This is a genomic window from Paenibacillus sp. J22FR21, assembly GCF_056269135.1.
In genome coordinates this window covers 922,744-980,414 of the sequence record NZ_JBWDNJ010000003.1, presented here as the reverse complement: position 1 = coordinate 980,414, position 57,671 = coordinate 922,744, and the positions used below count along the sequence as shown (strand labels likewise).

The following is a 57,671-nucleotide window of genomic DNA, read 5'->3' as shown; positions in this document are numbered from 1 at the left end:
TCCTTATCCATGTTCACCATCGCCAGCTTGATGATGTCCGCCGCCGTACCTTGAATCGGCGTATTCATCGCTGTCCGTTCAGCGAATGAACGAAGGTTGAAATTCGATGCTTTGATTTCCGGCAAATAGCGGCGGCGCTCAAGCAGCGTCGTCACGAAACCATCCGTGCGGGCTTGAGCTACGATATTGTCCATGTAAGCCCGAACCCCTTGGAACACTTCAAAATATTGCTCGATAAACTTCGCTGCATCCTTGCGCGCGATGTTTAAGTTGTTCGATAGACCAAAGTCGCTGATGCCGTACACGATTCCGAAGTTAACCGCTTTGGCCTGACGGCGCATATTCGCATCGACTTGATCCGCAGTGACGCCGAAGACGTCCATCGCCGTCTTGGTGTGAATATCGGTATCCTCGATAAAAGCAGTCTTCATCTTCTCGTCCCCGGAAATATGCGCAAGTACCCGCAGCTCGATCTGCGAATAGTCGGCTGCGAGAATCGTCCAACCCGGCTCTGAAGGCACGAAAGCTTTGCGAATGCGGCGCCCTTCCTCTAAGCGAATCGGAATGTTCTGCAGATTCGGGAATTGGCTCGACAGTCGGCCGGTTGCAGCGATCGTCTGACGGTAGAAGGTATGCACCTTGCCCGTGTCGCGGCGAATCTCCTTAAGCAGACCTTCTACGTAAGTAGACTGCAGCTTCGCCAGCTGGCGATAAAGCAGAATGAGCTTCACGATTTCGTGGTAAGGCTCGAGCTTCTCCAGTACTTCTGCATCGGTCGAATAACCTGTTTTCGTTTTCTTCCATGCGGGAAGGCCCAGCTTCTCGAAGAGCACCTCTCCCAGCTGCTTCGGCGAGTTAATGTTGAACTCCATTCCGGCATGCATGTAGATATCGCTCATGTATTGCGAGATGTTCTTCTCCAGCTCTGCGCCAAGATCCTCAAGCACCGAAGCATTGACCTTGATGCCCTGCTTCTCCATACCTGCGAGCACGACAGCAAGCGGCTGCTCCAGCTCATAACAAAGCTTGCTCATGTGACCGGTTTCCAGCTCTTCGGTCAGCATCGGAACGAGTCTGCGGACGGCATCTGCTTTGGCAGCCAAATGGGCAGCCAGCACCTCTGAGGCCGGCACTTGGAACTTCGCGCCTTTTCCATAAACGGATTCATCCGTTTGAATGGCTGCCAGTCCATGACGCTGAATGAGCGCCGCTAACGTTTGGCTCGATTCGGTTGGATCCAGCAGATACGCTGCAAGCAGCGCATCGAAGGTCGTCCCGCACAGTTCAATACCAAGCCAAGACAGGACAAGCTCTGCCTTGTGCAGATCGTAGCCCTTCTTAGGCGCTTGCTCATCCTGGAGCCATTGGCGCACAGGAGCCGATATTCTCGCATCCATCAGCTCATCGTAAGTCACGACGACGACGCGTTCGCCGCTCGTCACAGCAAGTCCGATGAATCTGGCTTGATGCGGATTGTCGCCAATCGCTTCAATGTAGAAGCTCTCTGAGGTCGCGAGTATCTCCGACAACGCTCCGGCTGTCAACTCGCTCGCAGTTACAACCTCATAGTTAGCTTCTGCGAGTACAACCGTACCTCCCGCTTCCGGAAGCTGCAGCCGCTCAATCAGCGACTTGAACTCCAGCTTGCGGAACATGTCCCCAAGCGCGACTTCATCATAGCCGCTGTATACCAGCTCGTCCGCTTTGTTCTCAAGCGGCACTTCGCGATAGATCGTAGCGAGCTTCTTGCTCATAATGGCACTTTCCTGATGCTCTTCAACCTTTTCCTTCATCTTGCCTTTTATTTCGCTCGTATTGGCAAGTACGCCTTCCACGCTGCCGAACTCGTGCAGCAGCTTCAGCGCCGTTTTCTCCCCGACGCCCGGAATGCCCGGGATATTATCGGATGTATCGCCCATCAGACCCTTAAGGTCGATAATTTGCAGCGGCGTTAGACCGTAACGTTCTTGGATGCCGGACGGATTATAGCGCTCTACGTCCGTGACCCCTTTGCGCGTGAGCGCAATCGTGACATGATCGGAAGCCAGCTGCAGCATATCCTTGTCGCCGGATACGACTACCGTTTCAATGCCGCCCTCATCCGCCAATCGGCTGAGTGTCCCGATAATATCATCGGCCTCATACCCCGGCAGCTCGTATTGCGCAATTCCGAATGAGCGCAGCAGCTCTTTGAGCACAGGGAATTGCTCTGACAGCTCGGACGGTGTTTTCTCCCGACCGCCTTTATATTCCGCATAGCCTTCATGACGGAACGTGATCTTGCCCGCATCGAAGGCAACCAGCATATGCGTCGGCTTCTCTTCCTCCAGCAGTTTGAGCAGCATAGTTGTAAAACCGTACACCGCATTCGTATGCAGCCCCGACGAATTCGTAAGCGGCGGCATCGCGAAGAATGCTCTATAAATGATACTGTTACCATCAATCAATACCCATTTATCCATCCGACAAGCACACCTCACCTTATTATTCCTAGTGCTTATCATAGCATAAAGCGAACACACTTTCCCAGGCAGATTGCTGTGTGAAACCAAGTTTCAAATCATCATTCTGCCTCGGCACAGATTGCTGTGCGAAACCAAGTTTGTCGTCATCATTCTGCCTCGGCAGAGAATGCTGCGATGGCTCCACTAAATTAAAAGGTGGCATAAGGTTTCCCCTATGCCACCCTCTAACATTTTCGAATCCCTATTCCGCCATTATCTAACGAACCGTACAGGTCTTATTTCGCTCAAACTCTCGGCTCCTAGAATCTAACGAACTCCATAGGTCTTATTTGAGGTAGAGCGGCTCCAAACCACCTCAAAACCTTTAAATAAGACCTCTCTGGTTCGTTAGAATTATTTTGGTGGCCAGTTGGGGACGAATGAAGCTCATTTTACGCGATACTCCCCCATTCCCATCATTAGGTTATGCAATAGAAGGCTGCGGTCTGCCAAGCAGGTACCCTTGCGCGTAGTGAACGCCAATGGACTTGATATATTGAAGCTCGCTCTCTTCCTCGATTCCTTCCGCAACCAGCGAGATGCCCATTTTGGCAGCCAGCTCCGTAAACGTTTGGACCAAATGGGCCTTCATGCCGTCCTGATGGATGCCATGAATAAGTGAGCGATCGATCTTGATATAATCCGGCTCCAGCTCTACGATGGACTGCAGCGACGAATAACCCGCCCCCGCATCGTCGATGGCAATCTGATAGCCTTGGGTACGGTAATGCTGCAGAATCTTCTTCGCCGCACCAAAATCCTCAATGGAGCTGCGCTCCGTAATTTCGAACACAACATGATGCGGAGACAGCCCATACTTCTCCAGCAGCAGCATGGTGCGCCCTGTTGTGAAGGAGGGGTCATTCATAATCTTAGCGGTAATATTGATGAATAGCTTCTGCCCGGCAGACAATCCTGCACTTCCTTCGATTGCACGCTCCCGAGCCAGTAGATCTAATGAGTAAGTCAACCCCTCCTCGGAGGCAAAATCAAACAGCTGCAGCGGTCCGTCAAACCAGCGTTTATCGGGTAAGCGAGAAAGCGCCTCATATCCGTATGCAGCCTCGGTCCCGCATTGCAGCGAGATAATCGGCTGATAGACCGGATGAATGAGCCGCTCCATGAGAATTTGCTCCAGCGCTCTGCGCTTCAAGCTGCGCTCCGTCGCGCCGGTTGGCTGTCCGTGGATAATCGCGCGTTTAATGCCATCATACAGCCGCTCCTCCTCTGACACGATGCCGCCATTCAAGAAGGAAACACCTGCATGGAGCTTTAGCTCCGGAATCGCACCGCCGAACTCAGCGGCCATAAACCGCTCTTCCCAGTCGAGCTTCAATCTGCTGCCTATCGTTAGCAGTTCCTCTTCCGGTGAACCGAACCGCGTAGGAGGGAGAGAAAGGCATACGAACAGATCATCGAGCAGCCATAGCTTCGAAAGTCCGGTTGTACTGACCGAATCTTGCTCCGTCATGACTTGTTCGGCGAAACACCGCCACTTTGCATCCAGCTTCACCTTTACGTCTTCTAGCTCGATCGCTTTGCCCTGCCAAGCAAAATATATAATGCCCATCTGATTGGTTTCTCTAGTTACTGTCACGTCATTCCCTCTCCCAGCTGCTCTCCGAATACATCGCTGGCAACATAGGCACTGCCGCGAATCCTTTTCGCCTGCTTCTTTACCCGCGCTGCCGCTTGTGAAATTATTGCTGTAGTTAATGGAATGGCCCCATTCCAGCTGAGAAGCGACAACGATAACGTGACGCCCTCTTGCTGCACCGCCACCCCGCTCCGGTCAACAACGCTCGGTACATGAGCAGTCCCATAATAAGATTTAACGCCGCTATCGAACCTTGCAAGCAGCAGACGACACAGCTTCTCCGACTCCAATCGATCAGTCAGCATGATGAAATCATCCCCGCCGATATGGCCGATAAAATCATCCCGTTTCCCGCCAACCTGCGCAACCTCTTGAAGTACGGACGCGAGAAACCGAATCAGCGCATCCCCTTGGCTGAACCCGAAGCAATCGTTAAACCATTTGAAATAATCCAAATCCGCATAAATAATCGTGAACGGTCTGCCCGCATCGATCCGTCGCTGCATTTCGCGCTGAATAGACGCATTGCCCGGCAGTCCCGTAAGCGGGTTCGCAGTCCGCGCTTCCTCGGTTCGCAGCTGTGTCATGCACTCCAGAATCGAGCGCACCGAAGCTGCCCCAACAAATTTGTCGCCGCGCGTAATAAGGACAAGATGATAGAGACGGGAGATATCCCTTGCCATTGCAAGTTGCACAACTTGCTCCACAGGCAGCTCTGCATCCACTACAAGCGCTTCCTTGTCCATAATTCTGGCAATCGCTCTATTCCAATAGAGCGGCAGACCAAACTGCCCTGCCAGCAGCTGATTCATATTTTCTTTCATCACAAGCCCGATCGGCCGGCCTTCTTGCACAACAACCGCACCTTGAATATGAGGATTGGATTCGAACATCCGAGAAAGGTCGGAAACGAGCGAACCCGGCGCAAATATAGGCACCGACTTAGCTAATGACCCGATCGTCACATACGATGGGATACTGCTAAAGTAAGTTTCCTGCTGTTGCTGTTGCTCCTGCTCCTGCTCCTGCTGCTCATCCCGCTCCCCCGACCTGAAGCGGATCACCATCTCGTAGGCTTCCTTAATGGCTTCATACATACTAGCTTCAATGGAGCGGCCGTTCACCGCTGAAGGATAAGAAACAGCATGTCCTACTGCAAAATCCGGTTTCCCATCCAGCTCTTTCATATTCACGATCCGGTTTGCCTCGAAGGCTTTACATAATTTCATCTTCAACTCATTGATCCCGACTTGAAGCCTTAACTCCAGCTCCTTTGGTGCCTCCAAGCCGCAAGCTAAGAAATAAAACCGGTCGTCCCCCATCGTACTGTGCCAAATAAGCCCATCCTGTTCCATCACCCATTCATCCAAAACCAAGGCAACCGAGACAGGAGTACCCTGAAGCAGCTGCAAGGCAATCACACCAATGCCACCCTGATGCCAATTTTCCTGTAAACGATGCAGCATTGTTTTGTCTAATAATCCATAGCTGATTTCGTTCATATGAATCCCTCTTAGGCGTGAGTCTTTTTGACTATCCCTTATGTACCATTGTAGGAATAAAGTGTGATGGAAGTATTGTCCTATTGTTAACTGCACGTAAAAAAACCGCTGCCACGCCTTATGCGCAGCACCGGTTTTACCAAACTATTACAGATTTACATATTTAAATCCGGACGTTTGCCTGTCACGAGAAATACAACGCTTTCGCCGATATTCGTGGCATGATCGGCGATCCGCTCAATATAGCGGCCTACGAAGCTGATCAAGCTGCCTTGCGAGATGGTCTTCGGATTCTCAATCATGACGGCGAACAAATCACGGATAACTTCCGCGAACAGTGCATCCACTTGATCGTCGTCCTTTGCCATCTTGCAGGCGAGATTCACATTTTCCTGTACGTAGGATTGGATCGATTCGCGGATCATTTGACCGGCAATCTCAGCCATACGGGGCAGATCAACCAAAGGCTTCATGAGCGTCTGTCCTTCAAGACGTACAACGACCTTCGCGATATCGACGGTAAGATCGCCCATTCGCTCCAGATCAGCAGCCATCTTGAAGGCGATCAGAACGCGTCGCAAATCCTTCGCCACCGGTTGCTGCGTAGCAATCATACGAGCGCCGATCTCGTCAATGCTCTCTTCCAGCTGATTAAGCTTAATGTCCTCCGCAATAATGATTCGTGCCGCATCGACATCCACTTCCTCGAGCGCCTTCATCGCGCTGGCCAGTCCCAATTCGACGCGGTTCCCCATCTCAATCAGCTTCTGTCTCAGAAGCGCCAATCCCTCGTCCAGCTCTTTACGCTTGATCATCTTCGTCGCCTCCTGTGATGGATTACCCGAAACGTCCCGATATGTAATCATCGGTAGCTTTCTCGGACGGATTCGTGAAGATTTTGTCCGTTTGATCATACTCCACGACTTTGCCCATATAGAAGAACGCTGTCTTATCCGACACCCTTGCTGCTTGATGCATATTGTGAGTAACGATGACGATGCTGAAATCCTGCTTGAGCTCCGAAATCAATTCCTCTACCTTCGCAGTCGATACCGGATCGAGTGCTGATGCAGGCTCATCCATCAAGATGACTTTCGGTTTAACGGCAATCGAACGAGCGATACATAGACGCTGCTGTTGGCCGCCTGAAAGTGCAAGCGCTGAATTGTGAAGTCGATCTTTCGTTTCATCCCACAGAGCCGCTTTACGCAGGCAATCCTCAACGATTTCGTCTAGCTGCTTCTTGTTTCTCACCCCATGGTAACGCGGTCCGAACGCGATATTCTCATAGATGGACTTATGAAACGGGTTCGGGCGCTGCCAAACCATACCGATTTTCTGGCGCAGCAGAACAACATCGACACCGGCTTCATTCACATTCTCGCCGTCCACCCAGATCTCTCCGGACGTACGTACACCATCAATTGTATCATTCATTCGGTTCAAGCTGCGCAGAAATGTGGATTTACCGCAACCTGAAGGTCCGATTAATGCCGTTACTTCGCGCGGGGCGAATGCGAGCGATACGCCCTTGATTGCTTCCTTCTCTCCGTAGAATACACGAAGATCCTTGGCTACCAATCCTTCTGTTTGCATGTTCGTCACCCTTCCCTATTTGGTTGCTGTAAATCTACGATGCAAGTATCTGCCAAACCATCGTGCGGAGAAGTTGAACAATAGAACCATTAAGAGCAAGACAGCAGATGCACCGGCAGCAATCTCTGCTGCATCCGGAGCCAAGCCTTCACTGTTAATTTTCCAAATATGCACCGCCAGCGTCTCAGCCGGACGGAACGGATTCAGCGGCGAGAATGGGCTCAGCGGATTCCAATTGGTGAAATCCAGGCGCGGCGAGCTCATGCCGGCTGTGAAGAGCAGCGCAGCTGCTTCGCCGAATACACGGCCCGAAGCAAGAATCGTACCTGTTACAATCGTGGGCATTGCGATCGGAAGCATGACGGATGTGATCGTCTTCCAACGCGACAATCCAAGCGCCAAGCTGGCTTCCTTCTGTTCACGCGGTACGCCGCTGAGCGATTGCTCTGTAATCCGAACCATAAGCGGCAAGTTGAACACGGTCAGGGCTAGTGCGCCGGAGAATAGGGAGAACCCGAAACCGAACAAGTTAACGATAACTAGAAGTCCAAACAAACCTACTACGATGGATGGGAAGGACGAGAGCACCTCGACAACCAACCGAATGGAATCCGTCAAACGGCCCGGTTTCGCATATTCACTCATATAAATCCCGGCGCCAAGTCCGAGTGGAATCGTAATGATAAGTGTCAATACAAGCAAGAACAAGGAATTGAAGAGCTGTGGTCCAATGCCGCCTCCGGCCTTAATCGTTTGTGGTGCGGAGGTCAAGAAATGAAAGCTGATATGTCCTACTCCGCGGAAGAGGATAAAACCGAGCAATCCCGCCAAAATAAGAACGATAAGTGAAGCTACGGCGATAATAACACCTGTGGCGATACGATCTGCGGTTTTGGCGTTCATCGTTGGTTTCTCCTTTCCAAGAAGCGGACTATGAATACAAATACAAAGGTCATGCTAAGCAGTATAAGGGCGAGCGACCACAACACATTGTTGTGCGTAGAGCCCATAACCGTGTTACCCATATCGAGTGTAATGACACTCGTCAGCGTCGATGCTGATTCAAACAACGAATGCGGGATATGCGGCGAGTTACCGATGACCATTTGTACAGCCAATGCTTCGCCGAAGGCACGGGACATCCCAAGAACAACCCCCGTTAAGAGCGCTGGCAACGTAGTAGGAAGAACAGTCCGGTAAATCGTCTGCCAGCGAGTAGCACCAAGCGCGAAGGAAGCTTCCTTCAAACCGCGAGGCAATGCAGCCAGTGCATCCGTAGCAATCGTTGTTACCGTTGGCAAAATCATGAGCGAGAGCACGATGGCTCCCGCCGCAATTCCGATACCTTGGCCCGGGAATAACGCCCGGAGCGCGGGTACAACAATACTAAGACCAACAAATCCGAAAACAACCGATGGAATACCCGCGAGCAGCTCAATAACCGGCTGCAGCACTTTTTTACCGAGACCAGGCATAATTTGGGTCATGAACACGGCTGCGCAGATACCAAGAGGTGCTGCGAGCAAGGACGCAAGAATAGAAGTACTGAATGATCCGAAGATGAATGGCAGTGCGCCATAAAGCGGAATATCACCTTCCGGATCCCATTTCAAGCCGCTAAGCAGCCCGCCGAGGCTAACGCCATCCATAATAAACGTAGTCAAACCACGGGAAGAAACGAAATAGACAATAGCAGCGATCGTGATGACGAGGACTAGAATACAAAGCGCTGTATAAACTTTACCTACCCATTCCTCCATGACATGCGGTTTCACGAATGTTCTAGTTGTCTTCCCCGTTTGAATCCGTTTCTTATTTGTACGAGCGGGCTGCTCCATGAATCTTCTCTCCTTCAACTAACATTCTCATGACAGGCAAGTAGAGGCGGAGTGTATCCACCTCTAATGACTGTGCTATTTGTTTAGGATTACTTATTTCGTGATATTGCCGTCAACATCGCGTTTCACTTGCATTTTATTCATTGGAATGTAACCAAGCTCTACAACATCACCGTTTTGAACTTCATCGCTAGTCATGTAATCAAGGAATGCTTTAGTTGCTGCATCCGGCTCGCCTTTCGTGTACATGTGCTCATAAGCCCATACCGGATAAGTTCCGGACACGATGTTTTCTTCTTTAGCTTCTACGCCTTCATATTTCACTGTTTTTACAGTGTCATCGATGTAGGAAAGGGCAAGGTAACCGATAGCGCCCGGTGTTTCTGCAACAAGCTTCTTAACTGTACCTGAGGAATCTTCTTGGATAGAGCCTTGAACATCTTCGGATTTCGTGCCAAGCGCGTATTTCTCAAACGTTTTACGTGTGCCTGAGCTGCCCGGACGGTTAACGATTGTGATTTTCTCATCTGCGCCGCCGACTTCTTTCCAGTTCTTCACTTTACCAGTGAAGATGTCAACAAGCTGTTGTTTAGTCAGGTTGTCTACTGCGATGTCTTTATTGATTACAGTTGCCATAGCTACAACTGCTACTTGATGGTCAACCAATTCTTTGGCTTTGTCTGCGTCAGCATCCGTGAACTTCTCTTCAGCGAAGATATCGGAGTTACCGATTGTTGCTTGACCGCCGGATACTTGAGTCAGCCCTGTACCGCTGCCGCCACCTTGAACTTGAACGGTAACGCCGGAGTATTTCGCGTCTTCCATGAACTTCTTGGACACTTGTTCAACCAGTGGTTGAAGTGCCGATGATCCCGTTGCAAGAATGGAACCGCTTAGTGCTTCACCTGCGCCTGCGTTATTCGTACCGCTATTTTGTGAGTTGGAGTTCGTGCTCTCCTCGTTCTTCGAGCCGCAAGCCGCCAAACCGATTGTCAACATCAGAGCTACAACAATTAGTAATGCCTTTTTCATTTCAGTTCTTTTCTCCTTCCGCTCCTGCGCGGTTATTTGTTTTACAAGACTTAGTATAGACGTCACGTATTAATCGTATATTTTCGAAGTGTTAACGGAATGCAAAAACTACATAGATGAATTGTATATAGTGAGTGGTTATTATAGAATAAATAAATAATAACTCGTTACTGGAGCGCATATATTATGAATATATTAAGATTGCAGATTTTGGTATTGATTGAGCGGCTCCGTAAGGTGACTGCCGTTGCCGATGAGCTCGGAATTAAGCAGCCAACCGTCAGCTTTCATATGAAGAAGCTTGAGGAAGAATGGGGAACGCCGCTCTTCGAGATGAAGACAGGGAAGGTCATGCTCACGGAATCCGGAAAACTGCTGTATCAGTATGCCGAAGGCATTGACCGTCTGTATCGCGAGGCACAGGAACGGTTCGCATCGTATCGCCAAGATGGGAAACATCAATATATAATCGGCTGTACGGATGCCGCTTCCTCTGTCCTATTCAGCGGAAATTGGTATCGGCTCGCTGCGGAAGCATCCACTTTACAGATCAACCTGGTCACCGGCGAAACCGACCGTTTATTCGAGCAGCTTCATGCAGGCAAGCTTGACCTTATTGTGTACGGACATTCGCCGCGTTATGAGCGTGAGCTGCAAAGCTGTCAATCGGAGCTGTTGCTTGAGGATCGGCTATCGCTATATACGACTAAGGCACATCCATTACTTGATGTGCGCGACAACAACACGTCCACGTTTCTGCTTCATGGTCAAGCTTATGTCAAGCTTGCAGATCCCTCCATTGAAGATGCGCTGAGTAACTGGTCCGCCAACGAACAACTTAAGCTCATCAGTCCACTGACTACGGATCGCATCGACTTAGCCTTGAACGCAGTTCGAGCCGGTTCTTTACTGGCCTTTCTCCCCAGCCTTGCAGCACCTCAATTGCCCGGAGGTCTTCTTCGACTTCCGCTGCCAGGTCAACCGCAAGCTTGGAAGCTGGTTGCCGCTTGGCGTTCCGATTATTGGAATCCATCGCAGCAGCAGCGCATGGTCTCTTTGCTTAAAGAGCTCCCTAAGCTGCAAAAAGCAGCCGATTCGAAGTAAAGATGCGCTTCGAATCGGCTGCTTTATGGGCATGCTATAGAGAATATTAGTGCTGCTTGATCATTAAGAATTAAGAGTTCAAATCAGGTCTTGAGCCTGTTACCAGGTATACAACCGATTCCCCAATGTTCGTTGCATGATCCGCAAAACGTTCGATGTAACGTCCTACGAAGCTAAGCAGATTGGCCTGGGAGATCGTTTTCGGATTTTCCATCATGAGCGAGAACAGCTCGCGGATGATCTGTGAATAAAGCGCATCGACCAGGTCATCGTCTTTGGCCATTTTATAAGCCATGTTGACATTCTCTTGTACGAACGATTGAATCGCTTCGTAAGTCATCATCTGTACGATCTGCGTCATGCGCGGCAAATCAATCAATGGTTTGATCAATACTTGCCCTTCCAATCTCAGCACGACTTTGGCTACGTCTACGGCCAGATCGGCCATGCGCTCAAGATCGGAGGCAATCCGGAAAGCGACCAGGATACGTCTTAAATCCTTAGCAACCGGCTGCTGAGTAGCAATTAGCATCGCACCCAGTTCCGAAATTTTCTCTTCGATCTTATTGATCGATTTGTCATCTTGAATGATTTGCTTTGCAGCAGGCACATCGATCGTTTCCAGTGCGTCCATCGCCTTCGCAATAACCGCTTCTACCCGTTGACCCATTTGTACGATCAGCTCGTTCAATTCCTCGAGTCCATGATCAAATTCTTTGCGCTTCGTCATCATCGCTTAAATGCTCTCCCTCTGTGGTTTAGGAATTAGCCGAAACGGCCGCTAATGTAATCTTCCGTACGTTGATCGCGTGGATTCGAGAACAGCTTCTCTGTCTCTGAGAACTCCACCACTTCGCCGTTTAGGAAGAATACCGTCTGGTTGGAAACACGAGCCGCTTGATGCATGTTGTGTGTAACCATGACGATTGTATATTTATCTTTCAGCTCTTGTGCCAATTCTTCGATCTTCAGGGTCGAGATCGGATCAAGTGCAGAAGTCGCTTCGTCCATAAGCAGGATGTCAGGGTTGACGGCAATTGCACGCGCAATGCAGAGTCGCTGCTGTTGTCCGCCGGATAGGCTAAGCGCGGAACGCTTCAGGTAATCCTTTACTTCGTCCCACAAAACAGCGGAACGAAGGCTGGATTCCACGATTTCATCCAACTTTTGTTTGCTGCGAATGCCGTGCAAGCGCGGGCCGTACGCTACGTTATCATAAATGGATTTCGGGAATGGATTCGGCTGTTGGAATACCATGCCGACTTTCTTGCGCAGTGTCTCCACGTCCACTTCTTTCGAATAGATGTCCGCACCGCCGATTGTGATTTTGCCTTCGATTCTTGTGCCTGGAATCATGTCATTCATCCGGTTAAGCGTACGAAGCAGCGTTGATTTACCGCAGCCCGATGGTCCTATGAAAGCGGTGATCGCTTTCTCCGGAATATCCATCGATACGTCCTTCAAGGCGTGGAATTGACCATAATGTAAATTTAATTTATGAATATCGATCAAAGTCTGGGAAGCTGTTGATTGCATGGCATATTCCTCCGTATTGGGTGGACTGGTTAACCGTCCGATTCAGGCCTACCTTGAACTAGGATAGCGTGAATTTGTTTATCTAATATGTTCGTTTTGTAAACGCAGTATTAAAATTCACTCTTTCACTTGCAAATCTTGAATCAATTGCTTCATTTGCTCCGTTACACGCTGCGATTGCAAGTAGGCTTGGTTCGACAGCTTGCCGATCTCACTCGAGCTGTTGCTGCTGCCGGCAGCTGCATGGAACAGCTGTTGGAATACGTCCGCTGCTTCTTTTATGTACACTTGACTCGTATCTGCTTCCGTCTTGCCTAGACTAACCAAATGAACCGTTTCCTTGACCGCTTCCATAATGGAGCCAATCAGCCGATTAATATCCTCTGCGGATTCTTTCGTCTGCGTAGCCAATTTCCGAACCTCATCGGCCACAACCGCAAAGCCTCTCCCATGCTCACCGGCACGAGCCGCTTCGATCGCGGCATTAACCGCAAGTAAATTACATTGATCCGCAAGTCCGCGAATCAGCTTTGACACCTTATCAATCGATCCGGCACGATCTTGCAAATCGCTGATTTGACTTTCCTGAACATCTGTACGATTCGTCAGATTATGAAAGGCCTTCGACACTTTATCGAGCTCGTTCTTGCCTTTGAGCGTCAAATCCAGCATTTCTCTCGACATCGATTCGCCTAGCTGTGAAGCTTCCTGCACATGAACGATGGAACGGTCGATTTCTTCGATCATCACTTCCGCACCGTGGATCATGTTCACTTGTGCCTTCACACTTCGCTGCTGGAGTAATCGGGACATTTTCAGCAAATCCGCCATGGTCAGCATACCGATGAAACGATCATTCTCCGTTACTAGCACACAGTCGTACAACGTTTTCTCTTCACGACCTAACGCACGATCAAGCAGCTCCTGTATGGAAACGCCTTGATGCACGATGAGCGGCTGACGATCCATAAGCTTCGCAATGGAACGGCCGTAATACAGCTCTCTGCCGAATCGATGCGTCTGGATGATGGTAAGTTTATTTCGCATAACAAGTCCAATCGGTCGCTCCATGTCATCGCAAACCACAACACATTCATGATCCGGCGTTAACGCGAATTGCGAAATGACATCCTGGCAAGTGTGAGATACGTTCACGATTGCTGCTTCCCTAATGAAAGCTGTCAATAATGCATGATCTGAAGTCTTTACCTGAGCTTCTGCAGTCGGCATATTCGTAAGTAGTTCTTCAGTTGTCAGCCGTTCCAATACAGCAATAGTCATACATATCTCTCCTTTCAGTGAGGCAAGCTTGCGAAATTAACGGGATCTGCGCGCGTTCAGCCACAGCGGGACACGGAAGACAATATTAATGAGCAGGACGACGAAGACAAGTACGGCAGCAGCTTTCTCAGCGATTAGCTGTGCATCCGGGACGATGGCTTCAGACTGTACATACCAGAGGTGAACCGCAAGTGTAGCGCCGGGCGAGAACAAGCTGAAATCCCACATCTCACCGGAAGAAGAAACGCCGGCAGTCAGGATGATAACGGCACTCTCACCGAAGGCACGACCAGCAGTCAGACAGATACCGGTAATAATACCGTTCAATGCAACCGGAACAAGGACGCGGATGATCGTTTGCAGATGAGTGCTTCCGAGGGCGAACGAAGCATGCTTCATCTCTTTCGGTACCGCACGAATCGCTTCTTCCGTTACCCGTGTCAGAACCGGCAGGTTCAAGAAGGCTAAGCTGACAGCACCGCCAATGATCGTAAGGCCAACATCAAATGCTTCAACAAACAACGCGATTCCAAACAGACCGAAAATAATCGAAGGTACGGAAGCAAGTCCTTCTACGCAAATCCGGATAAAAGCGATAAACTTCGTCGCTGGCGCGAACTCAGCCAAGTAGATACCGGCTGCCATCCCAAGCGGAATCGAAATCACCAGTGATATTGCAAGCACATAGAACGAGTTGAAGATTAACGGGCCGATACCGCCGCCCTCTTCCATCTCACTCGGAAGTCCGTACAAGAAGCCCCAATCGAGTTCCGGGAGCCCTTTTTGCAAAATCAAGAACAGCAGTCCACAAATGAATAGTATCGTGCACAACCCGATCGTCCATACAACGAAAGTAAACAGCCGGTTGCTCAGATGATTGAAACCTCTGCGTGCCGCAAACGGATTAGGAATAGAAGTCGTCCCTTTGCCTGTACTCATGTTATGATTTCACTCCTCTGCCTTGGAATAGCCTTACGATTACGATCATGAGGAGCGAGATAATGAGCAGGATAAAGCCCATCATATATAGCGCGTAGTTCCAAGTGGAATCAAACGGGACATTCGCGATTTGCATAACGATATTACTGGTCAATACAGCCGTCGGCTTGAACAGTGCATCCGCGAGCTGAGGGGTATTACCGATTACCATAACAACGGCCATCGTTTCACCGATTGCGCGTGCCATACCCAGAATAACTGCGTACATGATGCCGCTCTTCGCAGCAGGCAGTACGACTCTTACGATGGTTTGAAATCTAGTTGAACCCAGTGCATACGAAGCATCCCTGAATTTCTTCGGAACCGCTACGATGGAATCATCCGTGATCCGGCTGATGGTCGGCAATGTCATAATCGTGAGCACGATAGCCGCCGCTAGAATACCATCGCCCATATTCGTTCCTGTTACGGTACGGAGCATTGGGATAAGAACAGTCATACCAAGAAAACCGTAGACTACCGAAGGAATGCCTACGAGCAAATCAAGTACAGGGCGCAGCATCGTCTTGAGCCATGCCGGCGTCATTTCGGATAAGAAGATTGCAATTATGACAGACAGCGGTACGGAAATCACCATTGTCAGCAGGGTTAAGGCGAATGTACCGAATATAAAGATAAATGCGCCGTATTGATCATTCTCAGGTACCCATTCAGTGGAGAAGAAGAAATCTTTCACGGAAACCGTCTCGAACGTAAGTACGCCCGTGCGGCCCATCAGGAACAAAATCGAGAATAGAATAACACATACGAAGACAGCACTTGCGATACAGATCATGCGAAACGTACGGTTATAGAACGAAAGCCGTGCTTTGCGGCTGAATTTGCGACCGGATGAATTCTCAAGGCTACGTCCCAATTCGCTGGATACAGGGATGTCCATCATGCTCATGACGCTGCTCTCCTTTCAAGTGTTCAAAGTTAGAGCCGGCCTCGCAATTGTTAATGCGATAAGCCGGCTCCGCTACATCTTATTTCATGGCCGAGATCGGGATAAATTTAAGCTTCTTAAGCGATCCGGTTTGGAACTTCTTGCTCTGTACGTAGTCGATGAATGCTTTAGTAGCGCCAGTTGGTTGGCCTTTTGTCATGTAGTAACCGTAGCCCCACACTTTGTAAGTACCGTTGATTACGTTAGCTTCTGTTGGAGCAACGTTGTTGATTTTAAGCCCAGTCATTTTGCTTGTCACATAGACAAGGTCGATATAACCGATTGCGTTTGGCGTCGTTTCGATGGCTGTTTTCATGTCACCGCTCGACTTCACTTCTTTATAGTTAGAACCTTTTGTCATGAAATCAGTACCATTTAGCGCCTTCATTTGGAAGTTAACGCGTGTACCGGAACCGAATGCACGGTTTACTACGATAATGTCCTTGTCTGCTCCGCCAACTTCTTTCCAGTTGGTAATTTTACCGGAGAAGATACCTTGCAGCTGCTCCGTGGACAAGCTGCTAATGCCAACGTTGCTGTTTGTGATTGCTGCGAATGGAATAACGGCTACTTTATTAGCAACTTGACCTGTGAAAGCTTTGAAACCCGGTACATCTTTCGTGGCATCCCAGTCAACAGCGCCGATGTCAGCAATACCTTTACGAACCGATTGAGGACCCGTGATGGAACCTGCAGCCGATGCGGAGATTCTAACTTTCGGGTTCAGCTTCTTGAACTCGTTAGCAGCTTGCAGTGTCAATGGCAGAAGTGCCGATGAACCATTGATTACGATGCGGCCGCTCAATTTGCTGGAAGCACTCGCAACGGATACGGAACCGAATGCGACTGTAAGTGCGATAAGGGCGAAGCTTAAACTTTTAAACCATTTTGTTTTCATCTGTGGAAGTTCTCCTCTCAATTTAGAACACTGGAATTGAATTAGTTCGTTACTTTCTTAAGGCCGCTCTCCGATTTCACATAAACTGCATCGTCCATCACGAAAGCAATTGGTGTTCCTGCTGCAGCTACAACTTCACTTACGTTGCCTTCTACTTTGCCAAGCGTTGTTACAGCGCCAGTTGCGATGTTTACTTCATAAGCGCTTGTAACGTCCGCGGAATCAGCAAGTACATAGATTTTGTCGCCGGCTTGTGTAGCTTGAAGGACGTCTTTATCGCCGATCAGCTTCGTTACGGTTTTGTCCAATGCTACGGCTACAAGGGAAGATGGCTTGTTGTCTTCAACGCTCACATAGAAAGCTTTGCTGCCGTCTGCTGCTGCGCCTACGAACACTTTGTCATCTGTTGTTGTTGTCAATTTCACGGGCTTGTTTGTACTTGCCGAGAAATCAAAGCTGTAAAGCTGCGGCTCCGTACCTGTGTTGTCGATTGCTACATCATCAGCATCAACCGGCTTATTAGCATCAGCAGTTACTGCACCCGGTTTGATAACCGTGTAGAAGAACTTCTTGCCGTCAGCGGAAACAGCCAGTCCGGATTTGTAATCGACTTTGTCATCCAATACTTTCGTAATGGAACCATCAGCAACGTTCATCTTAGCGACCACGGAGCCTTTGTCACCTTGCAGGAAGTAGATTGCGGAGCTGTCCGCCGACCAAACCAACTCAGGTTTAATGGAGTTATCTGACGATACCACTTTAGCAGCCGGGAACTTGCCAGCAAGATCGATGATATTTACGATGCCATCGCCGTCTGTGTAAACAGCAAGCTTACCGTTAGGAGATACAGTCAGATCAGAAGCCGTCGTAGAAACCAACAATTGTGTATATGCACCTGTGTGAGCGTTAACGATATAGTCAATACGGCCTTCTTCAGTCAATTGGGATGCCAGCAAACGATCCGCATCAATCCAGCGGATGTCATCAGCGTGGATCTTAGCTACGGCATCAATTGCGATCTTGCCGGAAGCATCTGTCGAAGAATCAACGCCAAACGCGCTTACGAAGTCTTCAAGAGATACATAATAGCTGCCATTTACGCTTTGTACAGCTTCTTGCAAACTTACTGCTTCGCCATCAACCAATGCTGCGTTCGAACCTGCATGAAGCTCGATTGCGTGGTTGTTGAAGTATGCCGTTACGCCCGATTTAACATTGACCATGAATTGCACGCCTGCCGCTGTTCCCAAATCTCTCAGCGCGTATAGCACTGTGTTGTTTGCTTGGATGGAACGGACATGGAATGCCGTGTCATTGATTGTGAGATCTACCGTCGATGCGTTTGTTACGGATGCGGCGGAGACTACACTCACTGCCGAAGTACTCAGTGCTGCGGCAAGTGCGGAAATCATTAGCGTTTTTTTCATAGACATTTAGCTCGTATCACCCTTCTGGAATGGTTTATTGTCGTTTTCGTTATGTACAATTCTGATTATAAGTACCCATTGTAAAGCGGCAGTTAATGGTGCGGCTGGTATTGTAAAGCAGCGGTTAATGTATTGTGAAGCATTTGTTAAGATGTGCCATTTGGCCTAATGGATCGGTTTAGACAATCAAAAGATTGGGTAAACAGCTTTCAACTTTCGACCGCGCCAAAAAAGCCGCCTCTCCCAGCCTGTCGGCATTGGAGAAACGGCTCTGTTATAAGTAATGGAATCTCTTAAGTGGGTCTCGACTTTGTAAAGTTAATAATCTTACTCGTTAAATAACCCCCGTTGCTGATCCCGATTAACCCAACAAGCTCTTCCGGCAGTGCGGGAAACCGATCTATTGCTGCGAGATCTTGCGTCATCAAGGTTGAGTAAATGGTCACAGAATAGACCGTCAATGCCATCATTGTAAACAGAAACATCTGCACTTTGGCGATATCGATGTACGCATGGTTTTGCATTTCTTCCCCTTCAAATATATCGCTGAACTGCGCGTCTTTGTAAGAGGGATTCGCATAAAGGGTACCTTGCATGCTCGTTTCGATTTCTTGCGTGCTCTTGTTATAGGCCTCAGCGGCGCTTTGCACAAGTTGAACCTTAAGGGAGTCATCAATTGCGCGGTTCTTCTTCGCTCCATTAATCATGGGGCTGAAGATCGCTGACACACTGCTGATGCCCATCAGAGCAAGGACAGTCGAATCAAACTTAAGCTGCAGCGGATGTTCCGGATGGAGTGCGAGATTCCCTACAAGGACGGTAAAATAAGTCGATGTGAAGAGCACCGTCCATAGCGTGATTTGCAGCCTGGACAGACTCATGAGGTTGCGTTCATTAATGAGGATGCCAAGCGGATGGTTCAGCTTGCCTTTGCCAATGGCGAAGATCATATATAGCTCGGATAGAATGACGGCAGACAGATTATACCCTTTAGGCAGAAACCAGGCACTGAGGAACGCAAGCACAAGTGCAATTGTCAAGTGAATGGTTACTTGTGTAGAATTCCATTGGGGCGGTGAGCTCGGCAGCGGATTGTGTCCACTTATTGTGGAGCTTGTTTGCGGCGGCACTGCATTGTCGGGCATAGATCCCCTCCTCCTTTGGTCCTAAATTTACCAGAAGGAGGGCGAATATACTGTCAGTCGGTGAAGTCGAATTCAGTCGATTGGGGGACCGGAGTTTGACGGCTAATCGGTCTGATCAATCAGCCATTCGTTGTTTTCTTGCTTCAAGACGTACATGATCGTTGTAATCATCGGCTTCTTCTCTAATTTACTGTCCACATCTACATATGCCACATATTCGCCACTGCGGTTTTTGCCCACGTTGCGTAATTTAGCTTCAACTACACGAAATCCAGGCGTGAACTCGCTGACTCTGGCTTTATAGCCGGATGTCAGAATTCCCTTATTCGCGGCATTATCCTCTTCATTCATATAATTGATATTTCTATTAATAAGCTTCACGCATTGTAATAGCTCACCTTCATAATCACGCTCATCAATATAGATGACTTGCTTGCCTTCCGGAGATGATGTCGAAGCCGGCTCGGCTTGTGCGCTTTGTCCTAAAATCGCCGCGATGAGGATGAAGGTCATCAGCGCGGTTGCTACTCTATTGCCTTTCATATCTTTATTAGCCTCCCTTTGTTATTCAATATGAACAAGAAGAGAGTATCTTAATCCTGTGAAGTGATAATAGCTGCAAGCAGCTGCTTCAGCTCTGATCAGCTGATTGTTGCCTTTTATGCAACATTTCTCGAGAAAAAGAGGGCTCATTGCGAAATTATTGCCTATTCTGCAACATATACTCCCGTTATCGCCATTTGGCGGCCAATCTGATTAGAATTGTTGCATTTCCTGCAACATATAGGTACGTATGAACGCTTAGTAGGGGGAAATGTTGTCTTTAATGCAACAATTCATTAGCAAGTCTGCACAGACCACTCAATAAAAAAACTGCCTCAAACGTCGCAAGTTGCGCGTTTTGAGGCAGCTCTGTGTTAATTAATGCGAGGATGAGCCGTATTCACTGCTCTCCGCCATAGCGTCGAGCTTCTGCCGTCCCATGAAGAACGCGAATGCAAGGGCAAGCACGGATGGAATGATCGCCCACATGAAGGTGTAGGTGATCGAAGATGACAATGCACCTACGATCTTATCCAGCACATCAGCCGGGATCTGCTCCCTCGTTTCCGGTGTCAGAATGGCACGCGGGTCGCTGAGATCAAGACCTGCCGGCAGTGCAGCCCCGTCGCCTCCCGCTCCGGCGAAGGAGTCCTCCAATTTATTCGTCATCACATGGCTTTGGACGATACCGAATACGGTAATTCCGATGGTCATCCCAAGCGAGCGGAGGAAGTTAAGCGTTGCACTCGCCGCACCGCGCTCCCTTGGCGAGAAGGAGTAGATGGCTGCGTTGCTAAGTACCGAGAACGATGCTCCGATACCAAGACCGACCAATATCATAAACAACGTCACGATAAACCGCGTTGAATCAACGCCAAGGGTCGTCAGAAGCACGTTGCCAGCAACAAGAATTCCGAGGGTTGGAATCATAATGGAACGGAAAGTCATCTTCGTCATCAAGAAACCGCCGCCCGTCGCCGTAACGACCGTACCGAGCATCATCGGCAGCAGGACCATACCGGCATTCGTCGCTTTACCGCCGAGTACGCCTTGAATGAAGATCGGAATGTACACGGAAGCCGTAATGAAAGCGGCACCACTGAACATCGCTATGGCATTACTGCTCCAATACAGCCGTTTACGGAACATGTTAAACGAGATAATCGGCTCCGATACTTTACGTTCGATCATAATGAATGCAATCAGCAAGACGGCGAAGCCTGCAAACAAACCCATTATCATGGAAGAATCCCATGCATACTTCTTGCCGCCCAGCTCAAGCGCGAACATGAGGCACACGATACCGCCGACAAGAGTGAATGCGCCGCCCCAGTCGATCCGCTGTTTGGCATGCTCAACCGATTCTTTATAGAAGATAGCAATCATAAGGAAAGCAATCAGGCCAAGCGGCAGGTTGATGTAGAATATCCATTCCCATGCGATATAGTCCGTAATATACGCACCGAGAAGCGGTCCAAAGATACTCGACATACCGAATACGGCACCGAATAGGCCCCCCAGCTTACCGCGGCTCTCAAGAGGCACGGCATCGAACATGATGGTAAAAGCAATTGGCACCAGCGCGCCGCCGCCAATCCCTTGAATGGCACGGTAAATGCTAAGCTCGATAATCGAATGTGCGGTACCGCACAGAATAGAACCGAGCATAAAGGTTAATATCCCGAAGATAAAGAACCTTTTGCGCCCATACATATCGGACAGTTTACCGAAGATCGGCATGCCTGCCATTTCCGCAACCATATAAGCGGAAGTTACCCATACAAATTTGTCCATGCCGCCCAGGTCATGAACGATCGTACCCATCGCCGTTGCTACGATGGTGTTATCCATGGATGCCATAAGAATGCCAAGCAGCAAACCAGCGACAACAATACCAACATTACTTCGTTTTGCCATCATTGTGAGTTGTTCCCCTCCATTGTGTACATCATTGTTCTGTCTAGCCGGTTCATCTGTCATGCATCTGAGTCTTCGTCATCCATAGGTGTCGTATCGATCCACACCTGCTCCCCATCCCCCGGCCTCGTCAAGCTGCCATCCTTGATCTCACGGATAAATGATCGCAGCCAAGCAAGCTCTGATTCCAACTGGTTGACGATAAACTCCTGCTCAATAATGAATATCCGTGCAAGTCCTTGCGAAACCGCATAGTCGTTCCCGGCACGTCGCTGCACGATATCTTGCTGCACGAAGTTGATTCGCTGCTCCAAGAGAGCGGCCGTTTCCTTCGGTGAAATATGGCCGATAAACGATAATGCCACCGGTAATTGCGGATATTCTTTCACGGGGGCATAAATCAGCTCTCGGATCCAATCGTGAAACTCCGCAACACCGGCATCCGTAGGTGCATAAATCGTCCGCTCGGGATGCTTCCCTTCCCGCTGGGTTTCCAGCGGCACGATCCACGCCTGCTTCAGCAGCGAATCTACTACCGAATAGAGCGAGCCGTTGTTGAGCTTGATCACATCCGGAATTCCGCGCTGTTTCATCGTGGCGGCAATTTCATACGGATGCATCGGTCGTTCATTAAGCAGCGATAAGACGGCTAGAGCCAGCATGTTACTTACTTTTCGTTTGGCCATCCTTCATTGACTCCCTTAAGTAACGATTCGATCTCGTATAGTCCATTTCGACTATACGGAATAGAATGCTTTCTGTCAACCGCCTGCAGCATGAGAAAATAAAAAAAACCTTGGGCTGATGAGCTATAGGATTAAGCTCCCCCAAGGTTTACATGTTCTATAGAGACAGTTTATAGAAAGTCGCCGCATTGCTGCCGTATAACGCCTCGCGTTCGCTTTGACTAAGCGTTGTTGGAAGTACTTCATCCAGCACATCGCACACATCCTTGTAGCTTCCGGCGAGCAGACATACCGGCCAATCGCTGCCGAACATGATTCGTTCCGTGCCGAAGACCTCCACGATATGTCTTACGTAGCTCATAAATTGCTCCGGCTTCCAGTCATCATGCGCTGCTTCCGTAATCATGCCCGACAGCTTGCAATATACGCCCGGATATTGCGCAGCGATCTCGCTCATTTGCGTGGCCCAAGGCTCGAGTATGCCCTCGCGGATTTGCGGTTTACCAATATGATCGATAACGGCATGCAGATCCGGTACTTGCTTAAGCAATGCGAGCGTCGCAGGCAATTGATGCGAAACAATGAGCAAATCAACAGGAAGCTTGATCTCTGCCAAGTAACGAAGCGCCTCCAGCGATTGCGGATTCAGCGCCTCGAACGGATCGCTCATATCTTGAATCATCACGCGAATACCGACAAATTTGGGATGCTCTCGGAATTCGTCCAAGACGCTGCGCCAATTCGGATCTTGGAAATCCAGCCAGCCAACTACGCCGGCAATCGAATCCGCATCATCGCTGAGCGATAGCATAAAGGCTGTTTCTTCGTGGGTTGCCGCCGCTTGAACGACGATCGTACGCGTTACGCCGGCAGTCTTGAGCTCCGGTTCTAAATCCGCAGGTCCATAATCGCGGAATAATATCGGACCTGCTGCCGGTGTCAGCCAGCCATAGTCGCCGCGATCTAATTTCCAATAATGCTGGTGGGCATCAATTCTAATCATCGTTAACGGGCTCCTCTTTATATGAAATTTAGTTGAGAGTTGAAACGCTTCCATGTTATATTTTGGTTTCTTGGATCATCCATTTCATTGCTATTGATTGGAGGAATACGAACGTGAAGATCATGACGTTTAATCTGCGAGTCCATGTTGAATCCGATGGCGACAATGCATGGCCCTACCGGATTGAGGAAGCAGCCCAAGCGATTAAGCAAGCGGATGCGGATGTCGTTGGCACGCAGGAAGGTACCGCTGCGATGCTGCAGGATTTGCAGGCGCTGCTGCCTGATTATCGCTGGCTTGGCATCAGCCGCACCGGCCAGCTTGAAGGCGAATATTGCGCGATATTTTATCGGCATGCAAGGCTTGAGCCCGTAGAAAGCGGACATTTCGGATTGTCTGAGAATCCGCAGCAGCTAGGCTACACCAGTTGGAACTCCGCTTATCCCCGTATGTGCACCTGGACCAAGCTTCGTCAACAAAGCGGCGAGGAATGGGTCGTTTACAACACCCACTTGGACCATATCAGCGCTGAGGCTCGAACGAACGGCGTTAAGCTGATTGTGGAGCGAATGAAAGAGTCGTCTGCGCTTGCAGGTAATATCCCTGCCGTACTTACAGGAGATTTCAATTGCGGGCCTGACAGCGATGTCATCGGCGCCTTGAATGAGCTCGGACTTCTAAACGCCTACACAGCGCTTGCCGGAGATGCTGTTGGCCTCACCTTCCACGACTATCAAGGAGGAGAAGAAGGCGTACCGATCGATTATATTTTTGTCACGCCAAATGCCCTTGTTCATCAGGTTCATATTGACCGAAACCGCTATAATGACCGCTATCCTTCGGATCATTATCCGGTCGTAGCCACTGTCGAACGGCGTTAATTGGTTTCGCTCAGAAGAATTTCTTCAAAAAAGGAGTGCCGAGGCACTCCTTTTCACTTTATTCGGTGTCTGCTACGAAACGGTTCGTCAACGCACCCAGCTTCTCGATTTCAATCGTTACTTCGTCGCCCGGCTTCAAGTACACTTGCTGCTCCACCGGAAGTCCAAGCACAACCCCCTCAGGCGTCCCCGTCAGAATAACATCGCCCGGCACAAGCGTCATATGCTGCGACACATAGCTGACAATCTCATCGCAAGCGAAAATCATATCCGACGTATTGGAGTTCTGGCGCACTTCACCGTTTACGGTGGACTTGATCCACAGATCGTTCGGATTGCCAACTTCATCGGCAGTCACAAGGTAAGGACCGAGCGGGCTGAAATCATCGCAGGACTTGCCGAGCAGCCATTGCTGCGTACGGAGCTGCAGGTCACGCGCGGACAGATCGTTCACGGCGCAGTAGCCGAATACGTGGGAGAGAGCGTCTTCTTTGGCCACATACTTTGTTTTCTTACCGATAACGATAACAAGCTCCGCTTCGTAATCCAGCTTCTCCGTTACCTTCGGAACGGCGATATCTTTCAAATGGCCTGTCAGTGTGTTGTTGAATTTATTGAACAGAATCGGATAGGCCGGAATCGGCGCATTCGTTTCTTCTGCATGCTTGCGGTAGTTGAGCCCGATGCAAATGATTTTGTTCGGATGTGTGACGCATGGTCCCCATTCGATGTCGCTTTCTTGACGAACATAGGCTTCTCCGCCGGCCACTTGAAGGGATTCGATGTAGTTTCTAAGTGAAGCCGTTGCAGCGTCTCCGCCTTCAATGACGGCCATCACCGATGAAGGCACTTCTGCGTTTGCGCTTCCGGCAGCTGCCTGAAGAGCTGCTTCTACGTCGACAACACCGTTCTCTGTTACTACGCCAAGCGCATTACGACCTTGTTTGGAGATGCTAATGAGTTTCATAAGTGAATTGGCCTCCGATCTCATAGTGGGAATAAATTTAGAATTAGTTCGATAGAATTAAGCGTTCTTGCCGAAAACAACGCCGCCGTCCACGTAGAACGGAGAGCCCATCACGAACGAAGACTCATCAGATGCCAGGAACAACGCAGCTTTGGCAACATCCTCCGGCAAACCAAGCTCTTCGCTCAATTGGCGTTTCTTCAAACCTGCGATTGCCTGTTCGGGATCGGCATAAGAGGTTTTCAAGTAATTTTCTACGAATGGCGTCATGATTGTACCCGGTAGAAGGGCATTAACGCGAATATTGTATGGCGCGTAGTCAACTTGCATGGACTTCGTAAGCGCAAGGACAGCACCTTTAGTTGCGGCATAAGAAGCACGGCGTGCCAGTCCGATCTCCGCAATGCACGAAGACATGTTGATGATCGAGCCGACGCGACGCTCCATCATGTGAGGGATGACATATTTGGAAGGCAGGTAGACGCCGCGAATATTAACGTTAATGACGCGATCCCATGCTTCCGGCTCTATCTCATGCAGCAAGCCTACTCCGCTGATGCCCGCATTGTTGAAAAGCACGTCGATGACGCCATGGTGAGCGATAATTTGATCGACCATGGCAGATACTTCAGCCGGGTTGGTGACGTCTGCACGGATGAAGATCGCTTCTCCGCCCGCTTCTTGAATCTCCTTCACCGTATCTGTCCCGTTCTGCTCAGACAAATCGTTAATGACCAGCTTTGCACCTTCCCGTGCAAACAATAATGCAGTGCTCTTCCCGATGCCCGAGCCCGAGCCTGTAATGAGAATTACTTTATTGTGCAATCGCATTCTCTCATCTCCCTCATAGGTTGTGGCTCGGCAGCGATAGTCGCTGCGCAAGCCCCTTCATTTCTTCGATGGTTTGGTTCGACTTGACTTCCCATTGGTGAAGCAGCATGGAACAGCTAACCGCAGCAGCTTGGTTCGCGTTCGTGCCGGCCATAATCGGAGCGGCCACACAGCGGAAACCCATGACTGACTCTTGGTCGTCTAAAGCGTAACCTTGCTTGCGAATGACATCCAATTGAGCAAACAGCTCATCGCGATTGTCAATCGTATGGGGCGTCAGCTTCGGCAGATCAACCTGCGGGTACAGTGCGAGTCTTTCGTGCTCGCTTAGCTGCGAGAGCATGGCTTTGCCGAGTGCCGTAGCATGTGCGGGAAGCCGCATCCCCGGCTCGGATTGCAGCCGGACCGGCGAATTCGCTTCCACTTTGCCCATATACAGCACCTGGTCGTCGATGCGCTTCGCGAGCTGAATCGTTTCCTGCAGCCGATCTCGAACCGACACCGCTTCGTCCATGAAAAAAGGATGCAAATCATACTGCTTCAAATACGAGGAGCCGAATTCGGCAAAGGTATGTCCAAGCGTATACGTATCGCCTGCCGCCCGCTTCACCCAGCCGAGAGTTTCCATCGTGCTCAGCAAGGAGAACATCGAGCTCTTGTTGATTTCAAGCTTCTTCGATAAGTCGATCAGCTTATGCTTGGCTGGCTCCTGTGCCAGAACAGTCAGCACTTTATCCGCTTTCTCCAGCGCAGGCACCCAGTACTTGCGTTCCTCAGACACGCCAATCGCCTCATCCATTGTTGATGAGTTGGTTCTGTATACAAAACCAACTTCTTTATATAAAACCTAATTCCTACTATCACTATAGCTCGCCCAGTAGGGAATTTCAATAAGAAATTTGGAGTTTTTAAGCACAAAAAAAGAGAGTGGATTCTCCACTCTCTCTCTCAGTCTGTCGAGAAACCCGTGTTGATACAACGTCGTTTTTTAGCTTCCCGTACGGTAGTTCTAAGTACCTCCGTGATGAGTGCATATTTTGTCGTCGCATTCTAACGCTAACGGTTGTGGCAGTGGTTATTTGCCATAAATTAGCCCTTTTTATAGTCTAACGGTTGCCAGCGAGCTTATTTAATCATTTTCCCCTTGGAATCGATCCATTTGTTGCAAATAACGACTGTGGCAACCGTTAGATTTTCAAAAAGGCTTATTTGTATGAAATAGCCACGCTGGCAACCGTTAAAATGTTATTCATGATGTATAGACAACAAAGCGGCTGCCCAGCGGATGCTAAACAATTCCATGCGTTTCGCTATTGCCGTTTGCGGGGATTACAACGTGATGGAACAAGCGTTGGTGACTGCCGCCCTACGGAACATGAAAAAGATCGCCCTCCATCTAGAACGGAGGGTTTAGGGGTAAAACCGTCCTTATGCTTGTATTTTTCACTCCAAAAAAACAAAGAGAAACCCACCGTTTAAAAAACAGCAGCTTTCTCTACAATCTGAGAGTGGATACTCCACTCTCGCTGCTAACGCGGCCAACACATTACCTAAACGGACTCGGTTCCTGATTCAGTTTGAAGGTGCTGAGGAGGCGTTCCTGATCGATTTTATAGAACAGCTGGTTGTTAATCACTTCTGTTATTACGGTATAAGCCTTCGTGATCTGCTTGTACGTACTATCATCCCCGGGGTTGATGACATTGTAGCGTACCGCGACTTCATAGATCGGCCTGTTCGCTGAGTCTTTGCCCATCGTCCTGCCGTCTATGATCTTATAGCTCGAAATGCTGCGCATCGAAGAGCCGACCATCCCTGAGAATGGATGCCACACACGCACATCATCTTGAATCGCTTGCGCCGAGAGCAGTAATTTGAAATCTTCATCCGCATCATAGGAACTGGAAAATGCACCTTGAAGCGCAGCCATGTAGCGGTTCACTACATTAATAACGCTATTATATTGGATATAGCCGGGGAAGGAATCATCCTTCCATATCTCAACCGCACCGCTGCCTCCGCCCGTGATGCTGACTTCCTTCTTGGCCGAATTCCAAGCAACGTCACCGCCTAACTGTTCCGATACAATACGAAGCGGCACATATACGCGATCATCACGCAAGTATGCTCCGCTGTCTTTTACAGTTACCCCATTTATCTTCAACGACAATTGACCGGCAGCGTATACAGCAGTTCCGGTTACAAGTGAACAGACGACGCACAATATGGCGATCCATTTCTTCTTCATCACGACAACTCCTCGAAATTAATAATTCCTTTCTACTATGGACGCTTCTCAGCATCAAACAGTTGCGAGCCAATGCGCAAAACTATTGCACGGAATGCAGTACCTCAGCAATAATATACCAAAGGACGCCGCAGCCCCTACGCGCCTAATCGCAACCACCGCAGAAAGGAAGTCCGCCGGATGCTGCCTAATCAAAGCGGTTTACCCACCATCAACAGTATTGGCGATATTATCGTGCAAGCGGGCGGTCACCAGCTTGGACCACGCACGATAGTCGACTATGAGCTGGTCTATTTTCCAGAAGGCTCCGGTACGATGTACGAGGTTCAAGGGATGCAGCCCATCCAGCATAGGCTGAGCGCACCTTGTTTCGTATTCACGCAACCGGATACTATGCACCGGTATTTGTTTGACCGCGACCGCAATGTGCGGCATCTATTCGTTCACTTCGACTACGACCTCCTGCGGGAGAAGGATCCGCGTTTCACCGCCCTGCTCAGCACCATTCATGTGGTTCCGGCCGCACAAAGCAGCTTGATCGGTGCCATTATCAATCAGATTGTCGTGGTCGCCAATTATCAATCCCACCACTGGCGGCGCAGGCTCGCCTCCCTGTTAACGACAGCCATCGAGGAATTAGCAGCGTTCGCCGATAAAACGCCGGAATTTGCAATCAGCAGCTACCCCGTCCAAATCGCCAATAGCATCGCCTACATGGAAGAGCATCTCACAGAGCCGATTACGATCGAAACGATTGCTCAGCGGTCCGGTTGGTCTCATGCGCATTTCACGCGAATGTTCGTCGAAGCTGTGGGCATGTCGCCTAAACGAATGCTCCTTGAACGCAGGCTGCATCGAGCTGAGGAATTGATGATGAGAGGTGCGGGGACAGTCAAGCAAATATCGTACTTAGCCGGCTTCGGCGATGAGCATCATTTCTCCAAAATGTACAAACGTATCCGCGGCATTACCGCAACCGAATATATAGAGCGCTGCAAAGGGCCGATTTTCCGACATACGGCAATTGGCGTCGATCCGGATCGAACTTTCGTCAATCGACATATCGTCGTCAACCCAGATATCAAATAAACACATCGAAAATCATTTCCATCCATTGAAACCGCTCTCTTAATATTGCACAATTAGAGCATATCATCTCGTTACTGGAGGAATAGAATCGATGGCAACTTACTATACGCCTAAGTCCCGTGAGCGGGTTGACCGTTATTTGGTCAGTGTGGAGGAATATGCGCATTATCATCGCAACGGTTACCTCATTGTAAGAGGCTTGGTGTCAAAAGAAGACATCGCCGAGCTCTACGAGCTTGCCGAGAATACAAGAACGAAGAATAAGAAACCGGCTCGTGAATCCCACAGCCATAATCCGCTGGACGAAGAATTCCTAGATGCTACACGCGTGCATATGCTCTCGCGCATTGAACCTGCCGCTGAACGCGGTTTGCTGAACCCACGCATCCTCGATGTCACCGAAGCGCTAATCGGACCGGATGTATATGCCGTACAATCCATGATGTTCCTGAATCCACCCGGCCGCGGCGGTCAGGGCTGGCATCAGGACGCTTGTTATATCAAGACCCATCCGGACACGCTGATCGGCGCATGGATCGCGCTCGAAGAAGTCGACGAGGAGAATGGCTGCCTCTGGGTAGCTCCGGGCTCCAACCACGAACCGATCTATCCGCCAGACGGTATGGGCGGCGGCAATGTGCACGCCTTGGATGCCTTCTCGAATTTGAACGGTGTTCAGAACGTGAGCCATCTAGACGATGAAGTGAACACCTTATCGAAGGTGGTCGCCAAATACCCACCTCCGATCTCCGTTCCTATGCAGCCGGGCGACGTCCTATTCTTCCATTCGCATCTGTTTCACAGGTCATTTCCGAATAAGACAACAGACCGCTTCCGCCGCTCCTACGTCTGTCACTATTGCAATGCCCGCTCCTGGGTACCTTGGGATCATGACGGCTACGAAGGCGATTCCGGCAACTACCGCCAAATTCTCGCACGCGGCCGCACTCATCTTCCTTATGCCGAGCCTGCATTCGGCACCGAGGTTTATCTATACGAAGGCGATGACACGGACGGCAGCGTCAGCATGATGGGCATGGACAACGGCATGATGATGCCGATCGGCCAGAAGAAATAAACGAAGAACGGCTTACCCTCACATGAAAGGTGACGGGGGCCGTTCTTTTTATGCCTGCTATGTTGCGGATTCGCTTCAATAAAGGTACTATCAGAACATTGAGTATTGCCTATACTTACTAATACGAGACAACCGTATGAGAGGAATTGAACAGACACACATGATTATCAAACCAAGAACACGCGGTTTTATCTGCACGACCGCTCACCCAACGGGCTGTGCCCTTCAAGTGCAGGAACAAATTCATTATGTCAAAGAACGCGCAGCCATCTCCGGGCCTCGCAACGTGCTCGTCATCGGAGCATCGGCGGGTTATGGGCTCGCAGCTCGTATTGTCGCGGCATTCGGTGCCGGCGCTAATACGGTTGGCGTCTACCGCCAAAGCGAGAGCAAAGCGAACCGCACGGCATCGGCTGGCTGGTACAACTCCGCTGCATTCGAACAGGCAGCGCAGCAAGCAGGCCTCAAGTCGTTCAGCGTGACAGGTGATGCTTTCACCGATGAGACGAAGCACAAAGCAGTTGACCTGATCAAGCAGGAGCTGGGCCAAGTTGACTTGGTCGTATACAGCGTCGCTTCCGCTCGCAGAACGGATCCGAAGACAGGCGAAACGTCAAATTCCGTCCTGAAGCCAATTGGCGAGACATACACCAACAAGACCGTCAACTTCCATAGTGGCGAAGTGACAACGATTTCGATCGAGCCTGCCACTGAGCAGGAAATTCAAGATACAGTAACGGTTATGGGCGGCGACGACTGGCAAATGTGGATTGATGCGCTTCAGCAAGGCGGCGTGCTCGCAGAAGGCGCAACAACGATCTCCTACTCGTATATCGGATCGGAGATTACGCAAGCGATTTACCGTGAAGGCAGCATCGGTCAAGCTAAAGATCATTTGGAAGCTACAGCGAAGAAGCTCAGTGAACAACTAGCTGCAATTGGCGGCCGTGCATTCGTTACCGTCAGCAAAGCGCTGGTAACGCAGTCCAGCTCCGCGATCCCTGTTGTACCGCTCTATATCTCCGCACTTTATAAGGTTATGAAGGAGAAAGGGCTGCACGAAGGCTGTATCGAGCAAACCTACCGTTTGTTCACCGAGCGCCTATATGCGGGCGGCGAGGTTCCGCTGGACGCGGAAGGCCGCATTCGCATTGACGACTGGGAGCTTCGCGAGGATGTTCAAGAAGAAGTGGCGAAGATTTGGGATGCCATTACGACGGAAAACATTGAGCAGCTCTCGGATCTTGAAGGCTATCGCCAAGAGTTCTTCCAGCTGTTCGGCTTCGAAACCGAAGGCGTCGATTATGAAGCGGATACCGATCCGAACGTGGACGCACCTAATATTGTTTAATCAAGAAGGCCGGGTACCTCGCCACCAGCGAGGCACCCGGCCTTTCTATCTAACGTACTTTTACTGATTATAAACCTCAAACTCGTAGATGATCGGCGCATAGCTGGTTCCCGACGTGTAATAGATGCGGGCTTTGCTGCCTGTTACCGCACTGAACGTAATGACCTTCGGCACGCCGCTTGCTCCGATCGTCGTGCCCGTGTAAGCTGTCACCCACGAGGAGCCGTTCCAATACTCGATGCGGTATCCCGTCGTTCGGCTGTCATACTCGGTGAGCACCACTTTATTGAAGGTGGTATTCGCACCGAAGTTGACCTCCAGCCACTGGCCGCTCCAGCAGCCGCTGCATGCCTGCCAGTTTGTCGCAGTAGTGCCGTCGAAGGCTTTCGGCGCTTGCTGATTGGCATCCCACGAGGAGGAGCTGGAATACGTCTTGCCGAGCGCTAGGTTCGGAACATCATAATAAACCTCGAATTCATAAATAATCGGAGCATTCGCCGTTCCCGAGGTGAAATATATTCTGGCTTTGCTGCCTGTCACTGCACTGAACGTAATCGTCTTCGGCACGAAGCTCGCGCCGATACTCGTACCGGTATAGGCAGTCTGCCATGTAGAACCGTTCCAGTATTCAATCCGATACCCTGTTGTCCGGCTGTCATACTCGGTGAGCACCACTTTATTGAAGGTGGTGTTCGCACCAAAATTCACTTCCAGCCACTGGCCGTTCCAGCAAGTATTGCATGCCTGCCAGTTCGTCGCCGTTGTGCCGTCGAAGGCTTTCGGCGCTTGCTGATTCGCATCCCACGAGGAGGAGCTCGAATACGTCTTGCCGAGCGCCAGATTCGTTAAGTTAGGCGTAGGCGTCGACGTCTTCTGAACTAGCAGCACCCAATCGTTCGAGTCCGGCTTGGCCGGTATGTTCCATTGTCCGGATGAAGCCTGCGCACTGCTGCTAATCGTGGTGTAACCGCCGGTTCTCGGATTGTACCAACGGGCATTGTACAGGAATGCGTTATCCATCTGCTTCAATGTGCCGGTGCTGGTTGTGCCGTTAAAGAAGAATACCGAATACACCGAATTACCGTCGGAGGATAACAGCGACCTCGAAGTATCGCTGAATGCTCCCCAACTGGCATCATCGAATCGAGGAACGAGCTTCCACCACTCCAGCGACGTATAGTAGCTTTTGAAATACGTCAATTGGTCACCCGTCACATAATTCGCGCCATCATACCACCAGGTATACCGCGCCGGGAGCTCATAGCCGGTCCCGAAATCATCTGCAGCACCTGATACGGAATACACATCGTTCCATGTGCCCGAAGCTCCATACCCGTACCCGTAAATACCGTACTGGAACGACTTGTACGCAGCGCCCAGTGCACCGCGAGAATCTGTCCAGAAGCCATCGTATGCGCTTTCATACATGACCGAAGGTTTGGCTGTCGCAAAGTTCCAGAAGTCCTTCGCCGTGCTCATGCCGGTCATATCTCCTTGCCATTGAACCGCCCAGCCGTCATGATAGGCTTTGCTCGCCCAAGTGGAGTTCGATGCAACCGATGTGCCGGTATTCTCCATATGCGGCATAAGCGGCTGGTTATACGCATCATTATCCGAAATGCTCTGCCCGACGGCATACCATTTGCTCATCGTCGTCGTGTTGTAGTTGTTGTACATGTTGCGGTCAATCTCCTGTGCAATCGTCCAGATCACCGGATAGGAGCCATATCTCGCAACCCAATATTTAGCGACTCGTGCCATGTAGGCATCGGTATATACACCACTGTAACTCGCCGGATCCAGTGCCCAAGTTACTTGCGCATTGGCATGGACGAGTCCTTGATCGGCGATATACTTGAATTTCTGATCCAAGTTAGCAAACCCGGGCAAGTCTGTGCTCGAGAAACCATCGCTGAGGTTCGCTACCGCTTCTTCATCCGCTCCCGTATGCGTGCCTCCGCCATGCGGCTGCCAGATCGGCTCGGATTGATACACAGTAAACCCTTGGCCTACGCGTTTGTCCACCACATATTTGAACTGTGAGGCAACCCCTGATTTATTTGAGGTCGAGAACCGTTCATGCGGCAAAATCCAATGCGTATCGCCTAAGTAGAAGAACGGTGTGCCGTCATTGTACGTGAGGTAGCGCCCATTGCTGCTTACCTTTAGGAAACCTTTCTGATAGATCGCTTGGCTTCCGGTATAGGCATCGGCTTGAATCGTTTTCGTTACATTATGCAATCCGGTATCCGTCGTATCGTTTGCGGCTGTCGTCATCGTCCAAGCACCGGTCACCGTCGGGGCAAATCGAACCTTCCAAACGGCTCCGCCGTTCCAGAAAGCCGGACGGGTAATCGTAACTCCGCCGGGCCCGCTGAAAGTCGCGGTCACATCCACATCTTGAAACGGGTTTGTGTACGTCTTGGAGCTGGTTAATGAAATCTCGACAGTCTGCCATTTCTGCACGGTGTAATCTGCTGCGAATGCTTGCTGCGGAATGACAAGTGCCCCCATCATGATGGCGAAGGCCAGCAGTAACGAGCTGAACCGCCGCTTTCTCAAACCTACGCGTAAACCGGTTAACATATCATACACTCCCTCTCGGATCATATGCTAATACTTCGGTTTCCAGCCGCTCACTTGCGGACGCCGCTTCCCTCCTTTCCTGCATGCCGACCAGCCTGCTTTCTTATCTCCATCGCAGGCACTCCCCTCCTATTCTCAGTATAGAAAATCGTCGGCCGCCGGAACATTGCTGCATTTTTCTATTTGTTTGCTTGATTCGGCTTCTTCTGTTTACTCAGCCTTCCCGGTATTATTTATGATCACAGTGAAGCTGCAAGTTGCCTTTACTGAAGGATAAGATTCCGGCCAGTTCAGCTTCTTCCAAGCGGCATAACTCATATGGTTACGTATCGGAATGCCCATTCCAAGGCTGTCAACACGGTTCTTCTGCATATACGCAATCAACTTCTGCCCCCGCTCGGTCAGCTTCTTCGCAACCTGCTGCTCAATTCGTTTCCGGTCACTAGGTTCAGCGAGCGAGAGCTTACCGGTATATTCAAGCACCGATCCTTTGAGCTTAATATGAATGTGAATCGAAGGAGCTCCGGTTGAACCACGGCCAATCTTCACTTTCCGGCGGCTTATGAGAGAGCTGAACATAATGGTATCGCCCGTACTCTGCTTGCCATTCAATTGGACGCTGACCTCTCCTTGTTTGAAGGAACCCCTTAGAAATGCAAAGATGAGCCCTTCTTTAGCAGGAATCATCGTTATGTATCGATCATCTCGAAACAAGCCCACTCCGTCGATATTAATATGCTCACCGGAATCTCTGAGAATAGGCATAACGGGATCAATTCCGTCATCATATAGATCTCGTGTAAAGGAGTAGAGCGACGTTAAGGGAATCGTCCTTCCCATCGCTTCCTTTTCCAGAATGCCATCGATGTATTTACCGGTAATGGGATGCTGCTTATAATCCTTTTGCAGCATCTGTTTGGCATTCCCGTTCACGATGGATAATTTGAGCCGCGGAGAAATAGAAGGATCACGTAGAAAAGTGTCCAAATGCTTGATCATTCCGCTTTTTGCAAGTGTCATACTAAATAAAGCATTACGCAGCTGACCGCTGACCAGCAGCAGATTGGTCAGTTTCGCAAGCTTGGTTCTGGCCTCCTTCCCGCTCGCTGCGATCGCACTCAGCACCTCGCGCTGCGTACGTGCCTGCGGATCCGCCTTCGGCATGGAAACGGCAATCTCAAGCCTATTGTTATCCACCAAATCATAGCTGCTCGTTTGGGAGAAACCGAGCTTCTCGAGAATCCGCTGATCGCCGCAGCCCGTTAAGGTCATTGCAACAGTCAGTGTAACCAGCAGCAGCATTATTTTTCTCATGTTCAGCTTCATGCGGACGCCACTTTCTCCCGCGTGAGTGCCAACACTATAATGAGCAGCAGCGGCAAGGTAAACGCAATGATGCACTCCACGGCACTGAACACCTTGAACCATGTCTGCACATCGCTTATCGTGTCAGGGACATAGGCGACAATATAGCACAGCAGCACAATGATGCCGGCAAGCACATTTTCTTTCATTTTCGGAAATATTCTGCGGCCCGTCTCCTTTGCCGACCATAAATACATGACGACTGTAAACACAGTTGTGAATAGGAAGAACCCGCAGAATAAACTCTCCAGCCGCTCGACGAATGGGAATTTTATATACGCCATGAGGTCCAGCAGTGGATAAAGCATTCGGTTCAATTGTTTCGGGCTTAAGAAGCCGAATGCGACAAAGCAAATATAGGTATAGATTATCGTTGTCAGCAGACTGCCGAGGATGCTTGAGCGGAGAAATTTAGTCTTGGCATCGGTCGAAGGAAAGGTAAGCATCACTAGCTCATAGCCGAGATAGGCCGAATATATGCCGACAAAGTCTGCCAAAGAGCCTGTTCCGCCTTTAAGAAAGAACGGCGTTAACCTCGCAAAGCTGAATTCGCCGTAGAAGAAAAACACCAGCAGCAGCATCCACACTGAGAACCAGAAGAACATCGTGGCGGCTTTTGAAATATTGTACAGCCCTTTGATCATCAACCAGAATATCAGCACATCCATGACAAGCTTGAACACCATCGGATTAGTCGTAGGAAAGGCCAGCATTTGAAAAATAAGCACGTATTCCTTGCCAACCAAACAACCCAGCATAGCCCACACGCCGACAAGAAACAAATAAAGCGGCATCAACAGCATTCTGGGAATCGCATGTTCCAAAATATCGAAGATCGATTTACCCTTGCCGAGCTTATAAACAGCCCCGATCAGCAGCAAATTGATGATGACAATCAGCCCATAGCCGGGCAGTACAATCCACCCATTCGTACCGAAGGTTTTGCTGAGCATCTGCGGAAGCATGAAGATAACGACTCCAAACTGCATCATGTAGACAAGTATGGTCATATGAAATGCAGACAGCTTCTCTGACCCATTCATAGGCAGCTCACCTCTTCATCTTGTTTCTGATCTTATTCTTCGTCCGCGTCTGAGAAGGACGGTAGTACAGTTTGTTGAATGGAGCACGGAAGAGCACATCACGCCACTCGCTGGGCTGAGAAGGTGCGATCGGAGTCAAGTAAGAAGAACCGAAGCTGGTCATACCGCTCAGGTGAATAATGACAGCAGCCAGGCCCAGTGCCAGTCCGAGATTCCCCCAGAATCCGGCCAACAAGATCAGACCGAATCGGATGAGACGTATCGAAGCGCTCATGGTATAGTTCGGGATAACGAATGAAGCAATGGTCGAGGAAGCAACTGCAATAATGAGAATATTACTGGTTAAACCTGCTTGCACGCCGGCTTGTCCGATAACGATACCGCCGACGATACCGATGGTTTGCCCGATTTTTGTCGGCAATCTGGCGCCGGCTTCTCGGAGTAGCTCGATTGTAAGCTCCATCAGCAACGCCTCGTACACGGGAGGGAAAGGCACCCTGCTGCGGGATTCCGCCAGAGTCAAAATGAGGTTTTGCGGTATCATTTCGTAATGATAGGTTGTGACCGACACATAGAGCGCCGTGAAGATCATCGTGATGAAGAGGGCAATGAACCTTAATATTCGCGTCGCCGAGCCGAGCATCCAGCGCATGTAATAATCGTCGGAAGAGGAGAAGAATTCAACGAATGAAGCGGGTATGCTGAATGCCGTCGGACTTCCGTCCATCAATCCGACCACGCGTCCGGCTACAAGCTTGGAAGCGATAGCGTCGGGACGTTCAGAGGTCAATATTTGCGGGAAAAGTGCGTAAGGACTATCGTCAATAAGCTGAATAAGCATGTTTGTATCCAGCACGGCATCGATTTCAATGTCCTCGATTCGTTTCTTGAGCTCATTGATATACGATATATCGGCTAAGTCTTTGATATAGAGCACATAAACATCAGCTTTGGTAACTTCTCCTACGGAGAGCTTAATTACTTTAAGATGGGAGCTTTTGATCCGCTTGCGAAGCAAACCAAGGCTGACACCGGCATCCTCAGTGAATGCGTCATGAGGCCCTGTAATCGTTGTTTCCTGTTCCGATTGGGAAACCGAGCGCCCTTCGTTGCCGGAAACATCGACGACATAAGCGTTGCCTTCATAGAATATAGCTGCTCGCCCGGATAAAATGCTGACAATGAGTTCTTTGCTGTCTGTCATCGGAACAAATTTCGAGTGCTTTACGAACTGCTGCATCTGCTCTTGATCCGCAGTTTCGATCAAATTGATCAAATCTCTGTACAGCTTATCCCCTGCTATCAGGTTGCCGATAAAAACAAGATCAACCCCGAGGTTAGGAATCGTGTGGTGAATGAGATCACTGCAGTCCTCGAACTCATGCAGGGTATGTGATAGCGTTGGCAAAGTATGCTTTTGAGTTGAAGTCATAGTTATACCTCCGCTGGATGGTTTTTTCCGTTATTATGTATCGAATGGGAGGACTCTAACCGAATAAAAAAGAGAGCCGCCATAGTGGCAGACTCTCTCTTCGTTCCAGCTTGTATATTACAATTTAATCTTCTGTCCCAATCGCGCACTCTCGACTGCGCCGAATACCATCGCAACGCTCTTAATATTGTCATGACAGTTCGTTTCGGCCGGACGATTTTCCTCCAGCGCAGCGAACATTTCATCCATGCAGCCGAAATGACCTTCACGCCCGCTCCATTCTTGACTGCCTTCCACTCTCTTCATCTCGAGGGTGAAGCCTTCCGGCTTAGAACGGTCAATGCATTCGCCGTACGGCATCGTTGCTCCGTCCCAGCGTGCACCACCCTCGCTGCCGGTGACGCGCCAATTCGATTCCCATGAGGTGTTCAATCCATCCGCGCACCAGGAACCGTTATAGGTAAATACCGAACCATCGCTCATTTCAAAGATACAAACGGCAGATGCGTTTCCTTTGTACCAGGAGCCCGGAGGGTTATATTCATGGCAATAGACCGATACCGGATCTGCGCCGCTCAGGAAGCGGGCTTGATCGAAGGTGTGAATCGCCATATCCACGATCAGCGGATTGTCCATCAGGTCACGGAAACCGCCAAAATGGGGTCCGAGGAAGAAATCCGCATGTATCGCGCCTACTGTCCCGATCGCTCCGGAGCCGATCAAATCGCGGAATGAACGGATTTGCTTATTATAGCGGCGATTCTGCATTACGGCGTAGCTTCTGCCTGTTTCTTTGCTTACCGCTACGATCTCTTCCGCGTCAGCATAGGATTCCGCCATCGGCTTCTCGCCTAGTGCATTACAGCCTGCGCGCATTGCAGTCGTTACGATCTGTTTATGACTGGCCGGTATGGTTACATCAAATACAAGATTCGCATCCGTTGCGGCTAAGGCCGTTGCCAGATCTGTGAAGGTCGGTACTTGCAGGCCGCGTTTAGCTGCCTGTGCCTTGGCGCTCTCTTCATAAATGTCGACTAGGCCGACAATTTCAGCATTTTCCCGTTCAATCGCGTAATCGATCCATGTATTGGACATGCCGCCGCAACCTGCTACTACAATGCGATGTTTCATGAGTAATCGATCTCCTTCTATACCGGATTAGGAACAAAGTCGCCGCCGCGGCAGCGTTTGAGATAATTTAGCCCATGTACCTGACCTGTCATTTCGAGCTCATCCTTGTAAACCGGATCATGCCAGCCCTCGATATCGATGCTGCCCTTGTAGCCGGCTTGACGCAGAATCGAAATAATATCGGTCCAGTTGGAATCGCCGAAACCAGGTGTCCGATGCCAAACAAATTCACGCGGTCCGTGAATGCCGTATTCCTTCACAACATCCCATGCGATTGTAGCATCTTTTCCATGTACGTTGAAGATTTTGGATGTCCATTTGCGAAGCTGCGGAATCGGATCGATTAAGCTCACCATCTGATGGCAAGGCTCCCATTGCAGTCCGATGTTATCCGCCTGCACCGTATTGAACATCATTTCCCACGCCGTCGGGTTATGCGCAATATTCCATTCACCACGCCCCCAAGTGCCGCCCATATCGCAGTTCTCGAAAGCGATCCGAACGCCGCGTGACTCTGCCCGCTTGGTCAGTTCGCCGAATACTTCACCAAATCTCGTCATGGACTCATCGATGCTGCCGGGCATTCTACCCGTAAATCCGGTCACAAGGTCTGTGCCGAACGCTTCTGCAGCATCTATTAACCGCTCCCAGCTGGCTAATGTATCATAGTTGTCGCCCGCGCCTGTGAGTGGATTGCCGAATACGCCTAACGTCGAGATGACGATGTCGCGCTCTGCCAGCTGCTCTCTGACCTGACGAGCGAGCTCCTGTAGATCCGTGCCTTGCGTGGTTTGCCAGAACGTTAAGCCGAATGATTCGAAACCATGCGGGATGATTTGCGGGATAACCGTTGCTGCCGTACTGCCATTGACCAGTGTGCCGATTCGAATATTGTTCACGATTCGTTCCATCACCTTTCCGAATGCTATTGCTTCCAAATGCTGGTTCTGCTCTTATCGTACCGAAAGTATGAGCTTCAAACCAGAACCAAAATTGCGAACAATTCGCACAATCTTATGATAATTCCGGTGATAAAAGCGATTCCAATTGAGATTTCACCAACTTATGACGTAAAATCGTACGTATAGACTGGAGGCTGTCCCTATGACGGTAAGTCCGTTTAAAGAGAATACGTGGATTCCCGATCGCACCTTTCCGATCAACGTGTTTATTGTGAAAGACGTGCATTTGCATTGGCATGATCATATGGAATGGGTCTATGTCAAAGAAGGTCGTGCCCGGGTACAAATTGATGCTTCCTTTATTCCACTGAACAAAGGAGAACTCGCGTTCATCAATACCAAGCAGCTTCATGGCGTCGTACCGCTAGAGCCGGATGCGGAGCTCATTTGTATCGTATTTAATGAGGCATTGGTGCGGGGAAGCGGGCTTGATATTACGGAGCATCACTATTTCGTGCCCTACCTGCAGCAGCAGGTGAAATGGCCAAGCTCGATGCAGACTACAAACCCCTACATGGATGAGATGAATCACTCATTCGTTAGACTTCTGGAGGAGTTCCAAGGCAAGCAGCCTGGGTATGAGCTGCTCGTGAAGGCGGAGCTGCTGCGGATCTTTGGGCTTTATTTTCGCTATGCCCAGCAGCACACGGACTTATCTCTGACGCGCGCGCAGAAGCCTTATGATTTATCGCATCTGCTCCAAACGCTCCGCGAACGGTACCAGGAATCGATCAGCGTGAACGAAGCTGCGCGTATGGTGAATCTAAGTCCGACTCATTTCTGCAAAATCTTCAAGCAGGTCACCGGCAAGACGTTAATCGAATACATCCACATGCTGCGTGTTCAAGAAGCCGAGCGCATGCTGCTCGATACCGATTATCCTGTCGCCGAAATTGCCGAGCGTGCGGGCTTCTCCACGATGACTTATTTTGGTAGAGTGTTTAAGAAGGTTCGCAATTCGACGCCGTCAGCGATCCGCAAGGGACAGCTGCCGCTGCCATGATTAGGAGGGACTCATCTGTTTCCGAGACTAGAAACCGACAGACTACTATTACGAGAGTTAACAGAAGCGGATGCGGCCGGGATATTTGCTTGTTTCTCAAACGTTGACGTCACGCGTTATTACGGGCAAGAACCGCTCGAGCGACTGGAGCAAGCCGCCGAATTCGTCATGCTGTTCGGTCGAAATTATCAAGAGAAGCGCGGTATTCGCTGGGGAATCCAGCGCAAAGACAGCCCGGATAACCGGATCATCGGCACGATCGGATTCAATGCGTGGATGCCCAAGCATCGCAGAGCCGAGATCGGCTACGAGCTCCATCCCGATCACTGGCACAAAGGCTATGCATCGGAGGCGGTTTCAGCGATCGTCGCCTACGGCTTTGACCAGCTTGAGCTGACAAGAATCGGTGCCGTAGTTTTTCAGGAAAATGCAGCTTCCCAGACCTTGTTAACGAAGCTTGGCTTTCAGCAAGAAGGGGTTCTGCGAGATTACATCGTGCAAGACGGCAGGTCGTATGACACGAATGTCTACAGCTTGCTCCGCACTTCTTCCTCGAGATAAAAAAGTCCGCTTCAGCGGCCCGCGCACTCTCCTCCTGGAGGATGCGCACTCGGCTGCTGATGCGGACTTTTGCTTATTTACAAAATATCGAACCTGCCAATTAAGCTTTCTTCACGTAAAGACGGCCCGTCTCTTCCCAAATCTCGCCGGGAGCTAGGCTGTACAAGCCGATTTCATCAGCAGGCATGTCCACATGCGGCGCGTTCACGAGGTTGATTTGCGGCTCTGGGCAGAAGAAGCCTTCCGTAGCCCCGTTGTTCCAAATCATCCACTGCTTGTACGAAGTACCCACATCATAAACGAGCGTGATGCCATGTTTCGTGTCGGTCAGCTCCATCCGGTTGCGGCCATTCTGTGCCACTGCCGTGTAATGGTTGTCCAGCGACTCGAAGAATGGATAAACGCCTTCGCCTTTCATCAGCTCTTCGTTCGTGGACAGCGGCTGGTGTTTGCCTGTCGGAAGCATGCGCTCGCTCATTTCCCAGCGCTCCCCGATCGTCAGCTTCAAGCGGTAGTCTTGCGCAGAACCGCCCGGAACGAACGGTGCATTCACCGAGGTGTGGAACGCGAACAGACATGGCATTACATCGTCGCCTTCATTGCGAACCATGACATGCTGGTGCAATCCGTCGGCACTGATCGCATAACGAAGCTTGATCGTGAATTTATGCGGCAGGTACGTATACACCGCACTTTGCTCATCCACTAACAGCGAAACAACTACGTAACTTTCACCGGCTGTCGTGCCGAATTCTTCAACTGCCCAAGTCTCGCTATGTACAAAGCCATGCAGATGGTTACCTGTCGCAGGCTCGTTGACCGGGAATTGGTACGTCCGTCCGTTCCAAGGAAACTTGCCATCCTCGAAGCGATTCGGAGGAAATAATACCGGAATCCCATGAATGAACGGTCTCGCTTTGAACGATTCCATTTCGTCTATTGTTGGTTCATGTAGATATTGAGTACCGCTTGCCACATCACGGAAAGCGATCAGATTTCCCCCAACCTCGGGCAGAATCGCCGCCTCGTAGCGGTCATATTTCAACCAAACTGCCTTTTCTCCCTGATAGGTACCTTCGAAAGCTCTATTCTCGCTCATCGTCATTTCTACTCTCCTTTAGCTTCTTGGATCGCACAGACTACCACACTAGATTAACATAGCGGGAAGGGGATAATCATCCGAATCGTTCAAAAAAAATCCCCCCTTGTAAGGAACGTCCACACTCACGCGGACCGTTCAGCTCACAAGAGAGGCTTTCTTCCATTCCATTTGCTAAAATCCGTTGCGCTTCAGCCAAAGTCCGCATACGGTTGTCCAGTTGGCCACGTGCGGGTCTGCTTTCGCAAGTCCCAAGCCATGTGCGCCTTGCTCATATACATGCAGGTCGAACGGGACCCCTGCGCGGCGCAGCGCCATCGCAAACAACAGGCTGTTCTCGACCGGAACCGCACCATCATCGGACGTATGCCAAAGGAAGGTCGGCGGTGTATCCGGTGTGACTTGCAGCTCATTGCTGAGCAGCTCGACTTGCTCCGCTGACGGATTCGGACCAAGCAGATTCATGCGGGAGCCCTCGTGTGTAAACGGAGACTGCATCGTAATTACCGGATAACACAGAATCGTAAGATCAGGTCGACTAGACATCCGTTCTATCGGATCATCTGCTTGCGAATTGCCTGCATCATAGTGGGTGCCGGCCGTTGAGACCAGATGCCCCCCTGCAGAGAACCCGAGTATGCCGATCTTCCTCGCGTTTAAGCCAAGCTCTTCCGCTTGAAGCCGAACATATCGAATGGCCCGCTGCACATCATACAGCGCACTCGGGTATTGATAAGGCGCTACCCGGTAACGCAGCACGAAAGCTGATATGCCAAGCTCGTTAAGCCAAAGCGCAATCGGCTCTCCTTCATGGTCAGCCCGCATGCCATACCCACCGCCCGGACAGACGATGACGACACTCTCGCTGCCTTCTACCAAATAAGGCGTGAGCGCCGGACGATCCTCATCGGTCGTTCCGGCAGCAAGCGGTGCGCCTTCCGGCCATAACTCGATTAACGTGTCCGCAGATCCAACCATTTGACTTCCTCCGGCGTCAGTGTGAGCGTCGTCGCTTCCAGACAAGATTTCATCTCTGCTTCATTCCGTGCTCCGATAATAGCAGCCGTTTGGAACGATTGGTTCAGCACGTAAGCAAGCGCGATCTGGATCGTCGAGAAGCCTTTCTCTTTGCCCAGCTGCTCTGCACGGCGGTAACGCTCCCAGTTGTCGTCATTATAGAATACGCGTACCAAATCCGCATCCGTGCGATCTTCAGCCGTAAACCGGCCTGTGAAGAAACCGCGTGCTTGTGCCGACCAAGACAGCAGCGGCAGCTCCGTGCGTTCATGCCAACCCAGAATCTCATCATCGACACTAATGCAATCTGCCCAATATGGCTCCTGTGCTTTCGCTAAGCTAAGGTTAGGGCTGCTGAAATCAAATCCGCGCAGACCATGAGCGGCCGCATATTCATTCGCTTCTTGCAGACGAGCTGTCGTCCAGTTCGAACCGCCGAACGCACGAATACGGCCTGCTTCGACATGCTCATTCAGAATTTCAACGATTTCGCCAACCGGGACATTCGTATCGTCACGATGAAGGGCATACAAGTCAATATAATCCGTGCGCAGACGCTCTAAGCTAACCATCAGCTGATCGTAAATGGCTTTCTTATTAACGGTTGGTCCCTCATGGTTCGGGTGACCGCCTTTTGTCCATACATTGATAGACTCGCGGTTTTTGCGTTCTTCCATCCACATGCCGATAGCCTGCTCGCTCTTGCCGCCGTAATAAATAAAGGCTGAATCGATGGTGTTGCCGCCGATTGCCGTAAACGCATCCAAATTCGCAGACACCAATTCATAAACTTCCGGTGCAAAATAGTCCGATCCCATGATAAGCTGAGAGATGCCTTGTTTAACGCCGGGTATTGTGATTTGTTTCATGGCTCTATAAACCTCCTAGATCGATTAGATGCTAACCCGAGTACGCGAGTAAGCTGATTTCAAACAAGCATCGATAACTTTCATATTGGCCACTGCATCCGCAGGTGTGAAGGAAGCTTCTTTTTCGCCCCATACTACGCGAGCAAACTCATCTGCTTGCAGCGCATATTGATTCAGTGTCGGCTGCGTCACTTCACGCTTGCCATCCTTCGAATGTACATAGAAAGTAGGATTGCCGATAAAAGCTTCAGGCACTTCGATACGTCCGTTCGTTCCGATGATTTCAAGCGTGTTGCGGAAAGCCGCCCACATGCCGCAATCGAATGTCAGAGCTACGCTGTTCGGGAATTCCAGAATACCCGATGCCATCATATCGACATTGTCGTGTTCCGGGGAAATTAAAGCATGGACGGTTGCCGCCTCAGGCTCAGCACCGAGCAGCAATCTTGCTGCGCTGATCGGATAGCAGCCTACATCATAGATCGAACCGCCGCCCCAATCTCTGCGGTAACGCACGTTCTTGGAATCGCCGGCGTTATTGAACGTAAACGTACCGTGAATTCCGCGAAGCTCACCGATTTCGCCGGAAGCGATAATCGCTTGAATCTCTTCATAACGCGGGTGCTGGCGGTACATGAACGCTTCAGCCAGATGAACACCGTTCTTCGCAGCGGCATCAGCCATGCGAGCAGCCTCTTCCGCATTAAGCGCGATTGGCTTCTCACATAGGACATGCTTCCCTGCTTCCATCGCACGGATGGACCATTCCATATGCAAATGATTCGGTAGTGGAATATAGATAGCATCGATATCCGCATCATTCAAAATTTCTTCATAGCTTCCATAGGCTTTGGCGATGCCGAGCTTCGCTGCGGTTTCTTCCGCCTTTGCCAAATCGCGGCTTGCAATCGCTGTCACTTCGCCGGTTTCGGATTGTTTCGTGCCCGGAATAACGGAATGTACGGCGATTCCGGCGCAGCCGATAACGCCCCAACGCAATTTACGTGTCAATGTAATGGCCACCTTTTTCAATAAATTGGATTCGACCCTAGTATAGTCCATAATGAGAAGGGAAGAAATATAAAACAACTTCATTTTCATATAACAAAAGCGTACTCAAGCGAGTCGAAACAGACTTGAACCCGCATAAGAAAGTAGGCTGCACCGCTTGGAATATCTATTAGAATTGCTCATTTTCCGCTATGGTTATATAGGTTTAACGTTCGCACTCGCACTTGGCATAGTCGGTGTACCTGTCCCGGACGAGGTGCTGCTCACCTATTCCGGCTATCTCGCCGGCAACGGAACCCTGCATCCGCTGCTTGTCGTGTTATGTGCCTTTCTCGGCTCGGCTTTAGGCATTACCTTAAGCTACTTGATCGGCATCCGATTCGGTCTCCCTTTCCTGCTCAAATACGGTCCCAAAATTCACATCTCGGCCGCTAGGATTGAACGTGCGCAAGGATGGATGAATAAATACGGCAATCTGCTGCTTATTGTGGGCTTCTTCGTTCCGGGCCTTCGCCACATTACGGCTTATATGGCGGGGATGTCGAGACTGAAATTCAGCACGTTTATGCTCTATGCTTATACAGGTGCGCTGTCTTGGAGCGTGCTCTTTATTTATATCGGCTTCCTGCTTGGCGATCGCTGGCTGCATGTCAAATATTACGTCCATCATTATGGGCTTGCCTTCTTGCTCTACGGAGGTATTACGATATTCGCGGTGCTTAGCTTCCGCATGCTGCTGGCAATGAGGAAAGTGAAAGCCTAGAGCTTGATGCCAAAATATTTCTCCAGCGCTGCATCAAACTCGCTCTTCGTCCCTGCATGAAATACAACAGGTGCACCATCGCCTGCGAAAATACGGAACTCTTCTCCGGATACCGTATTGCGCCCTTCCTTCGTTCGAATCGCGAGGATCGGCGCTTTTCTGAACACCGAATCCGGCGCATTCTCGCACCAGAACGTCGCAAACTCATAATCGCCCGCTAGCTGCGGCTCTTCGGTAAAGGAATAAATCCGGCTCCATTCCCCTCGCTTCAACTCACACAGAAACCAACCAAACTCGCCGCCCTGCTCCATCCGGTAGACTTCGTCACCTTGTGTCTGCTCCAGCTTCTCAACCAGCTCAATCGGCCGCCTCGGCACGATTCCGCCAACCCCAACATCGACTAAATATGTACGACCTTCAGCCTCCACCTTCAGCACATGGTGACGCCGTTTGGGCGGTAATGTGTCGACATCACGCCAGAAGCGGGCCACGAAATCCGTAACCGGATACCCCAGCTCCCGCAGCAGCCAGCCAAACAGCGCATTCAGCTCGAAGCAGTATCCGCCGCGGCGACGGTGGATGATTTTGTCCATGAGGGAATCGATTTGCAGAGACAATGGGATGCCGTTCATAATATCCAAATTCTCATAAGGCACCGCATGCAGATGACATTCTTGCAGGTCGGACAGCGCTGCTGCACTGCCGTCAAGCGGACCTTGGTAACCGATCCTATCGAGATAAGCTGCAACTTCAGGTTTTACGTTCGTGCGATCATTCGGCATCTTAGGTCTGCTCCTTTGCCCTTACATGGTAAGGAATGAATACTTCTAAGTTTAATTTTCATTGCGTATTTGTTCAACACTTTTCATCCTAATATTGGTGCTCCGGCTCCGGTCAGGGTATACTGGACTGTAGCATCATTTAACAACTGGATAATAAGGAGTTACATAATGAAACAACTGAAAATGATCATCGATGCCGATACGGGAATCGACGACGCGCTGGCCATCTTATATGGCATCAAGTCAGGCAAGGCAGATATCGTAGGGATTACAACCACGTTTGGCAATATTCCTGTCGACCAAGCAACCGAGAACACACTGCGAATTCTGAAGCTAGCCGGATGCGAGAACGAAATTCCGGTCAGCCAAGGTGCTTCACAGCCACTTATTCGCACGGTGGAAGTATTCCCTACCCATGTGCATGGCGTAAACGGTATCGGCGATGTAGAGATTCCTGCTTCAACGCAGCGTCCTATCTCCGAACCGGCTGCTGATTTCATCGTTCGCACGGCGGATGAGCTGGAGAATGAACTCGTTATCGTTGCACTTGGCAGACTTACGAACATCGCACATGCGCTGAAGAAAGATCCTGAGCTTCCTTCGAAGGTTAAGCATCTCTATGTGATGGGCGGAGCTGTTCACGTTCCCGGCAATGTAACACCGACCTCCGAAGCTAATATTTGGGGCGATCCGGAAGCGGCTGATTTCGTCTTCCAATCCGGCTTGAAGATTACGATGGTCGGTTTGGACGTCACCTATCAAACGCGGCTTCGTCAATCTCATCTGGATTTGCTGGAGCAAACCTGCAAGCCGGAGAATCGTGAGATTGTCAGCTTCCTGAATCGCTCTATGTCCTATTACTTCAATTTCTACCGCCAGTCGGATGCCCTGCAGCAATGTGCGCCTATGCATGACCCTCTAGCCGTGATGGTTGCACTGGAGCCCGGCATCGTGCAGACGCAGCAAATGCATCTGTCGGTAGAGTGTAAAGGTGAGCTTAGCCTGGGGATGACCGTTGCTGATCTGAGGAGAAAGCCTGTCGTCGGTTCACCGGTTGACGTTTGCATTAACGTTGATGCGGATCGCGCAATTGATTTATTGCTGGAAGTGTTTGTATAATCGAAATCAAGGGACAGGGCACGATTCGCTGCACTGTCCCTTTTAATTATGTTCCATTGACTAAGAACGAACGTTCCCTTATCATAAAAATGTATGAATCTTCCTTAGAGGTGATTGGATGAGACAGCTGAATAGTTCAGTATTGCCGGAGAAGAGGGCTCAACTTGCCCAGCATGCGGAAATGAAATTGATCGGCATCCCTTGCATTGGCCTCCAAGACATGGGGAGCAAGTACCGTCATGCCAAAGAAAGCTTGCTTGGTCTTGCCGCACATATGCCTCAGATTATGGATGCTTCCGTACAATATGGAATGTGGCCGCAGGCTGCAGGACAAGATGTCCCGAATACGCATGTTTATCTATTATCCGTAGAGGTGTCTACGTTTGAAGGAATACCGGCATGGTTTGCACGCATGACCATCCCCGCTCAGAGCTGCGTCGTTGCAGCCAGTCAAGACGGTGATTTCGAAGGTGCCGGCGATGTCATTAACGCATTTATTGAGACGAACGCCTTGCTTGCTGATCCGCAGCCACGAGACTATATCATCTGCGAGCGCTATCGTTATAATGCTGAAGGTTTCGCTCGATATTCTTTTCCAATACTATTATCGAAGTAAGCACTGTGCATTGAAATCCCCCAGCAGGAGGAGCCCATGACCGTATTCCGGGGTGAGAATTACTTCCATCAGGAGAATTTCCCCTTCCATATTGATCGCTACACGATCCAGAAGGGTGAGCATATCCCATCGCATACGCATGACTTTGTGGAGCTAGTCTTCGTCGTGGAAGGCAGCGCGCTGCATGAAATGTCCGGCCATACCTACCAGCTTGTTGCCGGGGATGTATTTGTGCTGGAGCCTAACGTCTATCACAGCTATACCTGTTCACCGGACAAAGAAACGATTGTGTACAACGTTCTCTTCGAAGCGTCTTTTCTTCAGCGCGAGATGGAAGTGCTGCAGCAGATGCCCTCATTCGTCAACTTCTTCTATCTGGTTCCTTTCCTGCGCAAAACGCAATCCTTCGTCCCTTATCATTCCCTCCAACCAAGTCAGAAGCTGCAAATCCAATCCCATCTGCAAATCATCTACGATGAATTCCGTCAGCGGCGGGAAGGCTATCAGCTCATCATCAAGACAAGGTGGATTGAATGTCTCGTCTGGCTGAGCCGATTCCATCACGAGAACCGCAAAACGCTGCAGCCCGTTGCCGTCAGCGACAAAGAGTGGATGGACTCCATCGTAAACTTCGTAGAGCTGCATTACTATCAGCCGCTCACTTTGCAGCAGCTAAGCCAATTATGCGGCATGAGCGTCTCTTCCTTCACCGCCAAGTTCAAGGAAACGACCGGGCTCAGCCTGCTCGACTATAAGCACGCCGTCCAAATCCGGCATGCCGTGAATCTGCTTGAGACGACCGACAACAAAGTGCTCAACATCGCCTTAGACGTCGGCTTCAACGATGTCAGCTTCTTCAACCGCATGTTCCGCAAGCATACCGGCCAGACACCCGGCGAATACCGTCGGCGGTTGCATGCGAGAACACTGCAATAAGACAAGAAAGCCTCTCACACCATTCTGGTGTAAGAGGCTTTCTTGTCTTAACTAGCTAATTCTTACTTCGCGCTCCAGAGCTCAACGCGGTCTTTCACGTATTTCGTGTAGCCTTCTTCCATTTTCTTCACGCCGGCTTTGTCAAGATCAGCCATGTAAGCATCCCATACTTTATCGAAGTCAGCTGGTTTAGCCAGGATCGCTTCAGGGATACGTTTCCATGTGATGTCTCTCATTTTCGTGCCAAGAATGGATACTTCATCTTCGCCCGGAATGGAGATATTCCATGCAGCGCCGTATGCTTTAACTTTGAACTCGTCTTCTTTAGGGAACAGGTCTTTCCAAGTTGTTGCTTTATAAGCGGCAAGCGTTTCTTTCTCTACATCGCTGTAGCCAAGAACCAATTGCTCAGGGAAGTTCTTCGTGTAGTAGTTGCCGGATGGATCTTTGGCGCCATCGCCGTAGTGAACCATCATGTTCCAGTAGAAGCCGATACCTGTTTCTTTCGTGAATGCTGTGTTGTCGTTGTTGATACGATCTTGCACTTCTTGCGGCACAACGCGTTTGCCATCTACAACATTATAGTGTTTGCCTTCGATACCCCAGTTGTTAAGCACTTGGAATTCGTCGGAAGCCAGGTAATCCAGGAATTTAATCGTACGAACCGGATCCGGATTCGTGCTGGAGATCGAGATGCCGTAGCCGCCCATGAAACCGGTTGGCCAGAACGATGCTTCTTTGATGTCTTTGGACATTGTAACCGGATAGTGACCATACGTTTGATCGAATTTGCCAGCTGTTTTCAAAGCTTGCTGACCATCGTTGTAATCCCAGTCTTGGTCGATCAGACCAAGAACACGGCCTGTAGCAACCTTCGCTTTGTATTGATCATATTTTTGAACGAAGCTTTCTTTGTCAAGCAAGCCGATATCGTTCATGTGATTCAACCAGCGGAAGTATTCTTTCTCTTCCGGACGACGGAAGTGGTAAGTCGCTTCATGCGTGTCTTGGTTAATGAAATATTCACCATCATCAGAACCGCCTGTTGTAGCTACGGCTGGGTTCGTAACGGAAATATACATATGCCAGTCATCCGCATTCAAGGATACGCCGATGTTTTTGTTGCCATTCTCGTCTGTTGGGTGTTTCTCTAAGTACGATTTGATTGCTGCCTCATAGTCTTGTACCGTACGGATTTCTGGGTAGCCTGCTTCTTTCACGACACGGTGTTGAAGCTCGAAGCCGCCGCCTGCTACGAAACGCTGCTCATCCGCTGCAGCCCATGTCGGGATCGCATAGATCGCTTGGTCTTCATTCGTATATTTAGCGCGCACCAGGTAATCGCCCAGTACTTTCTTAATGTTTGGAGCGTATTTATCGATCAGATCAGTCAGGTCAATAACCGCGCCGGCGTCTACCAGCTTGCCGATATCGCCTTTAGCTGAGATAATATCCGGATATTCACCGCTTGTTGCGATGAGCGCTACCTTCTGTGCAGGGTCGCCGACTGCGAATTCCGCATCCAGAGTTACGCCGGTTTTCTCTGTAATTACTTTACTGACTTCATCCTGCATGTTATTCCAGTTTGGATTCGGGTCTTCAGCAAACATGGACAACTTGAGTGGAGAAGTATCTTCTGCTGCAGCATCTTTGTTTGCATCAGCGTTTGCGGCATTCGTATTCGAATTGCCTTCTGTAGTTACCGCAGTATTGCTCGTTTCGTTGTTCTTCTCATTGTTGTTGCCACCGCAGCCAGCAAGTAATCCAGCAAGCATTGTAAGCGACATTAGAATCGAAGCTGTTTTGGCTGTCTTTCTTTGCATGTTGCAAACCCTCCCATTATGGTAAAAATTATATTGTATAAACAGGAAACCTGCTAATACCAAAGTCTGGTGAATCGAAGCGAGTTAGCTTTTTACCGCGCCAAGCGTCATCCCTTTGACAAAATAGCTCTGCAAGAACGGATACACGATCAAGATCGGAACCGTAACGATAATCGTAATGGCCATCTTAACGGATTCCGGTGAAATCTGAGCCATAACCTCGACCATGTTGCGGCCGCGGAAATTATCGACGTTCGTTGTCGTGCTCTGAATGACCTTCATGAGCTCGTATTGAAGCGTGGTCAGATGATCCTGCGAGCCGTTGTACAGATAAGTATCGAACCAAGAGTTCCACTGACCGACCGCAAGGAACAAGGCAATCGTAGCGAGTGCCGGCTTCGTGAGCGGCAGAATGACACGCCAGTAGATCGTGAAATCGTTAGCGCCATCAAGCTTAGCTGATTCTTGCAGTGCATATGGGATCCCATCGATAAAGGATCGAATAACGAAGACATTGAATGCGCTAACAAGTCCGGGCAGCACATAGACGGCAAAGGTGCCCATCATATGAAGATCCTTAATCAGGATATAGAACGGTATCAATCCGCCGGATACGTACATCGTGAGAGCCAAGAACGTGGATACGAATTTCCGTCCCTGGAAGTCGACCCGGCTAAGCGTGAACGCCAGCATGGAAGCACTGATGAGCCCAAGCAGTGTGCCGATAACGGTTCGAAGGATTGATATTTTGAGTCCGGTTATTAAGCCGGAGAAGGCAAATATGGTTTCGTAATTCTTCAGTGTGAATTGCCGCGGGAAGATCGTAATTCCGCCGCGTACACTGTCTGTAGAATCATTAAGCGAAATCGCGAGAACGTTTAGAAACGGATATAAGGTTGCGATAGTAACGATGACGATTGCTGTGTAGACAACGATATCGAAGATGCGGTCAGACCAAGGCGTACCGCTGGATATTGAGCGTGTTTCCATTTGGCAGCCTCCTAAATGATGCTTTCTTTCGTAATTTTCTTAAAGATGCCGTTAGCCGTGAAGAGCAAGATAACACTGACGACAGAGTTGAAGATGTTAATTGCGGTACCGAATGAGTATCGGCCCATTCCTAAGCCGTAGTTAAGCGCATACAAATCAAGCGTTTGTGAGTAATCACGGACTAGATTGTTGCCTAGCAGGAACTGTTTCTCAAACCCGATGCTGATCAAGTGACCGATCGAGATGATGACCAGAATGATGATCGTGGAGCGAATACCCGGCAGTGTAATGTTCCAAACCTGCTGCAGTCTGCTCGCACCATCCACTCTTGCTGCCTCGTACAGCTCCGGTCCAATACCGGCAATCGCGGCCAGATAGATAATCGTGTTCCATCCGGTTTCTTTCCATACATCCGAGGCGGTGACGATCCCCCAGAACAGATTGCCTTTGGCTGAGAACTGAATCGGTTCGCTGATGATGTGCAGACCGACTAGCAGATCGTTCACTGCACCGTTATCGGTGGAGAGCATTTTCGTTACGATCCCTGCTGCTACGACCCAAGAGACGAAATGCGGCAAGTACGAAATCGTTTGAACGAAACGCTTGAACACTTGAATGCGAACTTCATTAAGCAAGATGGCAAAGATGATCGGGATCGCAAATCCGGCAATCAATCCCATCACGCTCATCGCCAGCGTATTGCGCAGTGCCTGGTAGAACGAATCGTCATGAAACAGTTCCTTGAAATAATCGAACCCAACCCATTTTTGTTCAAAAAACGATTTGGCCGGCTTGAATTTCTGGAACGCCATCGTCCATCCCCAGAGTGGCAAATAGCTGAATACGAACACCCACGCTATAAAGGGAAGAGACATCAGATACAAGTATTTCTGTTGCATAAATGTGTGCCAGAAACGCGGCTTCCGGTAGTTCATAAGCAATTCCTCCTTGCTGTATGATCTAATGATAAATGAAATAAAGCGCTTTCAGTACCCTAACAATTTTGCTCAAAATCATATAAAAATCTCACATTTTCCGATATGCCGAAGGAGAGCTGCCTACGTATTTTCTGAATTTGCTATGAAAATAATCGACGTTGGAGTATCCGACCTTCTCTGCAACGAGGTAGACCTTCATCCCTTGACTGAGCAATTCCTTCGCTTTCTCGACCCGAACTTTATCCACATACGTGTTGAAATATTCGCCTGTTTCATTCTTGAACAGCTTGCCTAGATACGCACTGTTGTAATTAAATACTGCTGCCAGCGTATCCAGCTTCAAATTCTCCACATAATTGCGCTGAATCAAATCAAGCATCTTCTTGATCTGTTTTTCCGTCCCTACGGTTGATGATTCCGGCTTTAATCCTTGCAGAAAAGCAATGACATGCTGCTCCATCTCGTTGTAGCGCGATTGTTCGAAGATCGCATGGATACTTGCGGACAGCTGACCGCCTCTTGTCTGCATATCAGGATCATGCTGCGACAGCTTGCTGATTACGCTGGTAACAATTTCAGCAAGCGCAGCCTTAATCGCTTGCTCCGAGCTGCCGCGCGCCAGCAGCCACCTTCCCTTCTCCGAAACCATTTCCTCTATAGCCTTCGCATTCCCGATATCTATGGCAAAATAAAGCTGCCCTGCCGTTTCCGCGCAATCGATCGCGGTTTCCTCGGCCGATGCGTCGATAAGCGGAGTAGACACTGCAATCGGAGCTGTTTCCGCTGTAATAAGCTGACCGCCGGCATAGAAGAATCGCATACTCACGTACTTCGCAGCTTCCTCGTAGGAACTGCTGATTTCCTCTAATCGATTCACGCTGGATCCTGCCGCAGCTGTAACCACGAGATCCTCCTGGGACAAGAGTGCCGTCATGTCTTTGTATAATGCATGTCGCTTCTGTTCAACCTGCAGATCCTTCTTCACAAGCAGTCCGATAAAGGAATCTAGAGTAAACACAACGCCGATGCCCTTCTCCTCAAACGCTTGAACGAACAGCCCCTTCAGCTTCATCAGCTGCCCATGCTCAATTTCATGTTCCTTGCCTTGCAATTTCAAGAGCACGACGGTATAGCTGTCCCAATTCAGTTCAGCATCCGCCAATTCTTGCGCCTGTAATGCTGTAGGCATTTGAGTGCCCTGAGTCAAATAGGACTGTACGACTCGCTCACGATTCCAAACTTCCTTTAGCTCGTTCTTGAGCTTCTCCGCGGATTCTCGCGTAAGCGTGGCGTGCAGCCTGTTCAAGTAATCGACCAACTCGTCCTCGTCGACCGGCTTGAGCAGATAACCGTCCGTATCCAGCGCAATCGCCTTCTTTGCATAATCGAAGTCCGCGTAGCCGCTCAGAATTAATACATGAACAGCCTGCTCGTTCTTCCTCAATTGCTCGATCAGCTCAAGTCCGCTCATTCCCGGCATCCGAATGTCCACGATCATCAGATCCGGTTTGTACCGATCGTATTTGACAAGGGCATCCTTCCCGTTTGCTGCGGTATCCACCACTTCATAGCCAAGTCCATTCCAGTCAATAAGCGTTCTTAAGCCTTCGCGGATCGTAGGTTCATCATCTGTAATGAGCACTTTATACATAAGCAGACTCGCCTCCAATAGGAATCGTAAATTGCACTCTGGTACCAATGCCCGGCTCGCTCCAAATATCGAGACCATACTCGCTGCCATATAGGAGCTTCAAACGCATATGGACATTTCGAAGCCCGATGCGGTTGCCTTCCCCGTCTTCTTGATCACCAAACGTTTGATACACCTCTTCCAGCCTGTCGCGCGCCATACCTTCGCCATTGTCAATGACTTCCACGTGAATCATATCCCCCTGCAATTCGGCTTTAACGCGAACGATACCGCCTTCTTCCCTGTTCTCAAGGCCATGAATGACGGCATTCTCCACTAAAGGCTGAATGATAAGCGGAAGAATCGGTGCCTGCTCCGCCGCGGGGTCAACCAGCAGCTCATACATTAACCGATCTTCATATCTGAATTTCTGGATGTCCAAATAACAGCGAACCATATCGATTTCATTGCGCAGCATGACGGTTCGATTGCCGGCTTCGAGATTTTTGCGCATCATTTTGCCCAGAAGCCTGACGACATTCGAAATCTCCTTCTCGCCCTTCAGATGTGCCTTCATCCGAATCGATTCTAGCGCATTGAATAAGAAATGCGGGTTGATTTGACTGGCCATCATTTTGAATTTGATCTCATTTTGCTTCGACTGAATTTGTACCTTCTGCTTGTTCGATTCCTGAACTTCGATGAGGAGCTCGTTAATGCTGACCACCATGGCATTGAACTGTCTGGATAGCTGTCCAATTTCGTCCTTGCCGTCAATTTCGAGCGCAATATCGAGGTTACCGGTCGCAACCTTCGTGATGTGTTTGCTGAGACGCAGCAGTCGATTCGAGAGAAACGTCGCAAAGCCGTATATCAAGCCGATTGCCACTACGAGACTAAGCGCAACGACTGTCAGCGCCAGCACGATAATTTGATTGGCGTCCTTCACGATGCTGTCGATGGAGAATACAGAGATTACGCGAAGCCCGTTCAAGCTTGAAGCCGGAACAAGCTGTTCGATTTGGATTTGAGATGATTTTCCATCCACAACGGCTTGGAATCTCCCGCTTTGCTTATCGATGACGTTCGGATCAAACGAGATTTCAGCCAGCGTCTTTCCTACTCGATTCGGTCGATTTGCAGACACGATATGATTATCCTCCGCCACGATCATCGTCTCGAACGTTTCTTGATTAAGAATCGAATCGAGCATGCGCCCGTTCACATTGATTACGAGTACGCCAATGTTATGCTGACTAAGGAAATCGATTTTGCGAATGAGGCTCAAATAGTGTTGATGATCGCGTTCATCCTCGATGTAGTTCCACCCGATCAGTCCACTGCTGTTTATTGCCGTTTGATACCATTTCGTCCGGATAATCGAACCCGTCGGCTGGATGAATTCCCAATTATCGAGCAGCGTCTTATTATTGATATAGAAGCGAATATTGGTAATTTCTTTATACAAACGGATATATTCCTTAATGTCCGGATAATCTTTGTAAGCCTTCACGACGTCGTAGACCGTCTCATATTGACCATTCGCGAGTCCCGCAAGCCGGCTGTCATTGGACATTCGATAGGAAATATCATTCGAGACGTTGATCACCTCGGCCGTCCGTTTCTTCACCCGCTCCACGTTCGCAGCTGTCTGTTCAAGTGCATTCTCCAGCGCCATATGCCGCAGCTCACTTGTCAGGAAGACCCCAACCATCATAACGGGTACGAAAACAACGACGATGCAGGATAAAATAAGCTTTGTTCTCAGCTTCATGTCATTCATGCTGCGGATTAGGAATCGGAACATAGCTGCAGCCTTCCCTTCTGTATGTGAACTGCCTATATTCTGGAAGCGTTTTCAAAATTAACGGTTATTCTGATGCTCGAAAGCATATTCTCCATTCTAATCAATTGAAAGTCGAAAGAACAGGTAAAAATTGTTCCATTTTTCATATAATAATTAGTGATTTCGGAACACTTTGTGACATTGGAGGGTATTGGCTCGGGGAGGCGG

Annotated in this window: 50 protein-coding genes and 2 pseudogenes (1 of these 52 running past the window's edge); 11 read left to right on the top strand and 41 right to left on the bottom strand. The window is 49.8% G+C overall.

Annotated elements, in window-relative coordinates; translation table 11 throughout:
* From polA to AC0YNS_RS14880, 8 genes are all read right to left on the bottom strand, one after another.
* Window positions 1-2,462 carry the 5' portion of a DNA polymerase I gene (gene polA, locus AC0YNS_RS14915; protein WP_475781764.1) on the bottom strand. The gene continues 190 nt to the left of window position 1, outside the view, so the window shows 2,462 of its 2,652 coding nt (coding positions 1-2,462); its start codon is at window positions 2,460-2,462; the stop codon falls past the left edge of the window.
* A 466-nt stretch (window positions 2,463-2,928) separates the two neighbouring features.
* On the bottom strand, window positions 2,929-4,101 hold the full coding sequence (locus AC0YNS_RS14910; protein WP_475781763.1) for an EAL domain-containing protein: 1,173 nt from the start codon (window positions 4,099-4,101) through the stop codon (window positions 2,929-2,931).
* Window positions 4,098-5,603, bottom strand: a complete 1,506-nt coding sequence (locus AC0YNS_RS14905; RefSeq protein WP_475781762.1) for a GGDEF domain-containing protein — start codon at window positions 5,601-5,603, stop codon at window positions 4,098-4,100. Before AC0YNS_RS14905 ends, AC0YNS_RS14910 begins: the two co-directional genes overlap by 4 nt.
* A 155-nt stretch (window positions 5,604-5,758) precedes the next feature.
* On the bottom strand, window positions 5,759-6,418 hold the full coding sequence (gene phoU / locus AC0YNS_RS14900; RefSeq protein ID WP_475781761.1) for a phosphate signaling complex protein PhoU: 660 nt from the start codon (window positions 6,416-6,418) through the stop codon (window positions 5,759-5,761).
* Window positions 6,419-6,440: 22 nt separating this feature from the next.
* The gene (pstB, locus tag AC0YNS_RS14895) at window positions 6,441-7,199 is read right to left on the bottom strand and encodes a phosphate ABC transporter ATP-binding protein PstB (protein WP_475781760.1); all 759 of its coding nucleotides are present in this window, start codon (window positions 7,197-7,199) and stop codon (window positions 6,441-6,443) included.
* A 15-nt stretch (window positions 7,200-7,214) separates the two neighbouring features.
* Complete coding sequence (gene pstA, locus AC0YNS_RS14890) at window positions 7,215-8,102, bottom strand: phosphate ABC transporter permease PstA (protein WP_475781759.1); 888 nt, start codon at window positions 8,100-8,102, stop codon at window positions 7,215-7,217.
* Complete coding sequence (gene pstC, locus AC0YNS_RS14885) at window positions 8,099-8,959, bottom strand: phosphate ABC transporter permease subunit PstC (protein ID WP_475781892.1); 861 nt, start codon at window positions 8,957-8,959, stop codon at window positions 8,099-8,101. Before pstC (AC0YNS_RS14885) ends, pstA (AC0YNS_RS14890) begins: the two co-directional genes overlap by 4 nt.
* Window positions 8,960-9,130: 171 nt before the next feature.
* On the bottom strand, window positions 9,131-10,069 hold the full coding sequence (locus AC0YNS_RS14880) for a phosphate ABC transporter substrate-binding protein PstS family protein (protein WP_475781758.1): 939 nt from the start codon (window positions 10,067-10,069) through the stop codon (window positions 9,131-9,133).
* Window positions 10,070-10,255: 186 nt separating this feature from the next.
* Between AC0YNS_RS14880 and AC0YNS_RS14875 the strand changes: the two genes are divergently transcribed.
* Window positions 10,256-11,173: a LysR family transcriptional regulator gene (locus AC0YNS_RS14875; RefSeq protein ID WP_475781757.1), complete on the top strand. Its 918-nt coding sequence runs from the start codon at window positions 10,256-10,258 to the stop codon at window positions 11,171-11,173.
* Window positions 11,174-11,243: 70 nt separating this feature from the next.
* Here AC0YNS_RS14875 and phoU (AC0YNS_RS14870) read toward each other — a convergent pair whose 3' ends face one another.
* The 13 genes and pseudogenes from phoU (AC0YNS_RS14870) to AC0YNS_RS14810 form a co-directional block, all read right to left on the bottom strand.
* On the bottom strand, window positions 11,244-11,903 hold the full coding sequence (gene phoU / locus AC0YNS_RS14870; RefSeq protein ID WP_475781891.1) for a phosphate signaling complex protein PhoU: 660 nt from the start codon (window positions 11,901-11,903) through the stop codon (window positions 11,244-11,246).
* Between the two features lie 35 nt (window positions 11,904-11,938).
* Window positions 11,939-12,709, bottom strand: a complete 771-nt coding sequence (gene pstB / locus AC0YNS_RS14865; protein ID WP_090981581.1) for a phosphate ABC transporter ATP-binding protein PstB — start codon at window positions 12,707-12,709, stop codon at window positions 11,939-11,941.
* 117 nt (window positions 12,710-12,826) lie between these two features.
* Window positions 12,827-13,234, bottom strand: a pseudogene (locus AC0YNS_RS14860) (methyl-accepting chemotaxis protein); the annotation flags it as partial.
* Between the two features lie 300 nt (window positions 13,235-13,534).
* A pseudogene (locus AC0YNS_RS14855) lies at window positions 13,535-13,678 on the bottom strand (CBS domain-containing protein); the annotation flags it as partial.
* 348 nt (window positions 13,679-14,026) lie between these two features.
* On the bottom strand, window positions 14,027-14,929 hold the full coding sequence (pstA, locus tag AC0YNS_RS14850) for a phosphate ABC transporter permease PstA (protein ID WP_475781756.1): 903 nt from the start codon (window positions 14,927-14,929) through the stop codon (window positions 14,027-14,029).
* 1 nt (window position 14,930) lies between these two features.
* A complete protein-coding gene (pstC, locus tag AC0YNS_RS14845; protein ID WP_475781755.1) occupies window positions 14,931-15,878 on the bottom strand; it encodes a phosphate ABC transporter permease subunit PstC in 948 nt (315 codons plus the stop codon).
* Between the two features lie 79 nt (window positions 15,879-15,957).
* Window positions 15,958-16,815 carry a phosphate ABC transporter substrate-binding protein gene (locus AC0YNS_RS14840; protein WP_475781754.1) on the bottom strand — a complete coding sequence of 286 codons (858 nt, stop codon included), beginning with the start codon at window positions 16,813-16,815 and terminating at the stop codon, window positions 15,958-15,960.
* A 41-nt stretch (window positions 16,816-16,856) separates the two neighbouring features.
* The gene (locus tag AC0YNS_RS14835) at window positions 16,857-18,248 is read right to left on the bottom strand and encodes a stalk domain-containing protein (RefSeq protein ID WP_475781753.1); all 1,392 of its coding nucleotides are present in this window, start codon (window positions 18,246-18,248) and stop codon (window positions 16,857-16,859) included.
* Between the two features lie 287 nt (window positions 18,249-18,535).
* A complete protein-coding gene (locus AC0YNS_RS14830) occupies window positions 18,536-19,387 on the bottom strand; it encodes a hypothetical protein (RefSeq protein ID WP_475781752.1) in 852 nt (283 codons plus the stop codon).
* Window positions 19,388-19,489: 102 nt separating this feature from the next.
* Complete coding sequence (locus AC0YNS_RS14825) at window positions 19,490-19,930, bottom strand: hypothetical protein (protein WP_475781751.1); 441 nt, start codon at window positions 19,928-19,930, stop codon at window positions 19,490-19,492.
* Between the two features lie 378 nt (window positions 19,931-20,308).
* On the bottom strand, window positions 20,309-21,850 hold the full coding sequence (locus AC0YNS_RS14820; RefSeq protein WP_475781750.1) for an MDR family MFS transporter: 1,542 nt from the start codon (window positions 21,848-21,850) through the stop codon (window positions 20,309-20,311).
* Window positions 21,851-21,906: 56 nt separating this feature from the next.
* Window positions 21,907-22,533, bottom strand: coding sequence for a PadR family transcriptional regulator (locus AC0YNS_RS14815; RefSeq protein WP_475781749.1), 627 nt, complete (start codon window positions 22,531-22,533; stop codon window positions 21,907-21,909).
* 157 nt (window positions 22,534-22,690) lie between these two features.
* Window positions 22,691-23,536 (bottom strand): amidohydrolase family protein, encoded by an 846-nt coding sequence (locus AC0YNS_RS14810; RefSeq protein WP_475781748.1) that lies wholly within the window; start codon window positions 23,534-23,536, stop codon window positions 22,691-22,693.
* A 122-nt stretch (window positions 23,537-23,658) separates the two neighbouring features.
* On the opposite strand from AC0YNS_RS14810, the gene AC0YNS_RS14805 reads away from it, so the two are divergent.
* A complete protein-coding gene (locus AC0YNS_RS14805) occupies window positions 23,659-24,417 on the top strand; it encodes an endonuclease/exonuclease/phosphatase family protein (RefSeq protein WP_475781890.1) in 759 nt (252 codons plus the stop codon).
* Window positions 24,418-24,475: 58 nt separating this feature from the next.
* Here AC0YNS_RS14805 and AC0YNS_RS14800 read toward each other — a convergent pair whose 3' ends face one another.
* The 4 genes from AC0YNS_RS14800 to AC0YNS_RS14785 form a co-directional block, all read right to left on the bottom strand.
* Window positions 24,476-25,384 (bottom strand): fumarylacetoacetate hydrolase family protein, encoded by a 909-nt coding sequence (locus AC0YNS_RS14800; RefSeq protein WP_475781747.1) that lies wholly within the window; start codon window positions 25,382-25,384, stop codon window positions 24,476-24,478.
* A gap of 57 nt (window positions 25,385-25,441) precedes the next feature.
* On the bottom strand, window positions 25,442-26,215 hold the full coding sequence (locus AC0YNS_RS14795) for an SDR family NAD(P)-dependent oxidoreductase (protein WP_475781746.1): 774 nt from the start codon (window positions 26,213-26,215) through the stop codon (window positions 25,442-25,444).
* 13 nt (window positions 26,216-26,228) lie between these two features.
* Window positions 26,229-26,996: an IclR family transcriptional regulator gene (locus AC0YNS_RS14790; RefSeq protein WP_475781745.1), complete on the bottom strand. Its 768-nt coding sequence runs from the start codon at window positions 26,994-26,996 to the stop codon at window positions 26,229-26,231.
* Window positions 26,997-27,761: 765 nt separating this feature from the next.
* A complete protein-coding gene (locus AC0YNS_RS14785) occupies window positions 27,762-28,463 on the bottom strand; it encodes a stalk domain-containing protein (protein WP_475781744.1) in 702 nt (233 codons plus the stop codon).
* A gap of 180 nt (window positions 28,464-28,643) precedes the next feature.
* Between AC0YNS_RS14785 and AC0YNS_RS14780 the strand changes: the two genes are divergently transcribed.
* The 3 genes from AC0YNS_RS14780 (at window position 28,644) to fabV (ending at window position 31,981) form a co-directional block, all read left to right on the top strand.
* Entirely contained in the window at window positions 28,644-29,552 is a 909-nt protein-coding gene (locus AC0YNS_RS14780) for a helix-turn-helix domain-containing protein (RefSeq protein WP_475781743.1), read from the top strand.
* A 91-nt stretch (window positions 29,553-29,643) separates the two neighbouring features.
* Window positions 29,644-30,630 (top strand): phytanoyl-CoA dioxygenase family protein, encoded by a 987-nt coding sequence (locus AC0YNS_RS14775; RefSeq protein WP_475781742.1) that lies wholly within the window; start codon window positions 29,644-29,646, stop codon window positions 30,628-30,630.
* Window positions 30,631-30,790: 160 nt separating this feature from the next.
* Entirely contained in the window at window positions 30,791-31,981 is a 1,191-nt protein-coding gene (gene fabV / locus AC0YNS_RS14770) for an enoyl-ACP reductase FabV (protein ID WP_475781889.1), read from the top strand.
* Window positions 31,982-32,041: 60 nt separating this feature from the next.
* Here fabV and AC0YNS_RS14765 read toward each other — a convergent pair whose 3' ends face one another.
* From AC0YNS_RS14765 to AC0YNS_RS14740, 6 genes are all read right to left on the bottom strand, one after another.
* The gene (locus tag AC0YNS_RS14765) at window positions 32,042-34,567 is read right to left on the bottom strand and encodes a discoidin domain-containing protein (RefSeq protein WP_475781741.1); all 2,526 of its coding nucleotides are present in this window, start codon (window positions 34,565-34,567) and stop codon (window positions 32,042-32,044) included.
* Between the two features lie 210 nt (window positions 34,568-34,777).
* On the bottom strand, window positions 34,778-35,893 hold the full coding sequence (locus tag AC0YNS_RS14760) for a Ger(x)C family spore germination protein (protein WP_475781740.1): 1,116 nt from the start codon (window positions 35,891-35,893) through the stop codon (window positions 34,778-34,780).
* Window positions 35,890-36,975, bottom strand: coding sequence for a GerAB/ArcD/ProY family transporter (locus AC0YNS_RS14755; protein WP_475781739.1), 1,086 nt, complete (start codon window positions 36,973-36,975; stop codon window positions 35,890-35,892). The genes AC0YNS_RS14760 and AC0YNS_RS14755 overlap by 4 nt, the downstream gene beginning before the upstream one ends.
* Before the next feature lie 7 nt (window positions 36,976-36,982).
* A complete protein-coding gene (locus tag AC0YNS_RS14750) occupies window positions 36,983-38,407 on the bottom strand; it encodes a spore germination protein (protein WP_475781738.1) in 1,425 nt (474 codons plus the stop codon).
* Window positions 38,408-38,524: 117 nt separating this feature from the next.
* Window positions 38,525-39,538: a Gfo/Idh/MocA family protein gene (locus AC0YNS_RS14745; protein ID WP_475781737.1), complete on the bottom strand. Its 1,014-nt coding sequence runs from the start codon at window positions 39,536-39,538 to the stop codon at window positions 38,525-38,527.
* Window positions 39,539-39,555: 17 nt separating this feature from the next.
* Complete coding sequence (locus AC0YNS_RS14740; protein WP_475781888.1) at window positions 39,556-40,449, bottom strand: sugar phosphate isomerase/epimerase family protein; 894 nt, start codon at window positions 40,447-40,449, stop codon at window positions 39,556-39,558.
* A 193-nt stretch (window positions 40,450-40,642) separates the two neighbouring features.
* Here AC0YNS_RS14740 and AC0YNS_RS14735 point away from each other — a divergent pair, with 193 nt between their 5' ends.
* Both AC0YNS_RS14735 and AC0YNS_RS14730 read left to right on the top strand, forming a co-directional pair.
* On the top strand, window positions 40,643-41,503 hold the full coding sequence (locus AC0YNS_RS14735) for a helix-turn-helix domain-containing protein (protein ID WP_475781736.1): 861 nt from the start codon (window positions 40,643-40,645) through the stop codon (window positions 41,501-41,503).
* A gap of 15 nt (window positions 41,504-41,518) precedes the next feature.
* Entirely contained in the window at window positions 41,519-42,064 is a 546-nt protein-coding gene (locus tag AC0YNS_RS14730) for a GNAT family N-acetyltransferase (protein ID WP_475781887.1), read from the top strand.
* Window positions 42,065-42,164: 100 nt separating this feature from the next.
* On the opposite strand, the gene AC0YNS_RS14725 is transcribed toward AC0YNS_RS14730, so the two are convergent.
* The 4 genes from AC0YNS_RS14725 to AC0YNS_RS14710 form a co-directional block, all read right to left on the bottom strand.
* Complete coding sequence (locus tag AC0YNS_RS14725) at window positions 42,165-43,163, bottom strand: aldose epimerase family protein (protein ID WP_475781735.1); 999 nt, start codon at window positions 43,161-43,163, stop codon at window positions 42,165-42,167.
* Window positions 43,164-43,337: 174 nt separating this feature from the next.
* Window positions 43,338-44,141, bottom strand: a complete 804-nt coding sequence (locus tag AC0YNS_RS14720; RefSeq protein ID WP_475781734.1) for an alpha/beta hydrolase — start codon at window positions 44,139-44,141, stop codon at window positions 43,338-43,340.
* Window positions 44,117-45,049, bottom strand: coding sequence for an aldo/keto reductase (locus AC0YNS_RS14715; protein ID WP_475781733.1), 933 nt, complete (start codon window positions 45,047-45,049; stop codon window positions 44,117-44,119). The genes AC0YNS_RS14720 and AC0YNS_RS14715 overlap by 25 nt, the downstream gene beginning before the upstream one ends.
* Before the next feature lie 24 nt (window positions 45,050-45,073).
* On the bottom strand, window positions 45,074-46,060 hold the full coding sequence (locus tag AC0YNS_RS14710) for a Gfo/Idh/MocA family protein (protein WP_475781732.1): 987 nt from the start codon (window positions 46,058-46,060) through the stop codon (window positions 45,074-45,076).
* Between the two features lie 157 nt (window positions 46,061-46,217).
* Between AC0YNS_RS14710 and AC0YNS_RS14705 the strand changes: the two genes are divergently transcribed.
* On the top strand, window positions 46,218-46,823 hold the full coding sequence (locus tag AC0YNS_RS14705) for a DedA family protein (protein WP_475781731.1): 606 nt from the start codon (window positions 46,218-46,220) through the stop codon (window positions 46,821-46,823).
* On the opposite strand, the gene AC0YNS_RS14700 is transcribed toward AC0YNS_RS14705, so the two are convergent.
* On the bottom strand, window positions 46,820-47,605 hold the full coding sequence (locus AC0YNS_RS14700) for an arylamine N-acetyltransferase family protein (RefSeq protein ID WP_475781730.1): 786 nt from the start codon (window positions 47,603-47,605) through the stop codon (window positions 46,820-46,822). The genes AC0YNS_RS14705 and AC0YNS_RS14700 overlap by 4 nt on opposite strands.
* A gap of 168 nt (window positions 47,606-47,773) precedes the next feature.
* Here AC0YNS_RS14700 and AC0YNS_RS14695 point away from each other — a divergent pair, with 168 nt between their 5' ends.
* The 3 genes from AC0YNS_RS14695 (at window position 47,774) to AC0YNS_RS14685 (ending at window position 50,276) form a co-directional block, all read left to right on the top strand.
* A complete protein-coding gene (locus AC0YNS_RS14695) occupies window positions 47,774-48,724 on the top strand; it encodes a nucleoside hydrolase (RefSeq protein ID WP_475781729.1) in 951 nt (316 codons plus the stop codon).
* Between the two features lie 118 nt (window positions 48,725-48,842).
* Entirely contained in the window at window positions 48,843-49,340 is a 498-nt protein-coding gene (locus tag AC0YNS_RS14690; protein WP_475781728.1) for an AraC family transcriptional regulator, read from the top strand.
* 36 nt (window positions 49,341-49,376) lie between these two features.
* Window positions 49,377-50,276, top strand: a complete 900-nt coding sequence (locus AC0YNS_RS14685) for a helix-turn-helix domain-containing protein (protein WP_475781727.1) — start codon at window positions 49,377-49,379, stop codon at window positions 50,274-50,276.
* A 62-nt stretch (window positions 50,277-50,338) separates the two neighbouring features.
* Here the strand turns inward: AC0YNS_RS14685 and AC0YNS_RS14680 are convergent, their stop codons facing one another.
* The 5 genes from AC0YNS_RS14680 to AC0YNS_RS14660 form a co-directional block, all read right to left on the bottom strand.
* Window positions 50,339-52,099 (bottom strand): ABC transporter substrate-binding protein, encoded by a 1,761-nt coding sequence (locus tag AC0YNS_RS14680; RefSeq protein ID WP_475781726.1) that lies wholly within the window; start codon window positions 52,097-52,099, stop codon window positions 50,339-50,341.
* 84 nt (window positions 52,100-52,183) lie between these two features.
* Window positions 52,184-53,089 carry a carbohydrate ABC transporter permease gene (locus AC0YNS_RS14675; RefSeq protein WP_475781725.1) on the bottom strand — a complete coding sequence of 302 codons (906 nt, stop codon included), beginning with the start codon at window positions 53,087-53,089 and terminating at the stop codon, window positions 52,184-52,186.
* Window positions 53,090-53,100: 11 nt separating this feature from the next.
* Window positions 53,101-54,024 (bottom strand): ABC transporter permease, encoded by a 924-nt coding sequence (locus AC0YNS_RS14670; RefSeq protein ID WP_475781724.1) that lies wholly within the window; start codon window positions 54,022-54,024, stop codon window positions 53,101-53,103.
* Between the two features lie 91 nt (window positions 54,025-54,115).
* A complete protein-coding gene (locus AC0YNS_RS14665; RefSeq protein ID WP_475781723.1) occupies window positions 54,116-55,678 on the bottom strand; it encodes a response regulator in 1,563 nt (520 codons plus the stop codon).
* Window positions 55,671-57,464 (bottom strand): cache domain-containing sensor histidine kinase, encoded by a 1,794-nt coding sequence (locus tag AC0YNS_RS14660; protein ID WP_475781722.1) that lies wholly within the window; start codon window positions 57,462-57,464, stop codon window positions 55,671-55,673. The genes AC0YNS_RS14665 and AC0YNS_RS14660 overlap by 8 nt, the downstream gene beginning before the upstream one ends.
* Window positions 57,465-57,671: the final 207 nt, after the last annotated feature.

Bases quoted from the DNA above. Each gene is read 5' to 3' on its own strand.
- AC0YNS_RS14750 (WP_475781738.1), bottom strand. From the start codon at position 38,407: ATGACTTCAACTCAAAAGCATACTTTGCCAACGCTATCACATACCCTG.
- AC0YNS_RS14695 (WP_475781729.1), top strand. From the start codon at position 47,774: ATGAAACAACTGAAAATGATCATCGATGCCGATACGGGAATCGACGAC.
- AC0YNS_RS14805 (WP_475781890.1), top strand. From the start codon at position 23,659: ATGACGTTTAATCTGCGAGTCCATGTTGAATCCGATGGCGACAATGCA.
- fabV (WP_475781889.1), top strand. From the start codon at position 30,791: ATGATTATCAAACCAAGAACACGCGGTTTTATCTGCACGACCGCTCAC.
- AC0YNS_RS14690 (WP_475781728.1), top strand. From the start codon at position 48,843: ATGAGACAGCTGAATAGTTCAGTATTGCCGGAGAAGAGGGCTCAACTT.
- AC0YNS_RS14700 (WP_475781730.1), bottom strand. From the start codon at position 47,605: ATGCCGAATGATCGCACGAACGTAAAACCTGAAGTTGCAGCTTATCTC.
- AC0YNS_RS14840 (WP_475781754.1), bottom strand. From the start codon at position 16,815: ATGAAAACAAAATGGTTTAAAAGTTTAAGCTTCGCCCTTATCGCACTT.
- AC0YNS_RS14745 (WP_475781737.1), bottom strand. From the start codon at position 39,538: ATGAAACATCGCATTGTAGTAGCAGGTTGCGGCGGCATGTCCAATACA.
- AC0YNS_RS14720 (WP_475781734.1), bottom strand. From the start codon at position 44,141: ATGGTTGGATCTGCGGACACGTTAATCGAGTTATGGCCGGAAGGCGCA.
- AC0YNS_RS14795 (WP_475781746.1), bottom strand. From the start codon at position 26,215: ATGCGATTGCACAATAAAGTAATTCTCATTACAGGCTCGGGCTCGGGC.
- AC0YNS_RS14760 (WP_475781740.1), bottom strand. From the start codon at position 35,893: ATGAAGCTGAACATGAGAAAAATAATGCTGCTGCTGGTTACACTGACT.
- AC0YNS_RS14830 (WP_475781752.1), bottom strand. From the start codon at position 19,387: ATGCCCGACAATGCAGTGCCGCCGCAAACAAGCTCCACAATAAGTGGA.
- pstC (WP_475781892.1), bottom strand. From the start codon at position 8,959: ATGGAGGAATGGGTAGGTAAAGTTTATACAGCGCTTTGTATTCTAGTC.
- AC0YNS_RS14880 (WP_475781758.1), bottom strand. From the start codon at position 10,069: ATGAAAAAGGCATTACTAATTGTTGTAGCTCTGATGTTGACAATCGGT.
- AC0YNS_RS14660 (WP_475781722.1), bottom strand. From the start codon at position 57,464: ATGTTCCGATTCCTAATCCGCAGCATGAATGACATGAAGCTGAGAACA.
- AC0YNS_RS14780 (WP_475781743.1), top strand. From the start codon at position 28,644: ATGCTGCCTAATCAAAGCGGTTTACCCACCATCAACAGTATTGGCGAT.
- AC0YNS_RS14735 (WP_475781736.1), top strand. From the start codon at position 40,643: ATGACGGTAAGTCCGTTTAAAGAGAATACGTGGATTCCCGATCGCACC.
- AC0YNS_RS14825 (WP_475781751.1), bottom strand. From the start codon at position 19,930: ATGAAAGGCAATAGAGTAGCAACCGCGCTGATGACCTTCATCCTCATC.
- AC0YNS_RS14775 (WP_475781742.1), top strand. From the start codon at position 29,644: ATGGCAACTTACTATACGCCTAAGTCCCGTGAGCGGGTTGACCGTTAT.
- pstA (WP_475781759.1), bottom strand. From the start codon at position 8,102: ATGAACGCCAAAACCGCAGATCGTATCGCCACAGGTGTTATTATCGCC.
- AC0YNS_RS14670 (WP_475781724.1), bottom strand. From the start codon at position 54,024: ATGAACTACCGGAAGCCGCGTTTCTGGCACACATTTATGCAACAGAAA.
- AC0YNS_RS14755 (WP_475781739.1), bottom strand. From the start codon at position 36,975: ATGAATGGGTCAGAGAAGCTGTCTGCATTTCATATGACCATACTTGTC.
- AC0YNS_RS14765 (WP_475781741.1), bottom strand. From the start codon at position 34,567: ATGTTAACCGGTTTACGCGTAGGTTTGAGAAAGCGGCGGTTCAGCTCG.
- AC0YNS_RS14665 (WP_475781723.1), bottom strand. From the start codon at position 55,678: ATGTATAAAGTGCTCATTACAGATGATGAACCTACGATCCGCGAAGGC.
- AC0YNS_RS14740 (WP_475781888.1), bottom strand. From the start codon at position 40,449: ATGGAACGAATCGTGAACAATATTCGAATCGGCACACTGGTCAATGGC.
- pstB (WP_475781760.1), bottom strand. From the start codon at position 7,199: ATGCAAACAGAAGGATTGGTAGCCAAGGATCTTCGTGTATTCTACGGA.
- AC0YNS_RS14810 (WP_475781748.1), bottom strand. From the start codon at position 23,536: ATGATTAGAATTGATGCCCACCAGCATTATTGGAAATTAGATCGCGGC.
- AC0YNS_RS14820 (WP_475781750.1), bottom strand. From the start codon at position 21,850: ATGATGGCAAAACGAAGTAATGTTGGTATTGTTGTCGCTGGTTTGCTG.
- pstC (WP_475781755.1), bottom strand. From the start codon at position 15,878: ATGAGCATGATGGACATCCCTGTATCCAGCGAATTGGGACGTAGCCTT.
- AC0YNS_RS14675 (WP_475781725.1), bottom strand. From the start codon at position 53,089: ATGGAAACACGCTCAATATCCAGCGGTACGCCTTGGTCTGACCGCATC.
- pstA (WP_475781756.1), bottom strand. From the start codon at position 14,929: ATGAGTACAGGCAAAGGGACGACTTCTATTCCTAATCCGTTTGCGGCA.
- phoU (WP_475781761.1), bottom strand. From the start codon at position 6,418: ATGATCAAGCGTAAAGAGCTGGACGAGGGATTGGCGCTTCTGAGACAG.
- AC0YNS_RS14800 (WP_475781747.1), bottom strand. From the start codon at position 25,384: ATGAAACTCATTAGCATCTCCAAACAAGGTCGTAATGCGCTTGGCGTA.
- phoU (WP_475781891.1), bottom strand. From the start codon at position 11,903: ATGACGAAGCGCAAAGAATTTGATCATGGACTCGAGGAATTGAACGAG.
- AC0YNS_RS14680 (WP_475781726.1), bottom strand. From the start codon at position 52,099: ATGCAAAGAAAGACAGCCAAAACAGCTTCGATTCTAATGTCGCTTACA.
- AC0YNS_RS14815 (WP_475781749.1), bottom strand. From the start codon at position 22,533: ATGGCCAAACGAAAAGTAAGTAACATGCTGGCTCTAGCCGTCTTATCG.
- AC0YNS_RS14685 (WP_475781727.1), top strand. From the start codon at position 49,377: ATGACCGTATTCCGGGGTGAGAATTACTTCCATCAGGAGAATTTCCCC.
- AC0YNS_RS14785 (WP_475781744.1), bottom strand. From the start codon at position 28,463: ATGAAGAAGAAATGGATCGCCATATTGTGCGTCGTCTGTTCACTTGTA.
- AC0YNS_RS14725 (WP_475781735.1), bottom strand. From the start codon at position 43,163: ATGAGCGAGAATAGAGCTTTCGAAGGTACCTATCAGGGAGAAAAGGCA.
- AC0YNS_RS14715 (WP_475781733.1), bottom strand. From the start codon at position 45,049: ATGAAACAAATCACAATACCCGGCGTTAAACAAGGCATCTCTCAGCTT.
- AC0YNS_RS14835 (WP_475781753.1), bottom strand. From the start codon at position 18,248: ATGTCTATGAAAAAAACGCTAATGATTTCCGCACTTGCCGCAGCACTG.
- AC0YNS_RS14875 (WP_475781757.1), top strand. From the start codon at position 10,256: ATGAATATATTAAGATTGCAGATTTTGGTATTGATTGAGCGGCTCCGT.
- pstB (WP_090981581.1), bottom strand. From the start codon at position 12,709: ATGCAATCAACAGCTTCCCAGACTTTGATCGATATTCATAAATTAAAT.
- AC0YNS_RS14905 (WP_475781762.1), bottom strand. From the start codon at position 5,603: ATGAACGAAATCAGCTATGGATTATTAGACAAAACAATGCTGCATCGT.